General features: G+C 71.4%; 48 protein-coding genes. 22 read left to right on the top strand and 26 right to left on the bottom strand.

Going from position 1 to position 54333, the window contains the following annotated elements:
• Positions 1 to 50: 50 nt before the first annotated feature.
• Both AC27LF_RS40885 and AC27LF_RS40880 read right to left on the bottom strand, forming a co-directional pair.
• Complete coding sequence (locus AC27LF_RS40885; protein ID WP_479658209.1) at positions 51 to 578, bottom strand: DUF6879 family protein; 528 nt, start codon at positions 576 to 578, stop codon at positions 51 to 53.
• Positions 547 to 813, bottom strand: a complete 267-nt coding sequence (locus AC27LF_RS40880; protein ID WP_479658208.1) for a hypothetical protein — start codon at positions 811 to 813, stop codon at positions 547 to 549. Before AC27LF_RS40880 ends, AC27LF_RS40885 begins: the two co-directional genes overlap by 32 nt.
• Positions 814 to 1202: 389 nt before the next feature.
• On the opposite strand from AC27LF_RS40880, the gene AC27LF_RS40875 reads away from it, so the two are divergent.
• Positions 1203 to 1961: a class I SAM-dependent methyltransferase gene (locus AC27LF_RS40875; RefSeq protein ID WP_479658207.1), complete on the top strand. Its 759-nt coding sequence runs from the start codon at positions 1203 to 1205 to the stop codon at positions 1959 to 1961.
• Between the two features lie 55 nt (positions 1962 to 2016).
• Here AC27LF_RS40875 and AC27LF_RS40870 read toward each other — a convergent pair whose 3' ends face one another.
• Entirely contained in the window at positions 2017 to 2946 is a 930-nt protein-coding gene (locus AC27LF_RS40870; protein WP_479658206.1) for a MerR family transcriptional regulator, read from the bottom strand.
• 148 nt (positions 2947 to 3094) lie between these two features.
• On the bottom strand, positions 3095 to 4447 hold the full coding sequence (locus AC27LF_RS40865) for an MFS transporter (protein WP_479658205.1): 1353 nt from the start codon (positions 4445 to 4447) through the stop codon (positions 3095 to 3097).
• A 486-nt stretch (positions 4448 to 4933) separates the two neighbouring features.
• Here AC27LF_RS40865 and AC27LF_RS40860 point away from each other — a divergent pair, with 486 nt between their 5' ends.
• The 4 genes from AC27LF_RS40860 (at position 4934) to AC27LF_RS40845 (ending at position 10995) form a co-directional block, all read left to right on the top strand.
• Positions 4934 to 7015: a bifunctional glycosyltransferase 87/phosphatase PAP2 family protein gene (locus tag AC27LF_RS40860; protein ID WP_479658204.1), complete on the top strand. Its 2082-nt coding sequence runs from the start codon at positions 4934 to 4936 to the stop codon at positions 7013 to 7015.
• A gap of 212 nt (positions 7016 to 7227) precedes the next feature.
• Positions 7228 to 7794 (top strand): TetR/AcrR family transcriptional regulator, encoded by a 567-nt coding sequence (locus AC27LF_RS40855; RefSeq protein ID WP_479658203.1) that lies wholly within the window; start codon positions 7228 to 7230, stop codon positions 7792 to 7794.
• Positions 7795 to 8069: 275 nt separating this feature from the next.
• The gene (locus tag AC27LF_RS40850) at positions 8070 to 9416 is read left to right on the top strand and encodes a carotenoid oxygenase family protein (protein WP_479658202.1); all 1347 of its coding nucleotides are present in this window, start codon (positions 8070 to 8072) and stop codon (positions 9414 to 9416) included.
• A gap of 88 nt (positions 9417 to 9504) precedes the next feature.
• Positions 9505 to 10995, top strand: a complete 1491-nt coding sequence (locus AC27LF_RS40845; RefSeq protein ID WP_479658201.1) for an MFS transporter — start codon at positions 9505 to 9507, stop codon at positions 10993 to 10995.
• Positions 10996 to 11198: 203 nt separating this feature from the next.
• Here the strand turns inward: AC27LF_RS40845 and AC27LF_RS40840 are convergent, their stop codons facing one another.
• Positions 11199 to 11591, bottom strand: a complete 393-nt coding sequence (locus AC27LF_RS40840) for an ATP-binding protein (RefSeq protein WP_479658200.1) — start codon at positions 11589 to 11591, stop codon at positions 11199 to 11201.
• 93 nt (positions 11592 to 11684) lie between these two features.
• Here AC27LF_RS40840 and AC27LF_RS40835 point away from each other — a divergent pair, with 93 nt between their 5' ends.
• The 4 genes from AC27LF_RS40835 (at position 11685) to AC27LF_RS40820 (ending at position 13995) form a co-directional block, all read left to right on the top strand.
• Entirely contained in the window at positions 11685 to 12512 is an 828-nt protein-coding gene (locus tag AC27LF_RS40835; RefSeq protein WP_479658199.1) for a helix-turn-helix domain-containing protein, read from the top strand.
• On the top strand, positions 12493 to 12747 hold the full coding sequence (locus AC27LF_RS40830; RefSeq protein WP_479658198.1) for a DUF397 domain-containing protein: 255 nt from the start codon (positions 12493 to 12495) through the stop codon (positions 12745 to 12747). Before AC27LF_RS40835 ends, AC27LF_RS40830 begins: the two co-directional genes overlap by 20 nt.
• Positions 12748 to 12888: 141 nt before the next feature.
• A complete protein-coding gene (locus tag AC27LF_RS40825; RefSeq protein ID WP_479658197.1) occupies positions 12889 to 13146 on the top strand; it encodes a DUF397 domain-containing protein in 258 nt (85 codons plus the stop codon).
• A gap of 420 nt (positions 13147 to 13566) precedes the next feature.
• Positions 13567 to 13995, top strand: coding sequence for a hypothetical protein (locus tag AC27LF_RS40820; protein WP_479658353.1), 429 nt, complete (start codon positions 13567 to 13569; stop codon positions 13993 to 13995).
• Here AC27LF_RS40820 and AC27LF_RS40815 read toward each other — a convergent pair whose 3' ends face one another.
• The 5 genes from AC27LF_RS40815 to AC27LF_RS40795 all read right to left on the bottom strand — a co-directional run bounded on the left by AC27LF_RS40815 (position 13996) and on the right by AC27LF_RS40795 (position 19385).
• Positions 13996 to 16395, bottom strand: a complete 2400-nt coding sequence (locus AC27LF_RS40815) for an ATP-binding protein (protein ID WP_479658196.1) — start codon at positions 16393 to 16395, stop codon at positions 13996 to 13998. It abuts the gene before it with no gap.
• Positions 16392 to 16976 (bottom strand): DUF6879 family protein, encoded by a 585-nt coding sequence (locus AC27LF_RS40810; RefSeq protein WP_479664361.1) that lies wholly within the window; start codon positions 16974 to 16976, stop codon positions 16392 to 16394. Before AC27LF_RS40810 ends, AC27LF_RS40815 begins: the two co-directional genes overlap by 4 nt.
• 28 nt (positions 16977 to 17004) lie before the next feature.
• Positions 17005 to 17274, bottom strand: a complete 270-nt coding sequence (locus AC27LF_RS40805) for a hypothetical protein (protein WP_307627757.1) — start codon at positions 17272 to 17274, stop codon at positions 17005 to 17007.
• 420 nt (positions 17275 to 17694) lie between these two features.
• Positions 17695 to 18171, bottom strand: a complete 477-nt coding sequence (locus AC27LF_RS40800; protein ID WP_479658194.1) for a hypothetical protein — start codon at positions 18169 to 18171, stop codon at positions 17695 to 17697.
• A gap of 44 nt (positions 18172 to 18215) precedes the next feature.
• Positions 18216 to 19385 carry a steroid 3-ketoacyl-CoA thiolase gene (locus tag AC27LF_RS40795; RefSeq protein WP_479658193.1) on the bottom strand — a complete coding sequence of 390 codons (1170 nt, stop codon included), beginning with the start codon at positions 19383 to 19385 and terminating at the stop codon, positions 18216 to 18218.
• 238 nt (positions 19386 to 19623) lie between these two features.
• On the opposite strand from AC27LF_RS40795, the gene AC27LF_RS40790 reads away from it, so the two are divergent.
• On the top strand, positions 19624 to 20859 hold the full coding sequence (locus tag AC27LF_RS40790; protein WP_479658192.1) for a cytochrome P450: 1236 nt from the start codon (positions 19624 to 19626) through the stop codon (positions 20857 to 20859).
• Between the two features lie 632 nt (positions 20860 to 21491).
• On the opposite strand, the gene AC27LF_RS40785 is transcribed toward AC27LF_RS40790, so the two are convergent.
• Positions 21492 to 22496, bottom strand: coding sequence for a tetratricopeptide repeat protein (locus AC27LF_RS40785; RefSeq protein WP_479658191.1), 1005 nt, complete (start codon positions 22494 to 22496; stop codon positions 21492 to 21494).
• Positions 22497 to 23345: 849 nt separating this feature from the next.
• On the opposite strand from AC27LF_RS40785, the gene AC27LF_RS40780 reads away from it, so the two are divergent.
• Both AC27LF_RS40780 and AC27LF_RS40775 read left to right on the top strand, forming a co-directional pair.
• Positions 23346 to 23546 carry a NucA/NucB deoxyribonuclease domain-containing protein gene (locus AC27LF_RS40780; protein WP_479658190.1) on the top strand — a complete coding sequence of 67 codons (201 nt, stop codon included), beginning with the start codon at positions 23346 to 23348 and terminating at the stop codon, positions 23544 to 23546.
• Positions 23547 to 23563: 17 nt separating this feature from the next.
• Positions 23564 to 24091: a hypothetical protein gene (locus tag AC27LF_RS40775; protein ID WP_479658189.1), complete on the top strand. Its 528-nt coding sequence runs from the start codon at positions 23564 to 23566 to the stop codon at positions 24089 to 24091.
• Between the two features lie 73 nt (positions 24092 to 24164).
• On the opposite strand, the gene AC27LF_RS40770 is transcribed toward AC27LF_RS40775, so the two are convergent.
• From AC27LF_RS40770 to AC27LF_RS40740, 7 genes are all read right to left on the bottom strand, one after another.
• On the bottom strand, positions 24165 to 24578 hold the full coding sequence (locus AC27LF_RS40770) for an aggregation-promoting factor C-terminal-like domain-containing protein (protein ID WP_479658188.1): 414 nt from the start codon (positions 24576 to 24578) through the stop codon (positions 24165 to 24167).
• A 350-nt stretch (positions 24579 to 24928) separates the two neighbouring features.
• Positions 24929 to 25756 carry an ECF transporter S component gene (locus AC27LF_RS40765; protein ID WP_479658187.1) on the bottom strand — a complete coding sequence of 276 codons (828 nt, stop codon included), beginning with the start codon at positions 25754 to 25756 and terminating at the stop codon, positions 24929 to 24931.
• The gene (locus AC27LF_RS40760; protein WP_479658186.1) at positions 25753 to 27714 is read right to left on the bottom strand and encodes an ABC transporter ATP-binding protein; all 1962 of its coding nucleotides are present in this window, start codon (positions 27712 to 27714) and stop codon (positions 25753 to 25755) included. The genes AC27LF_RS40765 and AC27LF_RS40760 overlap by 4 nt, the downstream gene beginning before the upstream one ends.
• 16 nt (positions 27715 to 27730) lie before the next feature.
• Positions 27731 to 28780 carry a CbiQ family ECF transporter T component gene (locus AC27LF_RS40755; RefSeq protein ID WP_479658185.1) on the bottom strand — a complete coding sequence of 350 codons (1050 nt, stop codon included), beginning with the start codon at positions 28778 to 28780 and terminating at the stop codon, positions 27731 to 27733.
• A 337-nt stretch (positions 28781 to 29117) separates the two neighbouring features.
• On the bottom strand, positions 29118 to 29768 hold the full coding sequence (locus AC27LF_RS40750) for an SCO2322 family protein (RefSeq protein ID WP_479658184.1): 651 nt from the start codon (positions 29766 to 29768) through the stop codon (positions 29118 to 29120).
• Positions 29765 to 31048 carry an SCO2321 family membrane protein gene (locus tag AC27LF_RS40745; RefSeq protein WP_479658183.1) on the bottom strand — a complete coding sequence of 428 codons (1284 nt, stop codon included), beginning with the start codon at positions 31046 to 31048 and terminating at the stop codon, positions 29765 to 29767. Before AC27LF_RS40745 ends, AC27LF_RS40750 begins: the two co-directional genes overlap by 4 nt.
• 633 nt (positions 31049 to 31681) lie before the next feature.
• Positions 31682 to 32704 (bottom strand): Strvi_7410 family MBL fold metallo-hydrolase, encoded by a 1023-nt coding sequence (locus AC27LF_RS40740; protein WP_479658182.1) that lies wholly within the window; start codon positions 32702 to 32704, stop codon positions 31682 to 31684.
• Positions 32705 to 32879: 175 nt separating this feature from the next.
• Here AC27LF_RS40740 and AC27LF_RS40735 point away from each other — a divergent pair, with 175 nt between their 5' ends.
• From AC27LF_RS40735 to AC27LF_RS40725, 3 genes are all read left to right on the top strand, one after another.
• Positions 32880 to 34097, top strand: a complete 1218-nt coding sequence (locus tag AC27LF_RS40735; protein WP_479658181.1) for an acyltransferase family protein — start codon at positions 32880 to 32882, stop codon at positions 34095 to 34097.
• Positions 34098 to 34264: 167 nt separating this feature from the next.
• Positions 34265 to 35722 (top strand): aldehyde dehydrogenase, encoded by a 1458-nt coding sequence (locus AC27LF_RS40730; protein ID WP_479658180.1) that lies wholly within the window; start codon positions 34265 to 34267, stop codon positions 35720 to 35722.
• 3 nt (positions 35723 to 35725) lie between these two features.
• Entirely contained in the window at positions 35726 to 35959 is a 234-nt protein-coding gene (locus AC27LF_RS40725) for a ferredoxin (protein WP_479658179.1), read from the top strand.
• A 234-nt stretch (positions 35960 to 36193) separates the two neighbouring features.
• Here AC27LF_RS40725 and AC27LF_RS40720 read toward each other — a convergent pair whose 3' ends face one another.
• Positions 36194 to 36904 (bottom strand): TetR family transcriptional regulator, encoded by a 711-nt coding sequence (locus tag AC27LF_RS40720; protein WP_479658178.1) that lies wholly within the window; start codon positions 36902 to 36904, stop codon positions 36194 to 36196.
• Between the two features lie 205 nt (positions 36905 to 37109).
• Between AC27LF_RS40720 and AC27LF_RS40715 the strand changes: the two genes are divergently transcribed.
• From AC27LF_RS40715 to AC27LF_RS40700, 4 genes are all read left to right on the top strand, one after another.
• Positions 37110 to 39575, top strand: coding sequence for a glycosyltransferase family 4 protein (locus AC27LF_RS40715; protein WP_479658177.1), 2466 nt, complete (start codon positions 37110 to 37112; stop codon positions 39573 to 39575).
• Positions 39569 to 40336 (top strand): class I SAM-dependent methyltransferase, encoded by a 768-nt coding sequence (locus tag AC27LF_RS40710; protein WP_479658176.1) that lies wholly within the window; start codon positions 39569 to 39571, stop codon positions 40334 to 40336. Before AC27LF_RS40715 ends, AC27LF_RS40710 begins: the two co-directional genes overlap by 7 nt.
• Positions 40333 to 41403, top strand: a complete 1071-nt coding sequence (locus AC27LF_RS40705) for a prenyltransferase/squalene oxidase repeat-containing protein (protein ID WP_479658175.1) — start codon at positions 40333 to 40335, stop codon at positions 41401 to 41403. The genes AC27LF_RS40710 and AC27LF_RS40705 overlap by 4 nt, the downstream gene beginning before the upstream one ends.
• 234 nt (positions 41404 to 41637) lie before the next feature.
• Positions 41638 to 42216, top strand: coding sequence for a hypothetical protein (locus AC27LF_RS40700; protein ID WP_479658174.1), 579 nt, complete (start codon positions 41638 to 41640; stop codon positions 42214 to 42216).
• 126 nt (positions 42217 to 42342) lie between these two features.
• Here the strand turns inward: AC27LF_RS40700 and AC27LF_RS40695 are convergent, their stop codons facing one another.
• From AC27LF_RS40695 to AC27LF_RS40675, 5 genes are all read right to left on the bottom strand, one after another.
• Positions 42343 to 43353 (bottom strand): LLM class F420-dependent oxidoreductase, encoded by a 1011-nt coding sequence (locus AC27LF_RS40695; RefSeq protein WP_479658173.1) that lies wholly within the window; start codon positions 43351 to 43353, stop codon positions 42343 to 42345.
• A gap of 106 nt (positions 43354 to 43459) precedes the next feature.
• Positions 43460 to 44269: a DUF5336 domain-containing protein gene (locus AC27LF_RS40690; RefSeq protein ID WP_479658172.1), complete on the bottom strand. Its 810-nt coding sequence runs from the start codon at positions 44267 to 44269 to the stop codon at positions 43460 to 43462.
• Between the two features lie 158 nt (positions 44270 to 44427).
• Positions 44428 to 45408: an N-acetylmuramoyl-L-alanine amidase gene (locus tag AC27LF_RS40685; RefSeq protein WP_479658171.1), complete on the bottom strand. Its 981-nt coding sequence runs from the start codon at positions 45406 to 45408 to the stop codon at positions 44428 to 44430.
• A 171-nt stretch (positions 45409 to 45579) separates the two neighbouring features.
• Positions 45580 to 46230, bottom strand: coding sequence for a class I SAM-dependent methyltransferase (locus AC27LF_RS40680; protein WP_479658170.1), 651 nt, complete (start codon positions 46228 to 46230; stop codon positions 45580 to 45582).
• A gap of 217 nt (positions 46231 to 46447) precedes the next feature.
• Positions 46448 to 48178, bottom strand: a complete 1731-nt coding sequence (locus AC27LF_RS40675; protein WP_479658169.1) for an MFS transporter — start codon at positions 48176 to 48178, stop codon at positions 46448 to 46450.
• Positions 48179 to 48393: 215 nt separating this feature from the next.
• Between AC27LF_RS40675 and AC27LF_RS40670 the strand changes: the two genes are divergently transcribed.
• The 3 genes from AC27LF_RS40670 to AC27LF_RS40660 all read left to right on the top strand — a co-directional run bounded on the left by AC27LF_RS40670 (position 48394) and on the right by AC27LF_RS40660 (position 51865).
• Entirely contained in the window at positions 48394 to 49581 is a 1188-nt protein-coding gene (locus AC27LF_RS40670; RefSeq protein WP_479658168.1) for a thiolase C-terminal domain-containing protein, read from the top strand.
• A 130-nt stretch (positions 49582 to 49711) separates the two neighbouring features.
• Positions 49712 to 51142 (top strand): MFS transporter, encoded by a 1431-nt coding sequence (locus AC27LF_RS40665; protein WP_479658167.1) that lies wholly within the window; start codon positions 49712 to 49714, stop codon positions 51140 to 51142.
• 255 nt (positions 51143 to 51397) lie between these two features.
• The gene (locus AC27LF_RS40660; RefSeq protein ID WP_479658166.1) at positions 51398 to 51865 is read left to right on the top strand and encodes a nuclear transport factor 2 family protein; all 468 of its coding nucleotides are present in this window, start codon (positions 51398 to 51400) and stop codon (positions 51863 to 51865) included.
• Between the two features lie 151 nt (positions 51866 to 52016).
• On the opposite strand, the gene AC27LF_RS40655 is transcribed toward AC27LF_RS40660, so the two are convergent.
• Both AC27LF_RS40655 and AC27LF_RS40650 read right to left on the bottom strand, forming a co-directional pair.
• Positions 52017 to 52628 (bottom strand): response regulator, encoded by a 612-nt coding sequence (locus AC27LF_RS40655; RefSeq protein ID WP_479658165.1) that lies wholly within the window; start codon positions 52626 to 52628, stop codon positions 52017 to 52019.
• Positions 52629 to 52878: 250 nt separating this feature from the next.
• Entirely contained in the window at positions 52879 to 54135 is a 1257-nt protein-coding gene (locus AC27LF_RS40650) for a sensor histidine kinase (protein WP_479658164.1), read from the bottom strand.
• Positions 54136 to 54333: the final 198 nt, after the last annotated feature.

Raw genomic sequence — 54333 nt, 5'->3', positions numbered from 1 at the left:
CCGCCTGGGCGCTGGACGAGGGGGAGGCGGGCATGGGGCCGTGCGCGGGATCAGACGGTGAACTTCTCGTGGTCGATGCCGCGTTCCCACACAGCCTCGAACGCGGCGACGACCATCTTCACCACGTCGGGGTTCTCGTTGAACTCATGTCCTGCCCAGTCGCCGTCCCCGGTGAACCAGTGGAACATCACCCGTCGGCCGTCGATCAGCCACAGGTCGTTTCCGGGAAGGGCGATGTCGGAGGCGAGACGACGGGGGAGCCAGCGGACCTGCTCACCAACGGCGACGTTGACCGCGGTCAGGGCGTGCTCCCACCGGATGTAATCGGTCACCGGCTCGGAGACGATCCGAGCCCGGCGCATCTGGACGCCCCTGGCGACGGCTTCGCGCACCAGCGGGGTCCAGCCCTGCCAGAACGGCGAATCGGGGTCGAGGTCGGTCAGGCCGGTCCGAAGGAACTCCTCGAAGCCGTCCCTCTCATCGCCGACGGTGTAGACGTCGCGCATCTCCAGGTGGACGGCAGTGCGCTGGGCGGACCGCAGTAGCTCAGCGAAGTCCGGCACGCCGTTCTGCGACATCACACGCCTCCCTCAGAATCGGCACCATGCGGGCGGGGATGCGGATCACCGTCTCATGCGTGGGAATTCCCGTGTCGTGTCCGGCGACCCACTCCGTGCCGCCCACCAGGGCCTTCAGCGGCTTGTCGGCCTCCTCGCCCTGGAGGACGAGGTCGGCCGTCTCTTCCTCCACCCACACAGTCGGCGAGCCGCCTCCGGTGGTCTCCGGGTCGATACCCACGAACTCTAGGGCCATGGTGCCCTCCCGTTCCAAGTCGGTTGCGGGTTCTTGCGTTGCGAAGCTTCCCGAGCGGTTGTGCCGGGTCAAGGGAGCGAGGAGTTCTTCGCGTCAGATTGGCTTGTTCACGTGGATTTGTAGTCAGCCGGTCACTTGGCCCACGTTTGCGGTCACGCCGCGTGGCCCTGGCGGGGCTTTGGCCGGGCGCCTAAGGGGGTGCCTCGGTTTGCCGGCTGGCGGGTGCGGGATCGTCGTGGCTTGTCGCGCCCGCGCGGCGGAGCCGCATATCGATACAGCCCCGCGCCCCTTTGGGGGCGTTGCCCCTGGCGGGGTTTGGTTGTACCGGGGCTTGGGCGCCTCGGGGGGTGCCTCGGTTTGCCGGCTGGCGGGTGCGGGATCGTCGTGGCTTGTCGCGCAGTTCCCCGCGCCCCTTCGGGCGCGATAACCGGCGGCTCTGGAACCGGATCAGCAGCGCCTACCAGCACGAGCACGACCCGCAGATCGGCGCCGCACCCCGGCTGTGGGGCATGTACTCCATCCCCGACGCGCACCTGCGCGCCCTGGGCGACGTCACCGGCAAGCGCGTCCTCGAACTCGGCTGCGGCGCCGGCCAGTGGTCCAGGGCGCTCGCCGCCGAGGGGGCCACCGTGGTCGGGTTCGACCTGTCCGAAGCCCAGCTCGCCGCGGCGGCCCGCGCGATGGGAGCGGCCCGCTACCCGCTGGTGCACGGCGCCGCCGAGCAGCTTCCCTTCGCCGCCGACAGCTTCGACCTGGTGTTCTGCGACTTCGGTGGGCTCAGCTGGGCGCCCCCGCACCTGGCCGTACCCCAGGCCGCACGGGTCCTGTGCCGAGGTGGGCGCCTGGTGTTCGACGTCGCCGGCCCATGGTTCGAAGCCTGCTACGACGAAGCCGCCGGCCGTGTGACCACGACGCTGCAGAAGGACTACTTCGGGCTGAACACCATCGCCGAAGACGACGGCGCGACCAGCTATCAGCTCACCTACGGCGACTGGGTCAGGGTCCTGCGCGGCGCGGGCCTCATCATCGACGACCTCATCGAGCCGCGGCCCGGACCCGGAACACGCAACGGCTACAACGAGACCGACCCACCCGACTGGGCACACCGCTGGCCGGCGGAACTGCTCTGGGTGACCCACAAACCGTAAGGTCCGCCGCGCCGAGACGTGCAGGCATACCCTCGCCGGGCCGGGCTAGGCCGGGCTAGGCCGTGTTTGAGGTAGCGGGTGAGTCTTGGGCGGATAGTTCTTCCGTCAGTTCCATACAGCGCAGGCGGGCTGGGGAGAAGTCGTAGGGCATCTTGCCGGTGGCTTCGAACACGCTCATGGAGTCGGCCTCCCGCCTGCCAGAGCCGAGGTCAGCCTCGCCCTCGCCCTCGCCGTCATCGGCGGTGGCAGGGTGCAAAGTGTCCCAGGCGTCGAAGAGGGCATCGTCGTCCTCACCCAGGCCGGACTCCTCGATGACGGCCTGTAGGGCGCTTTCGAAGGCGTGCCGCTCGGCGGCCACTTGAGCCACCCGTGGATCATCGACGGCGACACTGTCATCGAGTGCCTCCTCGGCCTCATCGATGCGGTCGGAAGCCTCCCGCAGAGCGGGATGCGTGGCCAGGACGACGAAGCGGGTGGCCTGGACGGCCGCGCCGAGCGGGCCGAAGATCCGCTCAGTGACCAGCAGACTGTCCAGGTCCGCCTGACGCAGGGAGCCCGCGGGCAGGCTCTTGAGGCGTTCGGTGACGAAGTCGGAGAGCAGGCCCATCCGGCTGCCTTCGGTGCGCATCCGCTGCACGGCGGTCCGTTGCCGCCGCAATTCCGCCTCCTGCTCGGCGAGGGTTTCCTCCAACCGCTCCAGGATGCCCGCGATACCTTCTCCGCTGTCCCCGCCGGCGGAAGCCGTGCCGGTGGTGAAGGCGTCACGGATGTCGTCCAGGGCGATCCCGGCGTCGGCCATCTTGCGAATCCACAGCAAGCGGATCATGTCCTCGTACCCGTAGCGGCGGCGGTCATCGCCGCCCCGCTCAGGCTCGGGGAGCAGGCCGATCTCGTGGTAATGGCGAATCGCCCGTGGCGTGCTGCCCACGAAGGCCGCCGCGTCACCGATCTTGACCTGACGGGGTGGCATGAAAGACGAATGCATGAGCGGGGACCTTTCCTCAAGGCATCGGGACGTAAGTCCACCGGACCACATGCCGCTGCGGAAGGTGCAACCCCATACACACCGCGCGCACAGCACCGCGCCGGCGGGCACCGGCAGCGTGCACAGGAAGCCGAACCTAGAACACGGCCTAGCCGCGCTGGGCCGGGGATGGGATGGGCTGGAGGGGTTCTCGGGAGGGTGGGGAACCGGGGAGGGGGCGGCCCGCTGATTCGGGCATGCGCCATGCCGCCACGGCGCCGATCACCGCCGCCGCCATCATGTAGTACGCGGGCATCATCATGTCCCCGGTCGTCCCGATCAGCGCGGTGACGGCCAGCGGCGTCGTGCCGCCGAACAGGGAGACCGAGATGTTGAAGCCGATCGACAGGGAGCCGTAGCGGACCGGCGTCGGGAACAGGGCGGGCAGCGCCGACGGCATCGCGGCCGTGAAGCAGACCAGCAGCAGACCCAGCGCGCCCATGCCGAGCGCCACCGCGAGCAGGCTGCCCTGCCGGATCAGCAGCAGGGACGGGATCGACAGGAGCAGGAAGCCCGCGCAGCCCGCCGCGATCAGCGGGCGGCGGCCGACGCGGTCGGTCAGGGCGCCCGCGAACGGCTGCACGATCATCATCAGCGCCATCACCCCGAGCACCACCAGCAGCCCGTGCGTCTCGTCGTACTTCAGCTCGCTCGTCAGATAGCTCGGCATGTACGACAGCAGCATGTAGTCGGTGACGTTGAAGACCAGGACCAGGGCCACGCACAGGAGCAGGGCACGCCACTGGCCGGCGATCATGTCGCGCAGCGGCACCTTCGGCCGGGCCGACCCGGTCTTCGCGGCCTCCGCCGCGAACGCCGGGGTCTCCTCAAGCCGCATCCGCAGATACAGCCCGACGATCCCCATCGGACCGGCGATCAGGAACGGGATCCGCCAGCCCCAGGACACCAGGTCGTCCGCGGACAGCAGCGCCGTCATCAGCGTCACAAGACCCGCACCGCCGATGTACCCGGCGAGCGTGCCGAACTCCAGCCAGCTGCCGAAGAAGCCCCGCCTGCGGTCGGGCGCGTACTCGGCGATGAACGTGGACGCGCCCGCGTACTCACCGCCGGTGGAGAAGCCCTGCACCAGCCGCGCCGCCAGCAGCAGGAGCGGCGCGCCCACCCCGATCGTGGCGTACGAAGGGATCAGGCCGATCGCGAAGGTGCCCGCCGCCATCATGATCATGGTGAGGGCCAGTACCTTCTGCCGCCCCACGCGGTCGCCGAGCGGCCCGAAGACCATGCCACCGAACGGCCGGACAAGGAACGCCGCCGCGAAGGCCCCGAAGGTCGACAGCAACTGCGCGGTCGGATTGCCGGACGGGAAGAACACCTTGCCCAGCGTCACCGCGATGTAGCTGTAGACACCGAAGTCGAACCACTCCATGGCGTTGCCCAGCGCGGCGGCCTTCACGGCACGCCTGACGAGCGCCGGGTCGGTCTCGGTGACCCGGCCCCCCACGCGGGCAGCGGCCGACCCGGCCGACCCGGCCGACCCGGCGGACCCGTGCGACCCGGACGACCCGGACGATCCGGACGGCTCGGACGGTGTGACGACTGTGGCGGCCGGCAAAACTGCGCTCGCCTACCTCTCGACGGGGACAGAAACGGAGGCCCACCGCAGCAGGCCGAATTTCGACCATAGGCGGACGTACGTCCCTTACGTGCCGTACGCACCCCACCGCACAGAGCAGCCAAACACCCCCCAAGCAGGCACGCAGACCCGCCCCGCCGCGCCCCCGCGCCCCGCCCGCTGTGATCCATCTCGCTCCCCGCGGGCGCAACCCCACCCCCTGCGCACTATCGTCTTCCGGACAAAAGGCGAGCGGACGTCAGGTGAAGCAGGGGTTTCCCGCGTCACTCTCCAGGGGGCAGCGCATCTTCATAGGGTGCGCAAAGGGAACCCGCGCGGGCGCGCGGGTCGAACGGGGCGGGAGGCCGACGAGGCGTGGCGAACGTGGAGCACAGCGGGCGACCGGGGGAGGGCTTCGCGGGAGCGCCGGCCAGGGCCCGCCTGAAGGCGGCCAGGCTGGCCCTGTGGGCGGTGGCCGCGATCCTCGCGGTACGCCAGTTGACCGCGGTCCTCGGCTCACCCCGCGGGGAGCGGCTGACGGACCTGGAGACCTGGGTAGGCCCCGACGGCGTCCTGCACGTCAACGGCTCCCTGTACGACTCGACCCGGTTCACCGGCACCCCCTTCGGCGGTCTTGTCCTCAAGCCGCTGACCCGCGCCGCCGAGCAGGCCCTCGGCTGGGGCTGGACCTTCGGCACCCTGCTGCTGGTCGTCGCCCTCGGCCTGGTCGCGGCCCGCGCCCTGCCCCAGCCGGTCAGCCGCCGCACCGCGCTGCTGGCCACGCCGGTCGCGATCAGCCTGCTGATGCTGTCCCTGCCCGTCCGCAACACGCTGTGGCTGGGCCAGACCAGCGTCATACCCGTGCTGCTCGTCCTGCTCGGCTGCTTCGTCGTCCGCGGGCAGCGGGCCGGCGGCCTGTGCATCGGTGTCGCCGCCGCGCTCCAGCCGACCGTGCTGCTGTTCGCGCCGCTGCTGTGGTTCACCGGCCGCCGCCGCGCCGCCGCCTCTGCCGCGGGTACGTTCGCCGCGGCCACCGCGCTGGCCTGGGCCGCGATGCCGCACGACTCCCACACCTACTGGGTGCACCACATGGCGGGCGTCGGCCTCGGCGGCAAGGCCGACGCCCTCGCCAACCAGTCCCTGCACGGCGCGCTGCTCCGCCTGGATCTGACAGGACCGCTGGAGATAGCCCTCTTCCTGGTGCTCGGCGCGGTCGTCGCGACCCTCGCCCTGCGCCGCGCCGTCCGCTACGCCCGCGACGGCCAGCTGCTGCTCGCCGTCGCGATCACCGGCTGCGCGGCCGTCGCCGTGTCGCCGACCACCTGGCAGCACCAGCTGCTGTGGGTGCTGCTCGCGGTTGTCGGCCGGGTCGGCAGGCGCGCCTCGGACCGCTACGTCTGGCCGGTCGCCGTCGTCCTGGTGACCACGCTCCCGGCGAAGATGATGTTGCCGAACATGCCGGTGCTGTACCCGCTGCGGGACAACATCGTGCTGCTCGCGGCCGTCGCCGCCGCCACCGCGGTGCCGTTCCTTTCGCGCACCTCGCCGTACTACGCGAGCCCGGTCCCGCCACAGTACGCGAAGCCGGTCCCGGCCCGTTTCCGGCACGTCCCGCTGCTGCCGTTCCTGCGCCGGGTCCTCACCCGCCCCAACCTCCTCCTCGAACTGCTCCTCATACGCGTCACCTACGCCGCCTACCAGCAGGTCCGGCTCGCGGCGACCGGCGGCAGCAACTCCGAGGGGCGGGCCACCGCCGAACACCACGGCCAACTGATCCTCGACCTCGAAGAGTTCCTGCGCATCGACATCGAGCACGCGGTCAACCACGCCGTCGTGAAGATCGACTGGCTGCGGAACTTCTTCGACTTCTACTACGAGTCGTTCCACTTCGTCGTCCCGCTCAGTGTGCTCGTCGTCCTGTACTGGCGCCGCCCCGTCGACTACCGCTGGGCCCGCGCATCCCTCGGCTTCGCCACCCTGCTCGCCCTTGTCGGCTTCTGGCTGTTCCCGCTGGCCCCGCCCCGTCTGATGCCGGACCTCGGCATCATCGACACCGTGCACGGCGTCCAGGACTTCTCCAAACCGGACTACGGCACCCTGACCGCCCTCACCAACCAGTACGCGGCGATGCCCTCGCTGCACTTCGGCTGGTCCCTGTGGTGCGGTGTGGTCATCGCGGTCATCGCCCCCAGATGGTGGATGAAGGCGCTGGGCCTCCTGCACCCGCTGTTCACCGTGTCGGCCATCGTCGCGACGGGCAACCACTGGGTCCTGGACGCGGTCGGCGGCGCGGCGGTGGTGGCCGCCGGCTTCGCCCTGACATACCTCCTGATGGGCCCGCGTGGCGCCGCCCCGGCAGCCGACCCAGGGCCCGCCGCCTCCGACGCGGACGGCTCGCAGGCGCCGCACGGCCGGCGGGGCCCCGGCCCGGACCGTACTCCGTCGGCACTGACCTAGTGCCGCATCAGAGAACCTTTGCCCCTTGGTGATGTGACGCGCCGTTCGGGTGCTGGTCCGGGTGGCGCGGTGTCGCCAGGCTGTGCGGGTGGCGGAACGAGTTCGCGTCCGCGAGATCGATGACGATGAGGGCCGGCGCCTGCTGCGGATCAGCCCCGCCGTGACCCACCAGCGCGTTTGACGTCCCAAAGTGTGAGTGGTCAAATACTCACATGACTACGGAGCGCCGACGTCAGCTGTCCACCGCCGAGGAACGTCGCGACACCGTGCTGCGCACAGCGATCGGCACCTTCGCGGCGCGGGGATACTTCGGCACCACGACCAGCGAGGTCGCGAAGGCCGCGGGTATCTCCCAGGCATACGTCTACCGGCTGTTCCCGAACAAGGAAGCCCTTTTCGTCGCCGTCGTCGAGCACTGCTTCGTACGGGTTCGCGAGAGCCTGGAGGCCGGCGCGGCCGACGCCAAAGGGAGCTCGACCGAAGCGGTACTCACGGCAATGGGAGACGCGTACGCCCGTTTGATCAGCGACAACGACCTGCTGCTGGTGCAGACGCACGCCCAGGCCGCCGCGGTCTCCGAGCCCGCCGTCCGCGACGCCGTGCGTGCCGGGTACGCGCGCCTGGTGGAGTACGTACGCGGAGCCTCCGGCGGCGGCGACCGGCAGGTACAGGAGTTCTTCGCCACCGGAATGCTCTGCCACCTCCTGGTGTCGATGGATGCCGACTCCGTGGACACCCCGTGGATGCGAACCCTGGCGGCGGGCATCCGTCACCACTGAGTGCCGCTCACCGGCCCGGGAGAGCGCCACGCAGTCCATTCAAGCCTCGACGGCCGGCTCACGCCGTCCACACCAGTCCAGAGAGTGAGTGATCGACCACACATAAACCCGCTCTCATCGCAGATGCCTCCTGAACAGGACAGGCCGCGACGAGTCGCTACGCCTTCGCAGTGAGTGTTCAACCACACATCAATGGTCGGCAGGCGATACAGAGCGATTACTGAGACCGCCGGCGCCGCGCCATCCGCAGTCACGACCGAGAGAACGGACATCTCATGACCAGCAGGCCCTACCTCACCGGCCACTACACCCCTGTCCCGGACGAGATCACTGCCACCGGCCTCAGGGTCGAGGGCAGCATCCCGCCCGAACTCAACGGCAGGATGGTCCGCAACAGCCACAATCCCAAGCCCGGCATCACCCCGACCCACTGGTTCAAGGGCAGCGGCATGGTCCACGGCGTCCGCCTGCGAAACGGCAGGGCCGAGTGGTACCGCAACCGCTGGGTGCACACCCCGGCGCTGGACGGCGCCCCCTACATGACCGAGCACGGCCCGGACCTCACCGCGAGCACCGCCGGTACACACGTCATCGAGCACGGCGGGCGCCTGCTGGCCCTGTGCGAGTCGAACCTTCCCTTTGAGCTGACCGCCGACCTCCGGACCGTGGGGGCCTACGACTTCGGCGGCAAGCTCACCACCGCTATGACTGCTCATCCCAAGGAGGACCCGGTCAGCGGCGAGCTGCACTTCTTCGCCTCGTCCCCCTTCCCCCCGTATCTGGTCCACCACGTCGCCTCGCCGGACGGTCACGTGCTGGAGAGCCAGGAGGTACCGGGCGCGACCGCCGCACTCAAGCACGACTTCGCCATCACCGAGCACCATGTCGTCTTCCTGGAGGGCTCGGTGACCTTCGAACCGTCCGAACACTCCGGTATCCCCTACGCCTGGAGCGACGCTCAGCCGACCCGCATAGGAGTCATGCCGCGCGGCACGGGCGCCGCCGCCGGGATCCGCTGGTTCGAGATCGACCAGGGATACGCCATGCACTTCGCCAACGCCTACGAGGACGTCATGGGTCGGATCGTCGTCGAGGGGCCCACCGTCGGCCGCGGCGGCTGGCATCGCTCCTGGAACTGGTGGGTCGGCGCCCCCGACCGCGGCGCGGAGCCCGTCTCCGGCTCGCTGAACCGCCGCTGGACCGTCGATCTCACGGCCGGCCGCGTCACCGAGGAACATACGGACGACCTGAACGTGGAGTTCCCCACCATCAACGACGCGTTCCTCGGCCGCGAGCACCGCTACCAGTACGCCCTGTCGTTCCCCGACGACCGCGGAATCGGCGACCACACCCTCGTGAAGTACGACCGCGCCGACGGCAGCCGGCAGTCGCTGCCCTTCGGCACCGGCCGGCTCCCCAGCGAGGCTGTCTTCGTACCGGCCGCCGGTGGCGAGGACGCCGGCTATCTGCTCACGATCGTCAGCGACCTCAACGCCGACGCCTCCAAGATGCTCATCCTCGACGCCTCGGACCTCACCGTTCCGCCCATCGCCACCATTCATCTGCCGCGCCGCGTGCCCGCGATGATCCACGGTTCGTGGATCCCCGACGCCGCGGCCTGACAGCGCAGCACTCTCCGTGGGCGGCCCGTGGCTGCCGTACCTCCCGCCCACGGAGTGCCCCGGCACCCACCACACACAGGAGTCACCCGTGAGCTCGCACCCCATGGCGGACACACGCAGCGGAGCTGCTCTCGCCGCGCTGGCCGGCGCGCAGTTCGTCGTCACGCTCAGCACGTCCATCGTCAACGTAGCTCTGCCCGCCGTCCGCGACGGGATCGGCCTGTCCGACAGCGGCATGTCCTGGGTCGTCAACGCCTACGGGCTCGCCTTCGGGGCCCTGCTCCTGCCGGGCGGGCGGGCAGCCGATCTCCTCGGCCGTCGCCGGGTCCTCCTCGCGGGCCTCAGCCTCTTCACGGTGGCATCGGCCGTCGCGGGACTGGCCCCCAGCGCATGGCTGCTGATCAGCGCGCGCACGGCGCAGGGGATCGGCGCCGCCGCCGTGGCGCCCGCGGCACTCGCCCTGGTCATGCAGCTCTTTCCGGCGGGCTCCGGCCGTGGCAGGGCGCTCGGGGTGTGGGGCGCGGTCTCCGGCGCCGGCGGGGCGGCAGGGGTGCTGGCGGGCGGCGTACTCACCGAGAACCTCGGCTGGCCCTGGGTCTTCTATGTCTCCGGGTGTGGCGCCGCCCTTGTCTACGCCGCCACCTACGCACTGCTCCCGGCGACCGCCTCTCCCGGCACGGGCGAACGCCGGACGGATCTCGCCGGAACACTCGCCGTAACGCTCGGACTGATCGCGCTCGTCTACGGGCTCACCGCCGCCCGGAGCTCGGGATGGACCGACCCCGCGGTGGTGGCTTCCCTGCTCGCCGGTGCCGTTCTGCTGCTCCTCTTCGTCCTGGTCGAACGACGCCACCCCGCCCCGCTGATCCCGCCGCGGCTGTTCACGGCGGGCGCGGTGGCACCGGCCAATCTCGTCATGACGCTGCTCGGCGCCGTGTGGGTGGGGCTGTTCTTCTTCTTGCCGCTCTACCAGCAGCAGGTGCTCGGTGCCGGTCCGTTGGAGACGGGGCTGTCCCAGCTGCCTCTCGCGGCCGCGAACATGCTCGGCTCCTCCCTTGCCCCACGCCTCGCTCGCCGGCTGGGAGCCCATGTCACGCTGGCCGCCGCGCTGGTGACCGAGGCGGCCGGCTTGCTGTGGCTGTCCCGCGTTTCGGCGGACGGCACGTTCCTCGCCGACCTGCTCGGCCCCACCCTGATCGTCGGTCTCGGTCTCGGCATGGCGTTCGTCCAGCTCACCGGTGCGGCCGTCACCGGCGTGTACCCCACCGACGCGGGGGTGGCCGGAGGCATGGCCAACACCACCCGTCAGATCGGCGGAGCCATCGGCCTCGCGGTACTCGGCACTCTCGCGGCCTCGGTCACGGCCGGCACCGGGCATGACCACTCCTCCGCCGAGGCACTCACGGAGGGCTACCGGGCCGCGTTCCTCGCGTCGGCCGCCGTCATGGCCGCCGCGGCGGCCCTCACCCCCTTCCTGGCGCACCGCGCCGCCCGGGCGACCGGCACGGACCCGATACCGGACGGTCCCCGCCCCACGGCGCCGGATGCCCCGCCGCCGACGTCTTCCCAGGCCGCCTAGTGCCGCGGCAGGCAACGTCTGCCCGTCAAGGAGCGGCGTCCGGTGCGTGCTCTCGGCGTGCCGGACGGAAGTCCCTGCCTGTTGCGGCACTAGGACCCGCCTGCCCTGCCCCCCCCGTCACCGCTTCGGTCGTCCCGCTCGCCGCTAGACGACCTGTGGGGTGACGGGGGCAGCAGGGTCTACTTCCGACGGACGGCGCCGGGTCAGCCGGCTCCGCACTCGAACCACACGGTCTTGCCGCCGTCGGGGCGCGGCTGGACCCCCCACTTGTCGGCCACCGCGTCGACCAGGAGGAGCCCGCGTCCGCCCTCCCCGTCCAGCGGCGGGTGCAGGGTGACCAGCGGCAGGTCGGGTGACCCGTCGGTCACCTCGACCCGTACGACCGACCTGCGCCGCTGCACCAGCAGCACGCAGCGGCGGTCGGGTACATGGCGTACGACGTTGCTGACCAGTTCGCTCACGCCGAGTTCCACGGCGTCCGTCAGATCGGCCAGCCCCCAGTCACGGAGCAGCGAGCGCACGATGTTGCGCATATGGCGCACGGAGTGCTCGCCCACGGCGAGACTCATGCGGTAGTGGGGAATGTGCGAGTTCACGCCACGAGGCTGACCTGCCGCGACTACGCTCGGCTATGGAACGGATACAACAGGTCCCGCCGTGGACCGAGTTGCGCGAGAGGGGAACCGTCCGTGACCCACATCAACGTACTCGACCCGGGGGCGTCGCCGCTCGACTTCTACGGCTTCGAGTTGCGCCGACATCGAGAGGCGGCGGGACTGACCCAGCGGCAACTCGGCGACATCCTCAACTACACGGGCTCTCTTGTCGGCCAGATCGAAACGGCCCGCAAGTTGCCGACGCAGGACTTCAGCGAACGGGCGGACACGGCGCTGGAGACGGGCGGATTGCTTTCGCGGCTCGTGGAGCTGGTGATGCGCAGCCAACTCCCGGCGTGGTTCCAGCAGGTGGCCGAGCTGGAGATGAGGGCGACCGAGGTCTGTTCGTTTCAGACGCACATGGTCCTCGGTCTGCTCCAGACCCCGGCGTACGCAAGTGCTGTGCTCGGAGTGGTGGATGCAACCAACCTGGACGACCGAATTGCTGTACGACTGGCCCGGCAGCGCATCTTCGATAGGAAGGAGCCATGCGTCTACTGGGCGATCATCGGCGAAGCCGCACTACGCCAGGAGATCGGTGGTGCCAAAACTATGCGTGATCAACTGGACCATTTGCTGTCCTTCGAGGGCCATCCTCGGATCAACATTCAGGTCCTGCCGTTTTCAGCTGGGGAGCACGCGGGGTTGCAGGGCTCGTTCGACATCTACCGCTTCGTGGACGACCCGACCATCGTCTACACCGAGGGCTACGGTAGTGGGCACCCCACCGCCAACCCGGACACCGTCAAGGACTGCTCGCTCCGTTACGATCATCTTCAGGCCGCCGCGCTGTCCCTGAAGGACTCGGCGGAGTTGATCCGGCGTGTGAGGGAGGACCGCTATGGAGAGCAAGTGGCGTAAGTCCAGCTACAGCGGCGATCAGGGCGGTGATTGCGTTGAGTGCGCCACGCTCGGCGCCCTGACCTGGCGCAAGTCGACATACAGCGGTGACCAGGGCGGCCAGTGCCTGGAGATTGCCGAACTCTCGGCCACCGTTGCCGTAAGAGACTCCAAGAACCCCGCAGGCCCGCACCTCGCGTTCGAGCCCGCGGTGTTCACGTCGTTCGTGGAGTGGGCGGGCGCGAAGCGCGTCTGAGGCCCGCTCCGGGGACGTCGGCGGAGAGAGCCAAGCAGTCGGGTCGCCCTGGGATGAGACGCCCTCCGGGCGGCCCGACCGTGAGAACGCTGTCCCTGAAGGACTCGGCGGAGTTGATCCGGCGTGTGAGGGAGGACCGCTATGGAGAGCAAGTGGCGCAAGTCCAGCTACAGCAGTGACCAGGGCGGCAACTGCGTGGAGTGTGCACCACTCGGCGCCCTGGCCTGGCGTAAGTCGACGTACAGCGGCGATCAGGGCGGCAGCTGCGTAGAGGTCGCCGAACTGCCGAAGGCCACCGTGGCCGTAAGAGACTCCAAGAACCCCACAGGCCCGCACCTCGCCTTCGGGCCCGCACCGTTCACGTCGTTCCTGGAATGGACCAGCACAAAGCGCATCTGAACGCTGCGGTTCGACAGCGCCCGAAGGGGCGCGGGGCTGTATCGATATGCGGCTCCGCCGCGCGGGCGCGACCAGCCACCACGCTGCCGCAGACGACCGACCGCATATCGCGGCACGTCCAGCGGAGCGCTTAGGCTTGATCTCCTTCGGCACGGCAGAGTTCGCCGCTCTGCACGAAACGTGCGCCGCAGCGGGCCATGACCCGGTCGTCTACGCGTTCTCGCGTTCTATGCGCCCCCGCAAGCCCGCGGACGAGAGCGCGGCACGCATTGCAGGCGAGATCACCGCAGCGCTGCCGGCGGGCGTCGACCTGCTGCCGGCAACATCCACTCCTCGCTGCTGCCCAAATATCGCGGCCCGGCCCCAGTGCTCTGGGCGATCCGCAAGGGCGACCCGGACCTGGGCGTGACAGTTCACCGTATGGACGAGGAATTCGACACCGGCCCGGTGCTGACCCAGCAAGGCGGCGTTCCGTTGCCGGACGAGGTGACTCCCCGGAGCCTGTGGACTGATCTGTCCCCGGTGCTGCGCGAACAGCTGAGCATTGCCCTGGACCGGGTGCGAGACCCATCGGCAGGCGAGCCGCAGTCCGCCGACGGTGTCAGTTATGCGGGGTTGCTGGAACCGGAGTTCTTCGCAGTCGACACCGCAATGACCGCGCGCCAGGTCCACAACCAGGTGCGGACGTTCCATTTCATGGGCCCGAACCTCGGCCCTACGGCAACGGTCAACGGCCGTCGGTTGAAGGTCCTGCGGACCAGCCTCACCCCAGTCGACGGAATCCGTCTGGACTGCGCCGACGCGCCCGTATGGATCACGGCTTCGGAGCCCGTAGCGGCTGACGATTAGCTATCTGCCGTCATCACTCAGGCACCGTGCCACCTTCTCTGTGAGCGCGATTGCTCTGGGATCGTCGAACGAACCGAGCAGACGCAGCGCTTCCCCTCGGGCGGCGCGTGCCGCTTCGTGATCGCCCAGGGACGTCAGCGCATCGGCCAGATGTGCCTGGGCGCGGGCGAGTTGCCAGGGGGAGTCGAGCCGGCGGTAGGTAAGCGTGGCGCGTCGGTGCAGCTCCGCTGCCTCCTCGAAGCGCCCGAGCGACTGGCATGCCTCGCCCGCTCCGTCCAGCGCGGCAGCCTCCCGGGACGCATCACCGAGTTTCTGCTGAACGGCGGCGGACTTCTGGAACAGGCGGAGGGCTTCTTCAGGATTCCCGAGTGCTCGCTCGACTCGTGCTGCTTCGGTACCCCAATGCCCCTGCCACACCTGGTTGTTCTCGTCATCAGCGATCGACAAGGCGGCGCGGATCGAGCGGGCAGCCGCTTCGGGCTCGTCTGATGTGCGCTGTGCCCAGCTCAGCAGGCACAGGGCATTGCCCTCGCACGCGCGGTCACCGAGTTGGCGGAAATCGGCCAGCACCTGCTCGATGAGGGTTCGGGCCTCGTCGCCCTGGCCGAGTTCGCACAGCGTCTCCGCGAGGTTGCTCCGCACCAATGCCCTCCATCGGCGATCGCCGAGTTCACGGAAGATCTCCGCGCCGTCCGTGAAGTGCGCCCTGGCCTCGTCGAGTCGTCTCCGACGCAGTCCGAGCAGTCCGAGAGCATTGACGGACACCCCCATGCCACGGCGGTCGCCGATACACCGGCGAAGGGCCAGTGAGGCGCGGTGATGCTCCTCCGCCTCATCGAGCCGCAATGCCTGGAAGGCAGCCTTGCCCAGAGTTTCGAGCGCCTCCGCCTCACCGTGCTGCTCTCCGGCGCGTGCTGCGGCCTCGACGCCGATGCGGGCAGTGGCCTCCCAGTCGTCGAAGGCGTTCTGGTGCATGTAGACGGCCCGCATCACCACGGCCAATCGCCAGGCGATCTCCGGGAATCCGGCATCGGCGGCGGCGCGAGTGGCGGTGACGAGGTTGGCGCTTTCCGCGCGGTACCAGTCGAACGCCGACTGGTAGTTCTCGAAGTGGAGGGCCGTGGCGGGTGCGGGGATCCGGTCGTCCAGGTCGTAGCGGTCGAACGGCGCCATGGCGCACTGTGCCGCGTACGCGGTGTGGAGGTACCAGCCGAGACAGCGTCTGAGGGTCTCGGTCCGCTCCGTCTCGCTCTCCTCCCGCCGGACCTGCTCCGCCGCATAGGCCCGCAGCAGGTCATGGAACTCGTAGCGACCGGCGGGGCGTCGCTCCAGCAGATGGGCTCGCACCAAGGTGTCCAACAGGCCCCGTACGTGGGCCGGGTCGCTCCCGGCCAGGCTCACGGCGGCGGGCAGGCCGAACTCGTTGCCAGGGTGCAGGCCGAGCCGTCGGAACAACTGAGCCGCGGGGTCGGACAGCGCTCGGTAAGACCACTCGAAAACGCTGCGCATTGCGTCGGACCCCTCCTCGGCCTCGGCTGTCAGAACGCTCCACCGGGCCGATTCGTCGCGCAGGTCGTCGATCAGCTCGCCGAGCGGCATGGATGGCCAGCCCGCCGCGCGTTCGGCGGCGATACACAGCGCCAAAGGCAGTCCCGCGCACAGCCGGGCCAGCGTCGCCAAGTCTCCCCGATGGTCGCTGGTCCGGTAATCGGCGGTGGCGGCACGCAGCAGTTCCACGGCGTCCGTCGTGGGGAACGTTGTGACGTCCACGCGTAGTGCGCCCTCTTGGCGGACCAGGCCGGACAGGTCATCCCGGCTGGTCACCACGACGAGGCAACCGGAGGTGGCAGGCAGCAGCGGGCGGACCTGCGAGCTGTCCGCGGCATTGTCGAGTACGAGCAGCATGCGGCGCTCGGCGAGCAGCGACCGGAACATCGTCTCCCGGCGCTCCGGTTCGGCCGGCACATGTGTGGCGGGGACGCCGAGGTCCTCCAGGAAGCGGCCCAGTACTTCCTGCGGTGTAACAGGGGAGCCCGCGGTGTAGCCCCGCAGGTTGGCGTAGAGCTCACCCCCTGGGAAATGCGACCGGATGCTGTGCGCCCAATGCAGTGCCAGTGAGGTCTTGCCGACTCCGGCAGTCCCGGTGATAGGCGCTACGCGCACCACATTCGGCTCGTCATGGCGGTCCGCCACAAGACTGCTGAGGCGGGCTCGTTCCTCGGACCTGTTGACGAAGTGGCGTACGGAGCTGCGCAACTGATGCGGCACGATGACAGGCGCGGGCAGCGGCTCCGGGTGATGAAAATGCACCCCGCCGCTGACCTCGCCGGCCTGCACGACCGTGTGTGCCGAAGCCGGGCCGTCGAACCGGTTGACGTGACCCGGGACGTCTTCTCTCATCTCGGTGCTTGGCGCTGCGGGGGCGGAAGGGGCGCCACATGCCCGTCAAACCAGTGCGCCAAGGACTCACCGGCGTTGTAGATGCTCATGATGAGCTCCCGGCAACGCAGGACGAGTTGGCGGTCGACAAACTTCAGCGCGGCGACCAGGATGCCCCGTTCGTCGTAGAGCGCCTGATACATCACCTGGTTTCCGAGAGTGGAGATCTCGGGCAGCGGGCCGTCCTGCTCGTACTGGGCCACTCGGTCCGCGTCGGTGACATGGATGGGGCCCCCGCACTGGTCCCGGATCCGCAGCGCGTGGAGCTCCCACTGCATGTAGTCGCTCAGCGGTTCCTCGATCACGCGGGCCCGCCGGGCCACGAAGCCGTTCTGCTCGACTTTGCGGTGGTACTCCGCCATGTCCGCGCGGCCCGCTTCCAGCAAGCGCAGGGACTCATCCCAGTCGCCACGCCAGAATGCCTCCCAGCTGTCGTAGCCGGGTTCCCTGAATGTCTGCTGCCGCTCAAGTTTCCAGAATCCGAGATCGCCGCAGTGCCAGAAGTACTTCTCGAAGTCGGCGTAGTAGTCCTTGAGCGCCATACGCTCTCCCACCGCACCGTGCAGCGGACTACGCATCCGGGATGTCCGCCTTGGCCGCGAGGATCGTCGCCCGGGGGATGATGACCAGCCGTTCTCCGGGATCGACCCGCACGTCGTCCGGAAGCCGCCCCTCGTAGGAAGCGGTCAGATCCGCACCGATGACCGCGACATCTCCGTTGTCCAGCTCCCACATGTCAGGGCAGCCGGTGTTCCCGGAAGTCTGCCCCAGCTCAAGAGACGACTTGCCCAGCCGCCGTGCGAAGGACGCTTCGGGATCGGCTTCCCACTTCTTCGCCATGTCTCCTCCAGGCGCAGGCATCTGATGAAGGCCCAGCTCTGAGAGTGACGACATTATCACCTAGAGTGTTTGTTCGGCTTCGGGATTCCCGCTCGTTTGTGGCGGCAGGCGTGCAGTGCCCCACCCGCCGACGCGGTGGAGCAGTCACCGAGGATGAGGCCGGCGTTGATCAGGGCCTGCTGCCACCCGCCGAGCGGAGCGACGGCACGGAGGCCGGCACGCCGGGCGTTGTCCAGCCAACGTCGACATCCGCACCACCCGGCCACGGAACTGCCCGTCCCGGTGTTCACCGAAGTCACCCCCCGTCGCCAGTTGGGCCGCCCTTCCGCCTGGCCGAGGACGAGCAGCGTGCTGCAGCCCTGCTGCCCGCCGCCGCGGATGCGGGGCTGACCGTGAGGACTACATGCAGCGGGTCCCGCGTTACTGCCCCGCGCCGGGGTCAAGGAGTCGGCGGATGCGCTCGTACTCGGCGGCCATCTCCGGTGTGGCGAGGAAGTCGTCGAGGTCGGCGGAGACCTCGTGGTCGACCTCCTCGATGGAACGGATGGCGAGTTCGTAGAGTTCGCCGCGCCGGTTCTGCTCCAAGTAGCTGTGCCAATGCGCCAACGCGCGGATGGCGGTGAGGACTCCGGGGTCCAGATCGTCTTCGACCAGGATGCCGTCATAGATCGCCGCGAGCGCGTCGTGCAGTTCGGCGGCGCTGATCGTCAGGACGTTCGCGCAGGCGGTGGTCAGCGCCGCACGGGCCTCTTCGGTGAGTTCGTCCTCGTCCGCACCGTCGAGCAGTTCCGGCCGCACCAGACGGGTGACCGTCTCCTCGCCGAAGGCACGAACGTCATCCTCGGTGGCCGCGACGATCATCCGGAGAACGTCCGCCTCAAGTTCGCTGTAGTGCACGCCCGTAGCTTAAGGGTGCTTGTCGCATGAGGCCGGTGGCATGTTCAGAGCCGTTGGATGATCGTGCCGGTGGCCAGGCCACCGCCCGCGCACATGGTGATGAGCGCGAACTCCTTGTCGGTGCGCTCCAGTTCATGCAGCGCCGTGGTGATGAGGCGGGCCCCGGTCGACCCGACGGGGTGCCCGAGGGCGATCGCACCGCCGTTGACATTGACCTTCGCCAGGTCCTGCTCGAAGACCTGCGCCCAGCTCAACACCACCGAGGCGAACGCCTCGTTGATCTCGACCAGGTCGATGTCCTTCAGGCTCATCCCGGCCTTGCCCAGCACCGCCTTCGTCGCGTCGATCGGCCCGTCGAGGTGGAAGTGCGGGTCGGCGCCCACCAGGGCCTGCGCGACGATCCGCGCCCGCGGCCTGAGCTTCAGCGCCCGCGCCATCCGCTTGGACGCCCACATGAGGGCCGCCGAACCGTCCGAGATCTGCGAGGAGTTGCCCGCGGTGTGCACGGCCGTCGGCATGATCGGCTTCAGCCGGGCCAGCGCCTCCATGGACGTGTCGCGCAGCCCCTCGTCCTTGTCGACCAGCCGCCACATGCCCTGCCCGGCGTGCTGCTCCTCCTCGGTGGTGGGGACCTGCACGGCGAACGTCTCGCGCTTGAAGCGTTCCTCGGCCCAGGCGTTGGCGGCCCGCTCCTGGGAGAGCAGGCCCAGCGCGTCGACGTTCTCCCGGGTGAGGCCGCGGTGGCGGGCGATGCGCTCCGCCGCCTCGAACTGGTTGGGCAGGTCCACGTTCCACTCGTCGGGGAACGGCTTGCCCGGACCGTGCTTGGAGCCCGAGCCGAGCGGCACCCGCGACATGGCCTCGACGCCGCAGCTGATCCCGACGTCGATGACGCCGGCCGCGACCATGTTGGCCACCATGTGCGCGGCCTGCTGCGAGGAGCCGCACTGGCAGTCCACGGTCGTCGCCGCCGTCTCGTACGGCAGGCCCACGGTCAGCCAGGCCGTACGCGCGGGGTTCATGGACTGCTCGCCGGCATGGGTCACCGTACCGCCGACGATCTGCTCGACGCAGTCGGCGGGGATGCCGGTGCGGCCCAGCAGTTCACGGTAGGTCTCGCCCAGGAGATAGGCGGGATGGAGGTTGGCGAGCGCGCCGCCGCGCCTGCCGATCGGGGTGCGTACCGCCTCGACGATCACGGGTTCCGCGGCCATGGGGGAACGTCCTCTCCTCGGTCACCCGCGCGGCGCGGGGCGTCCCGGCCCGGCCCGCCACGCAGAACTAGAACGCGTACCAGTTCTGTGTGCAGTTTGCTGACCGTCCGTCGGTCACCGCAAGAGGTCGCGCGCAATTGGGGTCGCTCTGCCCCTTGCGACTTGTAGAACCCGTTACTACCGTCGCGGCGACCGGGATTTCCTGATGGTCCGTCAGAATGGTGGGAGTGAGTCGCACATGCCCTGTCCCGCGCTGTCCGACGGGTTCGACTTCACCGACCCCGATCTGCTGCACCACCGCGTGCCGCTGCCGGAGTTCGCCGAGCTGCGCCGGGCCGAGCCGGTGCGCTGGATACCGCAGCCGCACGGCGTGGCCGGCTTCGCCGACGACGGCTACTGGGCCGTGACCCGGCACGAGGACGTCCGCTACGTCTCCACCCACCCGGAGATCTACTCCTCGTCCCTGAACACCGCGATCATCCGCTTCAACGAGCACATCGAACGGGACGCCATCGACGCGCAGCGACTGATCCTGCTCAACATGGACCCGCCCGAGCACACCAGGGTCCGGCAGATCGTGCAGCGCGGCTTCACACCGCGGGCCATCCGCGCGCTGGAGGACCGGCTGCGGGCCCGGGCGCAGGCGATCGTCCAGGGCGCGCTGGCCCGCTCCGGGCCGTTCGACTTCGTCACCGAGGTCGCCTGCGAGCTGCCTCTCCAGGCGATCGCGGAGCTGATCGGCGTGGCGCAGGAGGACCGGTCGAAGATCTTCGAGTGGTCCAACAAGATGGTCGCGTACGACGATCCCGAGTACGCGATCACCGAGGAGGTCAGCTCGGAGGCGGCCACCGAGATCCTCGCGTACGCCATGAACATGGCCGCCGAGCGCAAGCAGTGCCCGGCCAAGGACATCGTCAGCACGCTGGTCGCCGCCGAGGACGAGGGCAACCTCAACTCGGACGAGTTCGGCTTCTTCGTGCTGATGCTGGCCGTCGCGGGCAACGAGACCACCCGCAACGCCATCACCCACGGCATGCACGCCTTCCTCACCCACCCCGACCAGTGGGACCACTACAAGCGGGAGCGGCCTCAGACCGCGGCGGAGGAGATCGTCCGCTGGGCGACGCCCGTCAACGCCTTCCAGCGGACCGCCACGCAGGACACCGAGCTGGGCGGACGTCAGATCAAGAAGGGCGACCGGGTCGGCCTCTTCTACGCCTCCGCCAACCACGACCCCGACGTGTTCACGGACCCGGACACCTTCGACATCACCCGCGACCCCAACCCCCACCTCGGCTTCGGCGGCGGCGGCCCGCACTACTGCCTGGGCAAGTCCCTGGCGATCCTGGAAATCAACCTGATCTTCCATGCCATAGCCGACACCATGCCCAACCTGAAACTCTCCGACACCCCCCGCAGACTCCGCTCATCCTGGATAAACGGCATAAAACAACTCCAGATCACCCCCACATGACCACTCCACCGCTGCGCGAGTGACCACGACGGCGCCGCAGCCGGGCACAGCGGGCGGCTGGGGTTGGCGCGGCGCAGCCGCAACTGAACGGCGCCGGTGTTAGCGCCCTGAAGGGGCGCGGGGAACGGCGCGATCAACCACGACGGCGCGGCAGCCGGGCACGGCGGGCGGCTGGGGTTGGTGTGGCGCAGCCGTATCTGAACGGCGCTGGTGTTGGCGCCCTGAAGGGGCGCGGGGAACGGCGCGATCAACCACGATGGCGCCGCAGCCGGGGACGGCGGGCGGCTGGGGTTGGCGTGGCCGTGGGTTTTGCGTGGCGCAGGCGTACCTGAGCGGCGCCGAGGTTGGCGCCCTGAAGGGGCGCGGGGAACGGCGCGATCAACCACGACGGCGCCGCAGCCGGGGTCGGTGGTTCGCTGGGGTTGGGTGGCCGTGGGACCGGCGCGGCGCAGCCGTAGCCGAACGGTGTCGAAGCCAGCGCCGCGGGCCCGCGGGGAACTGCGCGATCAACCACGATGGTGCCGCAGCCGGGGGCGTCGGGCCGCTGGGGGCGGCGTGACCGTGGGGCCGGCGCGGCGCAGCCGTAGCCGAACGATGTCGAAGCCAGCGCCGCGGGCCCCCACGGTCAAAGATCAACGCGCACGCCGCAGCTTGCGAGTCTGCGCCGCGGCCCGCTTGATCTCACGTGGTCCGGTCTTCTCGGCGATGGCGAGGTGCCGATCGGCCTGCACGGGATCCGCGAGGCAGGAGCCGAGATGCAGATGGGCCAGCGCGGAGACCGCAGGGTCGGCCGAGCTGGTGCCGAGGGTGAGCAGTTCGACCACGCCGTCGGTCTGGTTCCCCTCCAGGCGCCCGACCGCGAGGTCGACCGCGGCCTTGGGCGCGTACCCGGGATGCCCGGTGGCGCGAACACGTTCGAGCAGGTCGCGTGATTCCTCGGCCGCTTCGGGGCCACCACCGTCCCGGAGCAGCCCGGCGAGGTTGAACGCCGCGTGCAGCGCAACGTTGGGACGCGGGCTGCTCATCGCGGCGCGATACCGCTCGATCGCGGCGTCACGCCGGCCATTGCGGTCGAGTACGAGGGCGAGTTCGAGCTGGGCCTGCGCGGTGACCACGGGGTCACCGCAACTGGTCGCGGCGACGAAGTTCTGCGCCGCCTCCTCCTCTTCGCCGAACCCCGCACGCAGGAAGCCGAGGTGGATGGCGGCGAGGCCAGAGGTGGCGCCGTTGCGGAGCATCATGGCCAGTTGGTAGTTGGCGTCGGCGTCGGCCCACTTGCGGCGGGCGTGCAGCGCCATGCCCCGCGTGAGGAAGACCTCGGCGGCGATGTCCGGGTCCGAGGACTCGCCCAGCCTCTGGATGGTTTTCAGCGCGTCCTTCGGCTTCTTCCTGACGATCTGCACCAGGGCGGTGACGAGTACGCCGGCCGCACGCAGCTTCCCGTCGTCGGAGCCGGTGGCGCGCGCCGCGAGTGCGGCGGCCTGCTCCACCGCGTCGGCGTCGACGAAGGCACGCGCGAGTTCGAGTATGCCCGCGAAGTCGAGCTGGTCGAGGCCGCTGTCGTTGAGGATGTCGCCCGGATCGGGCAGCCTCAGCGGCCCCGGAAGTCCGCCGCCCCCACCTTGTGCGCCGCTCACCACGCCACCTCCCGCGTCTCGCCCGGCGCCCTGACCGAGGCTCACCCCCAAGGTGCCACCCCGCCACCCGCCACCGGCCCGTCCTCTACCTACCGACCGCAACCGTACCCGCCACCAACGGGCCGAAGACCAGGTGGTGCGGCAGGACGGGCCAGCCTGAGCGAAGCCCGCCCCGGCTTCATCGGCTTGGAGCTGGGCGCCCTGCTCGTGCTGACAACGCGCTGCCCGCGTAGGTACCAGGGCGCCGACAACGGACGTGGCCGTGATCACGTGTAGAAACTCGGCCAACTTGCCTTATATGTACCGGGTGGATCAAGTCCCGCTTCGAAAGCTGCCAGAAGCGCCCCTTCGACCTGGTCCTACGGGACGTCAGGGGCACCACTACGCTCGGCCGCCTCTGGTTCGACCAATGGGTCCTCGGCTTCGCCTACGACGGCAGCCGACGCGTCGACTACGTCGCCAGTGTCGAGAACATACGCGTCCAGCCCATACCCACCGAAGACGCCACCAAGTGGCGGGTCGGGCAGCACTTCCACCACAGCGTCAACGCATCCACCAGTGACCCGGACCCCAAGGTGACCGCGCCGCAGAGCCTGGAGCGCGACGAACTGCTCGGCGTATGGGACACCAAGCCGAACTGGACCCTCACCTATACCTCACCGGACCAGGGCGCCCTGTTCGAGCAGGGCAACCAGCAGCGCGTCTTCTCGACCGTCACGATGGACCTCAGCGCCGGCTCCCCCAACGCCGCCCCCTTCACCGGAGGCGGCGTCTACAACCGGTTGGTCGACAAGGAGAAGCAGAAGAAGAACCGCGCGCGTTCGATCAAGGAATGCGAGAAGGTGTGGGGTGACTACAAGGGAACCGACTTGCAGTGCGACGTACCCCTTCGCCTCCACGAAGGAAGGTTCCACCAAGGGCGACAACCGCTTCTCCGTCCGGCTGATCGACGGCGACGACAATGAGACCGGCGGCCGTAGGCTCGACCAGATGTACACCCTCAACCGGATCCTCGACGGTGACGCCTTTTACATGAAGGTCACCAACTAGCAGAAGGGCAGCGGCTCATGGCACTCCTGGCCGAATACAGCTGCAAGGCCACACCGGCCCGCCGCGTCGTGGAGGTGTACGACGCCGACGCCTACCTGAGCGACGACGATGCCATGGCCGCTGCCCGCAGGCAGGTGGTGGCCGGCAACGGCTACCACCTGTATCTCCTCAGCCTGCAACCCGACATCGACGTCGAAGTCGCCATCCGTGTCTGGGACACCCCGCCGGCCCCGCCCGCCCACGCGGAAGGCCGGGTCCCCGTGAGTATCGAGTCCGAAACCGGCATCCTCGTCGTCAACCAGCTTGAGTACGGGCCTGCGGGAGAAATGACCCTGCCCCGGCCCGGTGTCTACGAAGGTCATGCCTGGTGGGAGAACCGGCAAGCGGTCGCCGACTACTACGCGACCACCCTCGACCACCCCACGGACGACACCTTCGAGGACCACCTCACCCAGGCGTGGAACAACAGCCCGGTCACCGAACGCTACGTACTCGACCTGGCCTACGTCCGCGACCCCGAACCCGTCGACGAAGACGACCTTTGAAGCCCGCGCCGATCGAGCGAGCCGCGCCCCCGCGCCGTGAGGCGTGAGGGCGCGGGCGGGTGCGGGGTGCGGGTCAGTACCAGCCGTGGGCCTGCCAGAAGGTCCACGCGGCGGTGGGGCTGCCGTAGCGGGACTTCATGTAGTCCAGGCCCCACTTGATCTGGGTGGCCGGGTTGGTCTTCCAGTCGGAGCCGGCGGACCCCATCTTGTGGGCGGGCAGCGCCTGGACCAGACCGTAGGCGCCGGAGGACTTGTTGGTGGCGTTGACGTTCCAGCCGCTCTCACGCTCGACGATCTTGCTGAACGCGTTGTACTGCGCGGCGTCCGGAATCATCTGCTTCGCGATCGTCCGGGCCGAGGAGTCCGAGGCGGGCGCGGCCTGGGCGGGCGACGAGGTCAGCACCATACCGGTGGTGGCCGCGGCGACGGCGGCGACGGCGAGGGCCCTCTTGGGGGCGGCGAAGCGACGGACGAACGAGACGGACACAGAGAACCTCTTGCGTTGGGGACGGGGGGCCGCCCGGTACGCGTCACCGCCGCGTTCCGCGGGGTGGGCGTACGTCGGCGCCGCGACCCGGGTGGGTGCGTCGGCGCCTGGCGACGGGATCCAGAGAAGCAGGCCGGAAACTTGTCCGCAATAACCCCTTTTACTAGTTGTGGCCGCATAAGCGGGAAAGGTCGTTTGTGTGACCTGGCTCGCACGGTGCAGGTCAGCGGGGGTGCACTGCGGGACATATCGGACAAGTGGGTCTGCTATCCGGCTTCGTAGGTGACCTGCGTCATGTGGGGCGGCTCACCGCACCGCCCACCCACCGCGTACGAACGCTCACCCAGAGGTCAACGGCCGGGGGCGTCGAATGTGACCGCGGTCTCGAAAGCGGCCCGCCGGGTGGCCCGGCGCAGCGCCCGCAGCAGCGCCGGTCCGAGGACGAGGGTCAGCAGCACCGTGCAGACGGCCCGGCCCAGGTCCCAACCGAGCGACGTGGCCAGGCAGTAGGCGACGAACCGGGCCAGGTTGGCGGGGACCGCGGCCTGCGGGTCGAAGGCGATGTTCGAGGCCAGAGCGCCCATGAAGGGCCAGCCCGCGAGGTTCATGACGGTGCCGTACGCGAACGCGGCGAGGAAGCCGTACCCGGCCAGCAGCGCGAGTTCGGCCCGCCCGCGCAGCCGGTCCGGGCCCGGGAGCAGGCCCGCGCCCATCGTGAACCAGCCCATCGCCAGCATCTGGAACGGCAGCCACGGCCCCACCCCGCCGGTCAGCAACGCGGACGCGAACATGGTGAGCGAGCCGAGTACGAAGCCGAAGCCGGGGCCCAGGACGCGTCCGCTGAGCACCATCAGGAAGAACATCGGCTCGATCCCCGCCGTACCCGCGCCGATCGGCCGCAGCGCCGCGCCGGTCGCGGCCAGCACGCCCAGCATCGCCACCGCCTTCGGACCAAGACCCGACTCGGAGATCGCCGCCGTGACGACCGCGAGCAGCAGCACCAGCAGTCCGGCGAACAGCCACGGCGCGTCCTGCGCATGAGCGCTGATCCCCGAGCCCGGCGAAGCGAGAAAGGGCCACCCGAAGGCGACCACCCCGACGGCCCCGACGAGCCCGAGCGCGGCAACGGAACGGGGTCCGATCCGTACGGCCCTGGCGTGGGGGGTCTGCGCCGTCATGCCAGCGCCTCCCTCACCTGGGTCACCGTGAGCCATTTCTGCGGGGCGAGGATCTTGGTGACCTGGGGGGCGAAGGAGGGTGAGGAGACCACGATGTCGGCGGTCGGGCCGTCGGCGATCACCTCACCGTCGGCGAGCAGCACCACCCGGTGCGCCAGCTCGGCGGCCAGCTCCACGTCGTGCGTGGCCAGGACGACCGCGTGCCCCTCGGCGGCGAGCCCGCGCAACAGTGCGACCAGGCGGGCCTTGGCCGCGTAGTCCAGGCCGCGGGTCGGCTCGTCCAGCAGGAGCAGCGGCGGACGGGCGGCCAGCACCACGGCCAGCGCGAGCGCCAGCCGCTGGCCCTCGGACAGGTCACGCGGGTGCGTGTCGTCGGTGATCCCGGGCAGCAGCTCCGACACCAGCGCACGGCAGGTACCGGGCTCGGCACCCGCGTCCCGGTCGGCGGCGGCGCACTCGGCGCCCACGGTGTCGGCGTACAGCAGATCCCGGGGCTCCTGCGGAACCAGCCCCACCCGCCGCACCAGTTCGCGCGGCGGGGTGCGGTGCGGTACGGCTCCGCCGACCCGGACACTCCCCGAGCCAGGCTCGACCAACCCGACCAGGGCGTTGAGCAGCGTGGACTTCCCGGCCCCGTTACGCCCCATCAGAGCAACGATCTCCCCACGACCGACGGTGAGATCAACCCCACCCAGAGCCTCAACCCGCCCCCGCCACACCACCAGCCCCCGCACCGAGGCGATTTCGGCCGACGGCTCGCCATCGCCCTGAAGGGGCGCGGGGAACTGCGCGAGCAACGACGACGGCGCCGCGGCCGGGGGTTGGCCGGTCATGGACGGCGGGTCTGTCTTCGCCCCAGCCCCGTCGCCTGTTCCGGCCGACGGCTCGCCATCGCCCTGAAGGGGCGCGGGGAACTGCGCGAGCAACGACGACGGCGCCGCAGCCGAATGACGCCGCATGGGCCGAAGCCAGCGCCGCGAGCCCGCGGGGAACTGCGCGAGCAACCCCGACGGCGCCGCAGCCGGACGACGCCGTATGAGTCGAGGCCAGCGCCGCGAGCCCGCGGGGAACTGCTCGGTCGGCCCCGACGGCGCCACGGCCGGACGACGGCCAGTCGCGGGCGGCGGGGCCGTAGGGGCGGCGTCCGCGAGGCGCAACCGCAGCCGCTCCGCGGAGCGGCGCGCCTCGCGGACGGTGAGGGGCAACGGCGACCACCCCGCCAGCCGCCCCAGGTCCACCACGGGCGGAAACACCGGAGACACCGCCATCACCTCAGCGGGAGCGCCCAGCACAGGCACACCCCCCACCGAAGGCAGCAACAGCACCTGATCGGCGTACTGAATCACCCGCTCCAGCCGGTGCTCGGCCATCAGCACCGTCGTCCCCAGGTCATGCACCAGACGCTGAAGCACCGCCAGCACCTCTTCCGCGGCGGCCGGATCCAACGCCGACGTCGGTTCGTCGAGGACCAGCACCCGTGGGTGCGGAGTGAGCACGGACCCGATCGCGACCCGCTGCCGCTGCCCACCGGACAACGTGCCGATGGCCCGGTCCCGCAGCTCCGCAAGCCCGAGCAGATCCAGGGTCTCCTCGACGCGCCGCCGCATCACCGCCGGCGCCAGCCCCAACGACTCCATGCCGTAGGCGAGTTCGTCCTCCACGGTGTCCGTGACGAAGTGCGCGAGCGGATCCTGCCCCACCGTGCCGACGACGTCGGCGAGTTCGCGCGGCTTGTGGGTACGGGTGTCGCGGCCCGCGACGGTGACCCGGCCGCGCAGGGTGCCCCCGGTGAAGTGCGGGACGAGCCCGCCGACCGCGCCCAGCACCGTGGACTTGCCGACCCCGGACGGCCCCACGAGCAGCACGAGTTCACCCTCGGGCACCTCGAAGTCCAGCCCCCGGACAGTGGGTTCGACAGCACCGTCGTACGTCACGCTGACGTCCTCGAAGCGGATCACGACGGCTCCTCGGGGATCACGACGGCTCCTTGGGGATCACGACGGCGGGAATGAGGGCGAGGAGTACGGCCGCCGCGGGCCACAGCGGCAGCGTGGGCGCGGTGAGCGGCACGACCCCGGGATGCAGCGCCGCCGGGTTGCGGGCCGCGGCCAGGGCGAGCAGCGCGGCGACCGCGGCACCGGACGCGGCGACCAGCCAGGCCCGCGCGTTCCACGGGTCGGGCCGGTACCGGGTGCGCAGCGAGCGCCGGCCGCCGAGGCGCAGCCCGGCGAGGGCCGCGACCACCCCGGCGAGCAGCACCGGCAGCCCGTAGGTGCCGCCCTCGGCGGTGAGCAGTCCGTACGTGCCGGCGCACACACCGAGCAGACCGCCCAGGGTGAGCGCGGCGGTCGTACGGCGGACGGCGACGGGGACGTCGGCGGTACGGCCGTACCCGCGGGCGTCCATCGCGGCGGCCAGCGCGACGGAGCGTTCCAGCGCGCCCTCCAGCACGGGCAGGCCCACCTGGAGCAGGCCGCGCACGCCCTGGTCCGGGCGCCCCCGCAGCCGGCGCGCGGCCCGCAGCCGCTGTACGTCCGCGATCAGGTTCGGCGCGAAGGTGAGCGCGACGACCACGGCCACACCGATCTCGTACAGGGCGCCCGGCAGCGACTTGAGGAGACGGGCCGGGTTGGCGAGGGCGTTGGCCGCGCCGACGCAGATCAGCAGCGTGGCCAGCCTCAGACCGTCGTACAGCGCGAACACCAGTGACTCGGCGGTGACCCGGCCGCCGAGCCGGATGCCCTGCGCCCAGTCGGGCAGCGGGACTTCGGGGAGGGTGACGAGGACATGCGTGCCGGGGATCGGCGAGCCGAGGACCACCGCGAAGACGAGGCGTACGACGAGGACGGCGAGCGCCAGCTTGGCGAACGCCGTGTAGGACCGGGCCCAGGGGGCGGAGCTGCGACGGGCGGCCACCACATAGCCCGCCGCCGCGGCGAGCAGCCCGAGCAGCAGCGGATTGCTCGTCCGACTGGCCCCCACCCCGAGCCCGAGCGCCCACACCCACCAGGCCCCGGGATGCACCACGTTTCGCTGTCGCCGCCGCGATGCGGGCGCCCCGCCCGGAGCCGCCCGGCCGTCGGCGCGCTGGGCCGCGCCGCCCCCGCGGCCCGTGCGGGTGCCGCTCGTGCCACCGGTGCGGTACGGCGGCTCTCGGCGGAGGCCGCCAGACGCGTCCGCGCTGCCGGTCCCACCCCGCTGATCGGTCCCACCCCGCTGATCGGTCCCACCCCGGTGATCGGACCCACCCCGGTGATCGGCGCCGCTCGTCCCGCCAGGCCGGTCCGTGCCGCCAGGCCGGTCCGTGCCGCTCGGCCGAGCCGTGCCGGTTGTGCCGTGCGGCGGCCGGGGGTCGCGGCGGTTACGCATTCCGGCGTCGGCGGGCCTGCCAGACGGCTGCCGTGCCGAGCAGGACGACCGCCGCCGCACCCGCCCACACGCCGATCGACGGGCCGCCGTCCTCGGTGGCCGCGGGCCGCTTCGCGGCGGACGTCGGCCGGCCGCCGGCGGACGCCACCTGCTCGCCGCAGCCCTTGCGCGGGTACCCGGCGATCGCACACAGCAGGGCGTTGGCGTCGTAGCGCAGCGGCCTGGCGACCGCCGCCAGCGCCTCCGCAGTCGTCGCGTCGGGCGCGACGGCCGCACAGGCGGTCCGCGCCTTCGGCGGTGTCTCGCCCTCGGCCGCGTCCGCCGCCGTACCGAAGTCGAGGACCAGCGCCACCCGCTTGCGGCCCTCCCGCTCCGGCGTCTGCGCGCAGATCGTGTCGAATTCCGCCGTACCGCGCGGGCGCGTGGCGTCGCCGGAGTCCTCGCTCACCGCGAACCGGAAACCCTGCACGGCACCGTCGGCGGGGCGGGCCGTCGACGGGCCCTCGGTGGCGTACGTCCACGTGTCGCCCGCGCGCTCCCAGAAGGACCAGTAGCGGTAGCCGACGGCCTGCGCCTGACCCGCCGCGCCCCACACCAGGAGCGCGGCCAGCAGCAGGAGCGCGCCGCGCCGCACGCCGGTCACAGCTGCCGCTGCTTTCTGCGGCCGCTGAGCAGGAAGCCGATGCCGGCGCCCGCGGCCAGACCGGCGCCGACCATCCACCACACACCGGCGCCGGAGCCGCCGTCGTCCTTCTCGCCGGACGCGTCGGCCGCCTTCGTCGCCTCGGCGGTCTGCGGCGCCGGGCCGGTCGCGTTGAGCGCCCGTACCAGGTCCGTACCGCCGAAGTCCCGCGGGTCCGCGCCGGCGGCGTGCGCCGCGAAGATCAACTGGGCGTACCCGGCCGGACCGCTCTGCTTCGCCCAGGCCGCCGCGTTCTTCTCCAGCCACGCCAACGGCTTCGCCGCCCGCCGAGCCCCGCCCTGCGCGGCGAGCGCGACGACCGCGTCGGCCGTGTTGCCGTAGTCGGGCTGCTCGGGGGCGCCGGCCAGCGCGGAGGTGAGGTGGCCGTCCTTGGCGACGGCGCGGGCCAGATACGACGCGCCGTTGGCCGCGGCCTGTTCGGCAGTGAGCCGGTCCGCGTCCACGCACCTCGTGCCGGAGCCCTTGGGTTCCTTGCCGGTCTCCTTGCCGGCATCCTTGCCGGACGCCTGGTCCGGCTCGCCCGCCTTCGCGTCGAGACCCGCGCCGAGTACGCCGACCACGGCCGCCGCGGTGGCGTCCGCGTTGGCGGTCAACGCGCCCTTCTTGTCCGGCTGATAGGCGAAGGCGCCCGCGCCTTCTCCTGCGCAGGGCAGAGCCAGCGTCAGCAGCGCGTCGTACGGCGACTTGCCCCCCTTGCCGCCCTTGGTGACCTCAGCGGGCCGCTCACCGGCCGCCGCGAGCGCGCCGATGACCACGGCCGTGGAGTTCGCGTCGCTCGCGCCGCCCGGGGAGTAGGCCCAGCCGCCGTCCTCGTTCTGCACCGACTTCAGCCAGGTCACCGCCTTGCCGGTGGCGTCCTCGTGCCCGCCGACCGCCACCAGTGCCTGGACGGCGGCGGCCGTGCTGTTGGTGTCGGTCATCACCTTGGCGTCGCAGGCCCGCGCGGGCTCGGCGCGGAACGCGGCGAACGCGCCGTCCGCGCACTGCTGCCCGGTCAGCCAGTCGACCGCCTTGGCGGCGGGCGTCACGGACACCGTGCGCTGCGCGAGCAGGGCAAGCGACTGTCGCCAGACGCCGTCGTACTTCGGGTCCGAGTCGCCGTACAGCCCGGACGGGAGCACCGTCGACGGGGACGGCGACGGGCTCGCGGCCAGGGCGGGCGCCGCGGCGGCGAGCACGCCCACGGCTGCCAGGGCCGCTGCGCTGCGGCGGACGTTCATGGTCGGCGGGTGCCTCTCTTCGCGGGTCGGTTCGCGAGGAAGCCGGGCAGCACGGGACACCCCGGGCGGCTCGGGCCCCGTAAACCTCGACGGTGCCGTGCGCGGCGGGTGCCGACGCACGTGAGCCGGTCAACGTTCCGCCCGGGGCAGTCCGGCTCACCGGCCGCGGACGGCCGGTTCACGGTTGCGGGTCAGCGCCGGATTCCCACCGGCTTCCCCCCAAACGAACAAGAAGACGCCCACCCACTCTACCGACCCCCCTCAGAGCCCCAGAAAGGACGGCTCCGACACCGCCCCATAGGGGCGCGAGGAACGGCGCGCCAAGCCACACCAAACCCGCACCCGCCCGCCGGCAATCCGAGGCACCCCAGTGGCTCCGCCCCACCGGCGCCAGCCCGCGCCCCATAGGGGCGCGAGGAACGGCGCGCCAAGCCACACCAAACCCGCACTCGCCCGCCGGCAATCCGAGGCACCCCAGTGGCTCCGCCCCACCGGCGCCACCCTCGCCCCATAGGGGCGCGGGGAACTGCGCGACAAGCCACACCAAACCCGCACTCGCCCCCAGACAATCCGAGGCACCCCAGTAGGCGCACCCGGCCCAAACACCCCGCACCCAGCCCAAACAGGCCGACCTCACCCGCTCCGTACGTAAGCCACCGGCCAGGTACCCGGTACCGGTTCAACCCGCCCCCCCTTGACCAGGCGCCGCAGATGCGCCTCGGCCTCCGACACGGCGATGTTGCGGGACGGGGCCGGAATCTCGGCCCAGGGCCGGTTCCACGACATCCGCTCGGCCAACTGCCACGGCGTGAGCGGTACGGCGAGCAGCGCCAGCAGCCCACCCAGCCGTTCCTCATGATGCGCAAGCAACTCCCGCACCCGACCGGCCGCGTCGGCGAACGCGTACTGATGGGCCGGCAGCACCTCGGCGGGGGCGAGCCGGCCGACCCGTTCCAGTGAGTCGAGGTAGTCCCCGAGCGGATCGGTCACGGTCGCCTCGTTCGGGTCCTCGTACAGCCCGATGTGCGGGGTGATCTCCGGCAGCAGATGGTCGCCGGAGAACAGCCGGCCGTGGCCGGGCAGTCCAGCGGGGTGCTGCTCCTCCAGGTGCAGACAGACGTGCCCCGGCGTGTGCCCCGGCGTCCAGACGGCCCGCAGCCGGCGGCCGGGCAGGTCGAGGAGGTCGCCGGGGACGATCTCACGGTCGGGCAGGGCGGGGGACAGCCGCGGCACGGAACGGGGGGAGCGCAGCGGCGCGAGATGGTCCTCGGGCGCGCCGGCCGCCGCGAGCTTGGCGCTCATGTAGCCGAACCAGCGCTCGGGGCGGGCTTCTCGGGTGCGCCGTACCACCGCCGTGTCGGCCGCGTGCATCGCCACCCAGGCGCCGGACGCCTCCCGCACCCGCCCGGACAGCCCGTGGTGGTCGGGGTGGTGATGGGTGATGACGACGCCGTGCACCTCCCGCACGGATGTCCCGCAGGCGATCAGCCCCGCGGCCAGTGTGTCCCACGACCCGGGGTCGTCCCACCCGGTGTCGACCAGCACCGGCCCGCGGTCGGTGTCGATGACGTACACGAGCGTGTGCCCCAACGGATTGTCCGGAATAGGCACAGCCACCCCCCGCACACCCCCACCGTGATCAAACGTCTCCACCATCACACCTCCCCGCCCCACTATAACTAGAACCCGTTCCAGTAATAGGCCAAGTGCCGGGGTGGACGCGGCACACGGTGGCGGGGAAATGAGCATCAATGCGGGAAACGACGTGAGTAGGGGCATGGAACCCCAGATCCCCGCCCCTCCACGGGCAAGACGATTACCCTCCGTGCCCTTGCGATTACCCGTGTCCGGCGGGTCCGGCCATGTGCCGCGGTGGGGGTGGCTGGACGCGCTGCGCGGTATCGCGGCGCTCGTTGTGGTGTTCGACCACTCGTCGTACGCCTTCATGGCGGAGTTCCGGCGGGAGTTGATGCCGGAGTTCAACACCAGCCGGTACGGCATCATGGTGTTCTTCCTCGTGAGCGGCTACATCATCCCCGCGTCGCTGGAGCGCCGGGGCTGCGTCCGTACGTTCTGGATCGGCCGGCTGTTCCGCATCTACCCGCTGTGGGCGGCCGTCGTGACCGCGGTCCTCGCCGCACATCTGCTGGGCCTTGCGCGCATCCCCGACTTCGGCGGACAGGGCGTCGCCTCGGTGGCGCTCGCGCATGTCACCCTGCTCCAGGAACTGCTGGGGACGCCCAGTCTTCTCCTCGTCCTGTGGACGCTCTCGTACGAGATGGCGTTCTATCTCCTGGTCGTCGCTCTCTTCACGGTCCGCCTGCACCGGCGTTCGGCGGAAGCGGCCGTCACTCTGGCCGTACTCGCCGCCGTGAGCGTGCTGGTGGGGGTCGCGTTGCCGGTCTCCGCCCTGTCCGGCGCGCTGGGCACCGGCCTGCTCGTCGCGCTCGCCTCCCTCGCGATGGCGGCCGCCCTCTGCTGTGCCGGCGCCAGGTCACCCGCGCTTCGGGTGTTCGGGGGCGTGCTGGGCGGGGTGCTGGCCCTCGTCCTGGTCCTGTTCAACGGCGGGGTCCCCCTGTGGGAGGGGCTGGTGATCCTCGCGGTGATGTTCCTCGGCACCGCCGTCTACCGGGCCCAGCACGGTCAGACCACCCGGCGGTACGCGGTCTGCGCCGCCGTCGTCGTGGTGGCCTGCGCTGTGGGGAGCGCGTACCGGTACGGCGACGGGGACCATTTCACCCGCCGTGGCTGGATCGTGGCGTTCCTGTCGGCCGTACTGACCTTCGGCGCCGGGCTGGCCCTGCGGCGCCGGCGGATACCGCACTGGCTGATCGGGCTCGGGACGATCAGCTATTCGGTCTACCTGGTGCATCCTGTGCTGCTCGCGGTGAGCGACGGCACGATCGGCCGGTGGCGGCGGGACAACCCCCTGCTGGAGGCCGCGTTCTACGCCGTGCTGCTGCCTCTGTGCGTGCTGACCCACCGCTGTATCGAAGCCCCGGGCCAGACCTGGGGCCGGAGGCTGGCACGACGCGTCCAGCCACCATGACAAGCGCTCGCACCCGGCCGCGCACCAGCGTCCAGCCGATGCGGGCGGCGGCGTCGAGTGCCGGTGCGGCGGCGTGGCCGGTGCGTCGGCGGCGTGGACTAGTCGAAGTAGAACTGGTATCAGTTCTGAAACAGCGTCAGGAAACGTGCCGCAGGAGGCAGTCGGGGATGACCGAGCTCGTGGAACACGGACAGCTGTTCATCGGCGGGGAGTTGACCGACCCCCGGGGCGAGGGTGTCATCGAGGTGGTCTCGCCGCACACCGAGGAGGTCATCGGCCGGGTGCCGCACGCGTCGACGGCCGACGTGGACCGGGCGGTGGCCGCCGCGCGGACCGCGTTCGACGAGGGGCCCTGGCCGCGCACGACCCTCGACGAGCGGATCGCGGTCGTCACCCGCATCAAGGACGGCATCGCCGCCCGGCACGAGGAGATCGCCCGCGTGATCTCCGCCGAGAACGGGTCGCCGTACTCGTGGAGCGTCCTCGCGCAGGCGCTCGGCGCGATGATGGTGTGGGACGCGGCGATCACCGTCGCCCGCGGCCACACGTACGAGGAGACGCGCGACGGGGCGCTCGGGAAGATCATGGTGCGGCGCGAACCCGTCGGCGTGGTCGCCGCCGTGGTCCCGTGGAACGTCCCGCAGTTCGTCGCCGCCGCCAAGCTCGCACCCGCCCTGCTGGCCGGCTGCACGGTGGTGCTCAAGCCGTCCCCCGAGTCCCCGCTGGACGCCTACATCCTCGGCGAGATCACCCGCGAGGCCGGGCTGCCCGACGGCGTGCTGTCGATCCTGCCCGCCGACCGCGAGGTCAGCGAGTACCTGGTCGGACACCCCGGCATCGACAAGGTCGCCTTCACCGGCTCGGTGGCGGCGGGCCGGCGGGTCATGGAGGTGGCCGCCCGCAACCTCACCCGCGTCACCCTGGAACTCGGCGGCAAGTCGGCGGCGGTCGTACTGCCGGACGCGGACGTCGAGACCGCGGTCGCCGGCATCGTCCCGGCGGCCTGGATGAACAACGGGCAGGCGTGCGTGGCGCAGACCCGCATCCTGCTGCCCCGCTCCCGCTACGACGAGTTCGCGGACGCCTTCGCGCGGGCCGCGAGCGCGCTCACGGTCGGCGACCCGCTGGACCCGGCCACCCAGGTCGGCCCGCTGGTCGCCCGGCGCCAGCAGCAGCGCAACCTCGACTACATCCGCATCGGCCAGGAGGAGGGCGCCAAGATCCTCACCGGCGGCGGCCGGCCGGCGGGCCTTGAGCGCGGCTGGTACGTCGAGCCGACCCTCTTCGGCGACGTCGACAACTCCATGCGGATCGCCCGCGAGGAGATCTTCGGACCGGTCATCTGCCTGCTGCCGTACGGCGACGAGTCCGAGGCGTTGAAGATCGCCAACGACTCCGAGTACGGGCTGTCCGGCAGCGTGTGGACCGCCGACACCGCGCACGGCATCGAGGTCGCCCGGCAGGTGCGTACCGGAACGTACTCGGTCAACACCTTCAGCCTGGACATGCTCGGCCCGTTCGGCGGCTACAAGAACTCCGGCCTGGGGCGGGAGTTCGGGCCCGAGGGCTACGACGCCTACCTGGAGCACAAGATGATCCACCTGCCGGCGGGCTGGGAGGCGTAGGCGATGGGCGACCGCTGGCACATCGAGGTCGACCGCTCCGTCTGCATCGGCTCCGCCCAGTGCGTCCACCACGCCCCCGACGGCTTCCGTCTCGACACCGCGCGCCAGTCCCGGCCCGTCGAGGCGGACACCGACGCCAACGAGCAGGTGCTGGCGGCGGCGGAGAGCTGCCCCGTGGAGGCCATCGTGATCACGCTGACGGCGGGCGGGGAGCCGGTGTTCCCGCCCGAAGAGTAAATTTTTCCCTTCCGGGGGGTTCCATATCGTATGGGCGGTTTTATGCTGGAAGTGGCCTGCGAGGCGAGTGAGGGAGTTCGACCGGAGTAGCCGACTCGGGCGTGACGCGCAAGCATCCGCCGGGGCCGACGTCGACGGTCGGGCTGAGAGGCCGGAAGGCAGCGGTTGGGCCGGACGGCGACCTCCACTACCTGATCCGGACAATACCGGCGAAGGGAACCCGTCTCGTAGGTCCTACTTGTGCCCGGCCTTGTGCCCGGTCGTGTGCCCGGCCCTCTGGCCCTGCTTCTGCGCCCCGCGCGCCGTGTGCTGCCCCTCGGGCGCCGTCAGGTCGATCAGCCGGCACACCGTCTCGATGTCGATCTTTACCTGGGCGATGGAGGCACGGCCCGACAGCCAGGTGATCAGCGCCGAGTGCCAGGTGTGCTCGATGACGCGGACCGCCGACAACTGCTCCGGGGTGGGATTCTCCAGCCCCATCGCGTCCAGCACGATCGCCGTCGTCTGCCGGGACACCTGGTCCACCTCGGGACTCACACTGCGGTCCGCGAAGGTCAGGGCGCGCACCATCGCGTCCGCCAGATGCGGCTCGCGCTGAAGGGCGCGGAAGGCCCGCATCAGCGTCTCCGCGACCCGCTCGGCCGCCGTGTCGCCCGTCGGGGGCTTGCGGCCCAGCGTGCCGTGCAGATGCTCCAGTTGGGCCTGCATCGTGGCGACCAGCAGATGCACCTTGGAGGGGAAGTAGCGGTAGAGCGTGCCGAGCGCCACCTGGGACGACTCGGCTACCTCCCGCATCTGCACCGCGTCGAAGCCGCCCCGGCTGGCCAGCTGCGCGCTCGCGTGCAGGATCCGGCGGCGGCGGGCCTCCTGCCGCTCCGTGAGGGGCGACGAGGCCGGCTGCCTCGATGGGGTGGCGCTCGCGTCCGCCTTGGTTTGCGCAGGCATGGGTCCCGCTCCGTGACTCTCGGTGAAGGCTGCTGATCGCACAGCATCGTAGGGCGGCCGTGGCGTGAATCACCCGGACCGGTGCTCACAGCACCCCTACCTGCCGGTAGATTCAGAGCTCCTTGAACGATCAAGTCTGAAACTTGTTCTAGATTAGCGTCCCGGCGTAATCTCGCGGGACACCGCAGGGAGAAGGGGGCCCAGAGTGACCGCTGAGGCCAGGGATGCGGGTGCTGAAGAGGACCCCGCGGCTGGTGGGGGCACCTCCCTGTTCGAGCGAAGCCGAGAACTCGGGGGAGAGCGACCGCTCCATATCGCGCTTCTCACCTACAAAGGGAACCCGTTCTGCGGCGGACAGGGCGTCTATGTACGGCACCTCTCCCGCGAGCTGGCCCGCCTCGGACACCGGGTCGAGGTCATCGGCTCCCAGCCCTACCCCGTCCTCGACGAGGGACTGCCCGGACTCACCCTGACCGAACTGCCCAGCCTCGACCTCTACCGCCAGCCCGACCCCTTCCGCACCCCCCGGCGGGACGAGTACCGGGACTGGATCGACGCCCTCGAAGTCGGCACGATGTGGACCGGCGGCTTCCCCGAACCGCTCACCTTCTCGCTCCGCGCCCGCCGCCATCTGCGCGCCCGGCGCGGCGCGTTCGACGTCGTGCACGACAACCAGACCCTCGGCTACGGGCTGTTGGGCGACATCGGCGCGCCCCTGGTCACCACCGTGCACCACCCCATCACCGTGGACCGGCAGTTGGAGCTGGACGCCGCCGAGGGCCGACGCCGCCGCCTCTCGGTACGCCGCTGGTACGGCTTCACGCGCATGCAGAAACGCGTCGCCCGCCGCCTGCCGTCCATCCTCACCGTCTCCGGCACCTCACGCCAGGAGATCGTCGACCACCTCGGGGTCCGCGACGACCGGGTGCACGTCGTCCACATCGGCGCCGACACCGACCTGTTCCGCCCCGACCCGTCCGTGCCCGTCGTGCCCGGCCGGATCGTGACCACGTCCAGCGCCGACGTGCCGCTCAAGGGCCTCGTCTTCCTCGTGGAGGCGCTGGCGAAGGTACGCACCGAGCACCCGGCCGCGCATCTCGTCGTCGTCGGCAAGCGGCCCGAGTCCGGGCCGGTCGCCCAGGCCGTCGAACGGTACGGCCTGACCGGCGCCGTCGAGTTCGTCAAGGGCATCACCGACGCCGAACTGGTCGACCTGGTCCGCTCCGCGCAGGTGGCCTGCGTGCCGTCGCTGTACGAGGGCTTCTCGCTGCCCGCCGCGGAGGCCATGGCCACCGGCACTCCGCTGGTCGCCACCACCGGCGGCGCGATCCCCGAGGTCGCCGGGCGCGACGGGGAGACCTGCCTGGCGGTGCCGCCCGGCGACGCGGGGGCGCTGGCCGCTGGGCTGAACCGGCTCCTCGGCGACCCCGGCCTACGCGCCCGCCTCGGCGCGGCGGGCCGCACCCGCATCCTCCACCACTTCACCTGGACCCGCGCGGCCGAGGGCACGATAGCCCACTACCGCGAGGCCATCACCCGCACCACGGCTCCGCCGGCGACCGGCTCTCCCCCTCGCGGGACGATCCCCCGAAGCAGCACGGCCACCCCTCACGGGACGGCTCCGCCAGACGCCGCTTCGTCCACTGGCGCGGCGGCCTCATCGGGCACCGCTTCGTCCGCTGGCGCGGCGGTTGAGTCCGCTGGTTCGTCTGACGTCGGCGGGGCGGCCGGGTCGGGGACCGGTTCTCCTCCCGGCGCGGCGGTTTCGCGCAATGGCGTCCCTGCCCCTGCCGCGGCGCCCGGGTCGGGGACCGGTTCGTCCGCTGGCGCGGTGGTTTCGGCCGGTGATTCTCCTGAAGCCGGCGACGCGCCCGGGTCGGGGACCGGTTCTCCCGCTCGCGCGGCGGGCGGTTCGGTCGTTGGCGGAGCGGGTTCGGCTTCCGCCGTCCCTTCCGCTCGCGATGCGGCGGAGCCGGGCGGCGCTGCTGCTCCTCGCGGGGCGGCTGCGTCGGGTGGCGGCTCTGCCACTGGCGGGGCGGCGGCCTCATCGGGCACTGCTTCGTCCACTCGCGCGGCGGTTTCGGCCGGTGGTTCTTCCGGCGTTGCTGGGGCGGCTTCGCCGGCGGCCGGTTCTCGCGCTCGCGGGGCGGTTTCGCGGACTGGCGCTGCTGCCACTGGCGCGGCGGGCTCGTCTGAGGCCGGTTCGGTCGTCGGCGGAGCGGGTTCGGCTTCCGCCGTCCCCTCCGCTCGCGATGCGGCGGAGCCGGGCGGCGCTGCCACTGGCGGGGCGGCGGGCTTGCCGCGTACCGGTTCGTCCGCTGGCGCGGCGGTTTCGGCCGGTGGTTCTTCCGGCGTTGATCGGGCGGCCGAGTCCGGGACCGGTTCTCCCCCCGGTGCGGTGGTTTCGGCCGGTGATTCTCCTGACGTCGGCGACGCGCCCGAGTCGGGGGCCGGTTCTCGCGCTCGCGCGGTGGGCGGTTCGGTTGTTGGTGGAGTGGGTTCGGCTTTTGCCGGGCCCTCCGCTTGCGATGCGGTTTCTCCGGGGGGTGGCCGGCCTGCGGCCGGGGCCGACACTCGCGGGGCTGTGCCGGTGGCGCCCGCTGCCGCCGCTCCTCCCGTTGACGGCGTCGCCGATGTCGAGATCGATCGTGAAAGCAGGGCTACGTGCTGACCGTTGACTTCAGTCGGTTTCCGCTCGCTCCGGGGGACCGTGTGCTGGATCTCGGCTGTGGAGCCGGGCGGCATGCCTTCGAGTGCTATCGGCGCGGCGCCCGGGTCGTGGCGCTGGACCGCAACGGCGAGGAGATCCGCGAGGTCGCCAAGTGGTTCGCGGCCATGCGGGAGGCGGGCGAGGCCCCGGCGGGCGCCACCGCCACGGCCATGGAGGGCGACGCCCTCGCCCTGCCCTTCCCCGACGAGTCCTTCGACGTCGTCATCATCTCCGAGGTGATGGAGCACATCCCCGACGACAAGGGCGTACTCGCCGAGATGGTGCGGGTACTGAAACCGGGCGGCCGCATCGCGATCACCGTCCCGCGCTACGGCCCCGAGAAGGTCTGCTGGGCGCTGTCCGACGCCTACCACGAGGTCGAGGGCGGCCACATCCGCATCTACCGCGCCGACGAACTGCTCGCCAAGATCCGCGGAGCGGGCCTGCGGCCGTACGGCACCCACCACGCCCACGCCCTGCACGCCCCGTACTGGTGGCTGAAGTGCGCCTTCGGCGTCGACAACGACAAGGCGCTGCCGGTGCAGGCGTACCACAAGCTGCTGGTCTGGGACATCATGAAGAAACCGCTCGCCACCCGGCTCGCCGAGCGCGCGCTGAACCCGCTGATCGGCAAGAGCTTCGTGGCCTACGCGACCAAGCCCCACCTGCCCCCGCTGCCCCGCAGCACACCGGCCGAGGGCACCGAGGCGGCCGCCCGGTGACCACGCCCCGGACAGAACACCTCGTCCTGCCCGGGGTCCTCACCGCCGAGCAGGCCGCCGCGACCGTGCGCGGCATCCTCGGCGTACAGCGGGACGACGGCGCGATCCCCTGGTTCCGCGGGCACCACCTCGACCCGTGGGACCACACCGAGGCCGCCATGGCCCTGGACGCGGCCGGCGAACACGACGCGGCGGAGCGGGCCTACACCTGGCTGGCCCGCCACCAGAACGACGACGGCTCCTGGTACGCCGCCTACGCGGACGGCGCCCACGACGACGTCACCGACCGGGCCCGCGAATCCAACTTCGTCGCCTACATAGCCGTCGGGGTCTGGCACCACTACCTCGCCACCGGCGACGACGCCTTCCTCGACCGCATGTGGCCGACCGTCCGCGCGGCGCTGGAATGGGTGCTGCCGCTGCAACGGCCCGGCGGCCAGATCGGCTGGCGGCGCGAGCCCGACGGCACCGCGACCGCCGACGCGCTGCTCACCGGCAGCTCCTCCATCCACCACGCCCTGCGCTGCGCGCTCGCCATCGCCGAACAGCGCGAAGAGCCCCAACCCGACTGGGAGTTGGCCCTGGGCGCGGTGCGCCACGCGATCCGCAGGCACCCCGAGCGCTTCCTCGACAAGAGCCGCTACTCGATGGACTGGTACTACCCGATCCTGGGCGGCGCGCTGCCCGCCGAGGAAGCCAAGTCCCGTATGGAGGAGGGCTGGGACCGCTTCGTGGTGCCGGGCCTCGGCGTCCGCTGCGTGGTGCCCAACCCCTGGGTCACCGGCGGGGAGTCCGCCGAACTCGCCCTGGCCCTGTGGGCGATGGGCGAGTCCGACCGCGCGCTGGACATACTCCGGTCCATCCAGCACCTGCGGGACCCGGCCACCGGCCTGTACTGGACCGGCTACGTCTTCGACGACGACACCGTCTGGCCCCGCGAACTGACCACCTGGACGGCCGGGTCCCTGCTGCTCGCGGTGGCCGCGCTCGGCGGCCACGAGGCCACCTGCGCCGTGTTCGGCGGCGCCCACCTACCCCACGGCCTGCCCCCCGACTGCTGCGCCTGAGCAGGCCCGGCGCCCGAAGGGGCGCGAGGAACTGCGCGACCAGCCACGACGGCGCCGCAGACAACCGACGGCACATCGCGGCACAACCCAGCGGAGCGCCACGCAGAAGGTGAAAACTGAACGGTCCTCCCCCGAGTGGCGTAGTCGGCGGCGGGGGGTGAGGCTGCCGGGAGAGACCTTTTTCCGGTCGGGACAGAACCGTCTGCTCGGGGAGAACATCCCGGAGGAAAACCCGTGACTGTACCGATGCGGCGCCTCGTCGTCGCACTCACCGTGTGCTGCGCCCTGCTGGCCGGCGCCACCGCCTGCGGGAGCGGCCAGAGGGCCACCCGGGACACGCACGCGGCGGTGATCGTCGCCGCGACGCCCAGTCCCACCACGTCCGCGGAACGGCAGAAGTTCGCCAAGACCCGGTTCGTGGCGAACGCCGGACTCGCGGCCGGGGCGACGTACCAGTGGATCGTCAAGCCCGCCAGGGAGGGCAAGTTCAAGAAGGGCGCGCCGCACCGCAAGAGGTCCCTGGTCAAGGCCGGTCTCGCGGGCGCCTTCGCGTACAACCGGCTGAAGGCGGCCGTGCGCAACGCCAAGGGCGATCCGGCGCTCGCCAAGGCACTCGCCCCGCTCAGCGCGGGGATCGCGGGGCTCAGGGACCTGCCGGCCAAGCTGCGCAGGGGCGACGGCGCAAGCGACCAGGCGGCCCACTCCTACAGCACCGTCATCGATCAGGTGAAGGACGTCGGCAAGAGCCACGGCGCCGTGGTGCACGACAAGGTCCCGACCAACTCCCAACTGGTCAACGGCGCCAAGAGTTGAACAAGCGCCGACTCCCGTACGGGCACGGGGAGTTGGCGGCCAGGCCGTCGCCCGTCGGCCGCGGCGGTGTTGTGGCCGGTCGCGCGGTTCCCCGCGCCCCCGCGGGAGCGGTGTTCCCCGCCGCGGCTAGGAGTTGAGGTCCGCCAGGGTGCGCAGGGTGTGCGGGTCCGAGGTCAGGGCCAGGAGGTCCGTCACCGGGCCCTTGCGCCACGACTCCAGGCGTTCGGCGATGCGTTCACGGGGGCCGACCAGGGAGATCTCGTCGGCGAACGCGTCGGGTACGGCCCGTACGGCCTCCTCGCGACGGCCGGACAGGAACAGTTCCTGGATCCGCCGGGCCTCGTCCGCGTACCCCATGCGGGCCATCAGGTCGGCGTGGAAGTTGTGGGCCGCGTGCCCCATGCCGCCGATGTAGAAGCCGAGCATGGCCTTGACGGGGAGCAGCCCCTCGGCGACATCGGCGCACACCCTGACCTGCGCCATGGGGGCGACCAGGAAGCCCTCGGGCAGGTCGTGGACGGCGGGCCCGTACACCTCGGGCCTGCTGGGCGCCCAGTACAGCGGCAGCCAGCCGTCCGCGATCCGGGTCGTCTGGGCGACGTTCTTCGGGCCCTCCGCGCCGAGCAGCACCGGCAGGTCCGGGCGCAGCGGGTGGGTGATCGGCTTGAGCGGCCTGCCCAGGCCGGTGGCGTCCGGGCCCCGGTAGGGCAGCGGGTGGAAGCGGCCGTCCGCGGCCACCGGCGCCGCCCGGCGCAGCACCTGCCGTACGACATCGACGTACTCCCGGGTCGCGGTCAGCGGCGAGCGCGGGAACGGGCGGCCGTACCAGCCCTCCACCACCTGCGGCCCGGACAGCCCGAGGCCCAGCAGCATCCGCCCGCCGGAGAGATGGTCCAGGGTCAGGGCGTGCATCGCGGTGGTGGTGGGGGAGCGGGCCGCCATCTGGGCGACCGCCGTACCCAGCCGGATCCGTGAGGTGTGCGCGGCGATCCAGGCGAGCGGGGTGAACGCGTCGGAACCCCAGGACTCCGCGGTCCACACCGAGTCGTAGCCGAGCCGTTCCGCCTCCCGGGCCAGCGGCACATGGTCCGCGCGGGGGCCGCGCCCCCAGTAGCCGAGTGCCAGACCGAGCCGCATCCCCGCCTCCTGACGGTCCGTCAGACAACGGAGGTGACTGTACGGCAACGGCCCCCCGCCCGGAAGGGCGAGGGGCCGGATGCGACGGCCGTGGACCGGCGGCGGCTCAGCCGCGCTGGATGCCGGAGGTGTCCTGGAGCACGCCCCGGCGGCCGTCCTGGGTCTGCGCGACCAGCTGCGCCCCGCGCTGCTCGACCGCCAGGTACCAGGTGCCCGGCGCCAGTTCGGCGATCGGGGCCGGCGAACCGTCCTCGGCGAACAGCGGCCGCGGTACCGGCACGGCGAACCAGAACGGCGAGAACTCCGCGGTCTGGGCCTGCTGTTGCGGGGCCGGCGGCTGCTGGCCGTACGGCTGGCCCTGCTGCGGCTGCCCGCCGTACGGCTGCTGCGCGGCGCCCGGGTAGCCGTAACCGCCCTGGGGCTGCGCGCCGTAGGGCTGCGGCGCGGCCGGCTTGGGCGCCGGGACCAGGCCGGCCTGCAGGGCGGGCACCAGCGGGGTGGCGATGGCCGCCGCCGCCATGACCAGGGTGGCGATGAGGGCGAGGACGAGTCCGATGCCGGCGCTCGGGCCCTTGAAGTTGCTGCCCAGGTTGTCCGTGGCACCCGACGGGTCGAAGACGTTGCCGAGGGCGCTCCACGCGGCGAAGACCGTGAAGGCCACACCGAACGGAGCGAGGTCGAGGCCGGCCACCTTGGGGGCCTGCGGCAGCAGCCGGGTGACGACGAGGAGCGCGGCGCCGATGATCCCCGCGAGCACGACACTGAACAGGACCGGACCGCTCGCCCACAGGCTCGGCAGGTCGATGTTGTTCGGTACCCCGTCGTAGGAGTAGTTGTCGAGGAACGACGCGATGAACAGCAACACCGCTGCTCCGATCACCACGCCGTCGCCCCTAGTGAGGGAGCGGATATTCACTTCAGGTCCTTCGTAGGTCGTCTCGTCGTCAGTGGAGGCGTCGCTGTCACCGTGGCGCCCTCGGGGGCTGGTGCGAAGCGCGGGGGAGGCCCCTCATCGTAGGGCCGACCTTATCGTCCGTACGATCACGGTGTCCGCCCGGTGGGGTACGCGAGGCCCTACCCGCGCAGGAAACTCACGATTCCCCCAGAGATCCCCTCCGCGGCCTTCTGCCGCCAGGCGCCGCTGGTCAGCAGTGCCGCGTCCTTGCTATCGCGCATGTTGCCGCACTCGATGAAGACCTTCGGAACCGTTGACAGATTGAGACCGCCCAGGTCCTCGCGTGTGACGAGACCGGTGCCGCCGCCGACGTAGTTGGCCGGCGCGCTGCCCGTGGCGTGCACGAAGTTGCCCGCGATCCGCTCGCCGAGGTCACGGGAGGGGCCGACGATCGGACGGGTGTCCGCGCCGCCGGCGTGCACCGAGCCCGGCAGGATCACATGGAACCCCCGGTTGCCGGCCGCCGAGCCGTCCGCGTGGATCGAGACGGCCGCGTCCGCGTGCGCGGTGTTGCCGATCCGCGCCCGCTCGTCCACACACGGCCCCCACGGGGGCTCGTCCCGGTCGTGGGTCAGCTTCACCGTGGCGCCCTGCTGCTCCAGCAGCGTGCGCAGCCGGTGGGACACGTCCAGGGTGAACTCCGCCTCCGGATAGCCGTCATTGGTGGCCGTGCCGGTCGTGTCGCACTCCTTCCGGCTCGTACCGATATCGACCGTACGGTTGATTTCGGCCGTATGGCGGAAGTTGCCCAGATTGTGCCCGGGGTCGATGACGATCACCTTGCCCGCGAGCGGCCCGGAGCCGGCGGGGCCCGTCCCCGCGGGCGTCGGCTTGGCGTCGTCGCGCGGGGAGGACCGGGAGGGCGAGGGACCGCCCGTCGACGGCGCCGGGCGCCCGGCGGACGCCGAGGACGTGGGGGCCGTGGCAGCGGGGGGTGTGGACGGGCCGCCCGCGGCGGCGGAGCCGCCCGAGCCGCCCACCGTCTGGTACACGAGCCAGCCGAGCAGCGCGCCCGGCACCAGGGCGGCCAGCGCCACCGTGAGCGGGCGCCGGGAGCGACGCGGCTGCGGGGGTTCGAAGTCGGGGCCTACGTACGACACGGCTGCCACCCTAGTGGGCGTCGACGTCGCGCCGCCCGGCCCCGCATCCGGCGCGGGGCGCCCTGGCCAAGCCCCAGCGGACCCTCACGGCCCGGATGGCCACCTCATCCCGGCCGCGTCCGGAGAGCGCCTGGGCTCAGATCCCCGGCCGCGTCCGGAGAGCGCCCGTGCTCAGATCCCTGTCCCCGTTCGCCGCAGCACGCGCAGCGAACCGTGCGCCGTCACCTCGGTGAACGCGCCGGACTCCAGGGCCCTGAGCCAGATCCGGTACGGGGCCTGGCCGGTGAACTCGTCCACCGGGTCCGGGAACACGTCGTGCACGGCGAGCAGGCCGCCCTCGGCCACCCATGGGGCCCAGCCCTCGTAGTCGGCCGTGGCGTGCTCGTCGGTGTGGCCGCCGTCTACGAAGACGAGCCCGAGCGGGGAGTTCCACAGGGCGGCGATCCGCGGCGAGCGGCCGACCAGGGCGACCACGTGCTCCTCAAGGCCCGCCCGGTGCAGTGTCCTGCGGAAGGCGGGCAGCGTGTCCATCAGGCCGATCTCGGGGTCGACCGTCTCCGGGTCGTGGTACTCCCAGCCCGGCTGCTGCTCCTCGCTGCCGCGGTGGTGGTCCACGGTGAGCGCGCTGACCCCGGATCGCCGGGCGGCGTCCGCCAGCAGGACCGTCGAGCGCCCGCAGTAGGTGCCGACCTCCAGGAGCGGGAGGCTCAGGCGGCCGGCCTCTACGGCCGCCGCGTACAGCGCCAGCCCCTCGTCCTTGGGCATGAAGCCCTTGGCCGCCTCGAACGCGGCCAGAATCTCGGGCTCGGGCGCCGCGGGCATGGGTTTCCTCTCGGTTCGGCTGGGGGTCGGGGTGCTTGCCTTGTCGGGTATCCGCGGCGCCGTCGTGGTTGAGCGCGCGTCCCGTCCGGGGGTTTGGCTGGGGGTCGGGGTGCTTGCCTTGTCGGGTATCCGCGGCGCCGTCGTGGTTGAGCGCGCAGTTCCCCGCGCCCCTTCAGGGCGCCTGCTCCACCGGGGTGGGACGGACGCCCTTGGGGTGTCAGGCGTTCACGGTGTCGGTCGGTAGGGACAGGTCCAGGGTGATCGGTCGGTCGTCGCCCGTGTGGGTGGCGGAGGAGGCGTAGGGGCCGTGGCCCGCGGCGCGTGCCGCCACCACGTAGGAGCCCCCGGCGGGCACGGCCAGGGCGTAGCTGCCGTCCTCCGCGGAGAGGGTGGCGCCCGCCTGCCGGCCCCTGCGGTCGATCAGGGTGACCTTGGCGCGGGCGACCGGGGCGCCGTCGGCGTCCAGGACCCGGCCGCTGAAGCCGCGCAGCGCCCGCTCGGCGCGCTCCAGGTTGGCCTCCTCCTCGCTGCTCGCCCGCAGCCGCGGCCCGCGGTCGGGCTTCGGCAGGAACAGGGCCAGCGTGAGGCCCACCGCCACCGCGGCCGTCGCGATCAGGAACGAGACGCGGAAGCCGTGCATGGTCGGGACCGCGACGCCGCCCACGGTGTGCGCCGTGTTGGCGAGCACCATGCCGATCACGGCGCTCGACACGGACGTACCGATGGAGCGCATCAGGGTGTTGAGGCCGTTGGCCGCGCCCGTCTCCGACGCCGGGACCGCGCCGACGATCAGCGCGGGCAGCGAGGAGTAGGCGAGGCCGATGCCCGCGCCGAGGATCACCGCGATGACCAGGCTCTGCCAGGGGGCGCTCATCAGGCCCAGGCCGGCGCCGTAGCCGATCGCGATGATCAGCATGCCGAGGATCAGGGTGACCTTGGGGCCGTACTTGGCGGACAGCCGGGCGTAGACGGGCGCCGTGAACATCATCGTCAGGCCGAGCGGCGCGACGAGCAGGCCCGCGACGACCATCGACTGGCCGAGGCCGTATCCGGTGGACTTCGGCAGCTGGAGCAGCTGCGGCAGGACGAGCGAGACGACGTAGAAGGAGACGCCGACCATGATCGAGGCGAGGTTGGTCAGCAGGACCTCGCGGCGGGCGGTGGTGCGCAGGTCGACGAGGGGCGCCTTGACGCGCAGCTCCAGCAGGCCCCACAGCAGGAGCACGACGACGGCCGCGCCGAACAGGCCGAGCGTGGTGCCGGAGGACCAGCCCCAGTCGCTGCCCTTGGTGACCGGCAGGAGCAGCAGGACCAGACCCGCGGACAGACCGAGCGCGCCGGGCAGGTCGAAGGAGCCGGGGGCGCGCATCGGGGACTCGGGGACGACGAACAGGGTGAGGGCGATGGCGAGCGCGCCGAGCGCGGCGGCGCCGTAGAACAGGGCGTGCCAGTTCGCGTGCTGGGCGACCAGGGCCGCGGCGGGCAGCGCGAGGCCGCCGCCGACGCCGATCGAGGAGCTCATCAGGGCCATCGCCGAGCCGAGCCGTTCGCGCGGCAGCATGTCGCGCATCAGGCCGATGCCGAGCGGGATCGCGCCCATCGCGAAGCCCTGGAGCGTACGGCCCACGATCATCGTGAGCAGCTGGCTGGTGACCGCGCTGATCAGTGCTCCGACCACCATCACCGCGAGGCTGGATATGAGCATGCGCCGTTTGCCGTACAGGTCGCCGAGGCGGCCCATGATCGGGGTGGCCACGGCGCCGGACAGCAGCGTCGAGGTGAGGACCCAGGTGGCGTTGCTGGGCGAGGTGGCCAGCAGCTGCGGCAGGTCCTTGATGACGGGGACGAGCAGGGTCTGCATCACCGCGACCACGATGCCCGCGAAGGCGAGCACCGGGACCACGGTCCCGCGCGCGCTCCGGTCGGGCTGGTCGTTCGTGTGCGTCATGGACTGAGGCCTCCGGGCCGGAAGTGGTCAAGTGGTCGGTGAACCGCGCGGGGTGGGTCTTCGGACAACCTCGTATGCACGGGCAACTATTCCGTCCCTTCGGCTCCCTAACAAATCCTTGACCCTCTCATGGTGATGTGATGCGGCGTCAGGAGGTCGACGAGGGTCGCCGTGAGGCTGGCTTCTTTGTAGAACAGGTTCTACTCTGACGGGCCATGAAGGCATATGTGGCCGGGGTCGGTATGACCAGGTTCGAGAAGCCCGAGACCCGTGCGTGGCAGTACTGGGACATGGCGCGGGAAGCAGGCGGCGCCGCCCTCGCCGACGCCGGTGTCACCTACGCAGAAGTGGAACAGGTTCCCGTCGGCTACTGCTTCCAGCCCTCCACCGCCGGCCAGCGCGCCGCCTACGAACTCGGCCTGACCGGCGTACCCGTCTACAACCTGAACAACAACTGCGCCACCGGCGCCACCGCGCTGATGCTGGCCCGCCAATTGGTCGAGGGCGGCGGCTGCGACTGCGTGCTGGCACTCGGCTTCGAGAAGATGCGACGGGGCGCGCTCGGCACCGGCGCCGACGGCGCGGACTTCGGCACCTCCCCGGTCGCCCGGCACTACGGCGTGCTGGCCGCCCGGCACGGCGTCGAGGCGACCCCGCCGACCGCGCAGATCTTCGGCGCCGCGGCCCGCGAGCACATGGACCGGTACGGCACGACCGAGGCGCAGCTCGCCGCCGTCGCCGCCAAGAACCACCGGCATTCGGCGCACAATCCGTACGCCCAGTTCCGGGACGTGTACGACGTCGCCGACGTGCTCGCCTCCCGCACCGTGCACCGGCCGCTCACCAAGCTCCAGTGCTCGCCGACCTCGGACGGCGCGGCGGCGCTGGTGGTGGTGTCCGAGCGGTTCGCCGAGCGGCACGGGTCGGCCGGGCTGGTCGAGATCGCCGGGCAGGCCATGACCACCGACACCGAGGAGTCCTTCGCCTCCGGCTCCAGCATCGACGTCGTCGGACAGCCGATGTCACGGGCGGCGGCCCGGCAGGCGTACGAGCGGGCCGGGCTCGGCATCGAGGACGTCGACGTGGTGGAACTGCACGACTGTTTCTCCATCAACGAACTGCTGACCTACGAAGCGCTCGGCATGTGCGGACCGGGCGAGTCCGGCAAGCTCGTCGAGTCCGGGGCGACCACATACGGCGGGCGGTGGGTGGTCAACCCGTCCGGCGGGCTGATCTCCAAGGGGCACCCGCTGGGCGCCACCGGCCTCGCCCAGGTCGCCGAGCTGGTGTGGCAGCTGCGCGGCCGGGCGGGGGAGCGGCAGGTGGCCGGGGCGCGGGTCGGCCTGGCCCACAACATCGGCCTGGGCGGCGCCGCGGTGGTGACCGTCGTACGCGCGGTCTAGTACCGACGGCTGTACACCCCCCGTACGGGCGGTTCAGGACCGTCGGCCGTACGGGGGACGATGTAGGTCGGCCGGCCCACGCGTACGTGGGCCGAAATCCCGATGCAAGGACCGTAACCGGCTTGAGAACATGACAGCCATGCTCGAAGCCGCCGACACCGCCCCGATACGCAGCCGGACCGCGCCCCCCACCTGGCTGGTGGTCGCCCTCGCCTGCGCCGGACAGTTCCTCGTCGTGCTGGACGTGTCCGTGGTCAACGTGGCCCTGCCGTCCATGCGCACCGACCTCGGGCTGAGCGGATCGGGACTCCAATGGGTCGTGAACGCGTACGCGATCGCCTTCGCCGGTTTCATGCTGCTCGGCGGGCGGGCCGGCGACCTGTACGGGCGCAAGCGGATGTTCCTCGTCGGGCTCGGGCTGTTCACGCTGGCCTCGCTGGGCGGCGGGCTCGCCCAGGAAGGCTGGCAACTGCTGCTCGCGCGCGCCGTGCAGGGGCTGGGCGCGGCCGTGCTCGCGCCCTCGACGCTGACCCTGCTGACCGCGGCCGTCCCGGAAGGCCCCGCCCGGGCACGGGCCGTCGCCACCTGGACCGCGGTGGGCGCCGGCGGTGGCGCCGCGGGCGGCCTGGTCGGCGGGGTGCTGGTCGACGTGCTGTCCTGGCGCTGGGTGCTGCTCATCAACGTGCCTGTCGGCGCCGTCGTGCTGGCGGGCTCCGTGGCCTGGCTCGCGGAGAGCCGGGCGGGGCAGCGGCGGCGGCTCGACCTGCCGGGCGCGCTGCTGGTCACGGCGGGCCTCGCGACGCTCGCGTACGGGATCGTGCAGACCGAGGCCGAGGGCTGGACGGCCGCGGCCACGCTGCTGCCGCTGGCCGCCGGACTCGCGCTGCTCGGGCTGTTCCTGCTGGTCGAGGCGCGGGCGACCGCCCCGCTCATGCCGCTGCGGCTGCTGCGGCAGCGGGCCGTGGCCTCGGCGAACGCGGCGATGCTCGTGTCCGGTTCGGCGATGTTCTCCATGTGGTACTTCATGACCCTGTACGCGCAGAACGTGCTCGGTTACTCGCCGCTGGAGGCCGGGCTCGCGCTGGTGCCCAGCTCGCTGGCCGTGGTGGCCGGCTCGAAGCTCGCGCCGCGCTTCATGCCCGTGCTCGGGCCGCGGAACGTGGCGGCGGCGGGAACGCTGGTGGCCGCGGCCGGGTTCGGCTGGCAGTCGGCGATGACCCCGCACGGGGCCTACGCGACGGAGATCATGCTGCCCGGCGTCCTGATGATGCTCGGCGCCGGCCTCGCCGCGACCCCGCTCGCCTCGCTGGCCACCTCGGGGGCGGCGCCGGGCGAGGCCGGACTGGTCTCCGGCCTGATCAACACCTCACGCACGATGGGCGGTTCGCTGGGGCTCGCCGTCATGTCGACGATCGCGGCGGCCCGCACCGCCGGCTCCCCGACCCCGGCGGCCCTCACCGACGGCTACGCCCTGGCCTTCCGCGTGAGCACCCTGATGCTCCTCGCGGCCGCAATCCTGATGCTCCTGTGGCTCCCCCACAGGACTACGCCGCGAGCCTGACACCGCTGTGCCTCCCGGCGGAGTACGGCCCTGGTCTGACGCTGCTGGGGCTCTCCCCGCAGGGGTACGCCGCGAGTCTGACACCGCTGTGGCTCTCCCGGCGTAGTACGACCCGTTTCGCTGGGGGCTGTTGCGATCCGTGAGGGGGCAGTATGGAATGAACAGCGGAACGCGCCGGTCGGCGCGGGGGTGTCCGGCGGTCGGGGCGACCCCGGCGGGCACCGGATGCCGAAACCGTGACGTCTGGGAGAAACCATGGCCGCGAAGCCGCCCGTGCCCCCCTTCACCCGGGAGAGCGCGACCGAGAAGGTCCGCCTTGCCGAGGACGCGTGGAACACCCGGGACCCCGAGCGGGTGGCCCTCGCCTACACGGCCGACAGCCGCTGGCGCAATCGCGGTGAGTTCGTCAACGGCCGCGAAGAGATCGTCGCCTTCCTCACCCGCAAGTGGACCAGGGAGCAGGACTACCGGCTCATCAAGGAACTGTGGGCCTTCGACGGCAACCGCATCGCCGTGCGCTTCGCCTACGAATGCCACGACGACACGGGCAACTGGTACCGCTCCTACGGCAACGAGAACTGGGAGTTCGACGACGAGGGCCTGATGCGGGTCCGCCTGGCCTCCATCAACGACCTCCCCATCAAGGAGGAGGACCGCAAGTACCACTGGCCCCTCGGCCGCCGCCCCGACGACCACCCGAGCCTGACCGACCTGGGCCTGTAGACCCATTTCTGTCGTTCTCCCGTACGGTACGCCCGCGCCTCGAAGAGGCGCGGGGCTGTGTTGATATGCGGCTCCGCCGCGCGGGCGCGACCGGCCACGACGGCGCGGCAGCCGTGCGATGGCGTGGTACGCCGGACCGCGGAGCGCAACGTCACAGCCAACCCTGGCGGCGAGCCTCGCGTACCGCCTCCATCCGGTTGCGGGTGCCCGTCTTGCCGATGGCCGCGGACAGATAGTTACGGACCGTCGACTCCGACAGATGGAGCTTCGCCGCGATGTCGGCGACCGTCGCCCCGTCCACCGCCGCCTTCAGGACCTCGCACTCCCGGCCGGTCAGCGGATTCGGCCCGGCGCTCAGCGCGGCGGCGGCCAGCACCGGGTCCACCACGGTCTCCCCGGTGAGCACCCGCCGGATCGCCACCGCCAGTTCCTCCACCGGCCCGTCCTTGACGAGGAACCCGGCCGCCCCGGCCTCCATCGCCCGGCGCAGATAGCCTGGCCGGCCGAACGTGGTCAGGATCAGCACCCGGCAGTCGGGCGCCTGCGCACGCAACTCGGCCGCCGCGTCCAGCCCGCTCATGCCCGGCAGTTCGATGTCCAGCAGCGCCACGTCCGGCCGGTGCAGCAGTACGGCGTCCACGATCGCGTCGCCCGCCGAGACCTGGGCCACCACCTCGATGTCGTTCTCCATGCCGAGCAGCAGGGCCAGAGCGCCACGCATCATGCCCTGGTCCTCGGCGAGCAGGACGCGGATGTTCGTCACGGCGCAAGCGTAGCCAATGCCGCCGTATCAAAGGCTCGGCCTTGTACGGTGCGGCGGGATTCAACGGCCCCGGGAAGCGCACCGAAAAACCGCCTCGGTATTTCCGGCAATTGTTCGGCATTTCGCTGCCGAATAGGTGAGGCATTTCGATCGAACGGCATTCGGCATGCCGACCGGATCGTATCGCCCGGCGGCGGGGCGGGTGCCCGGGACAGCGGCACCTCGGGGAGCGACGACATGAGCCGGCCGGTCAGCTCGCCCTGGGCGCCATGACCAGCTCGCTTGCCGCCCATTCTCGTTGTCCTACCGGGAGTTCGGCGGTGACCGTGAAGCCGCCGCGCGGCGACGGGCCGGCCCGCAGCGCGCCGCCCGCCGCCGCCAGGCGCTCGGTCAGCCCCGTCAGCCCGGTACCGCCGACGCCCTCCGAGGGCACGTCGATATCAGTGCCGGTGCCGTTGTCCGTGACCGTGAGCCGTACCCGCTCCGCGGCGGAGTCGACGGCGATCTCGCAGCGGTTCGCGCCGCTGTGCCGTACGACGTTGGTGACCGCCTCGCGGACCACCCAGCCCAGCAGGGCCTCCGTCTGCGGGTCGAGCGGCGTGCCGGACTGCCGCACCACCGGGTCCACCCCCGCCGCGGACAGCGCCGAGCGGGCCCGGGACAGCTCGGCTGCCAGGCTGCCCTCCCGATAGCCGGTCACCGCCTCACGGATCTCCGTCAGCGCCTGCCGGCCCACGGACTCGATGTCGCCGACCTGCGAGAGCGCCGCGTCCAGGTCACGCGGGGCCAGCCTGCGGGCCGCCTCCGACTTCACCACGATCACCGACAGGGTGTGCCCGAGCAGATCGTGCAGATCGCGGGAGAAGCGCAGCCGCTCCTTCTCCACGGCACGGCGGGCCAACTCCTCCCGGGCGGCGCGCAGTTCCCGCACCGCCTCGGACAGGGAGAGGATCGCGGCCGTCACCATCGTGGACAGGAACGTGCCGTAGGCGATGGTCACGGCGTCCGACCCGCCGCGCAGCCAGGACACCACGCCCGCGTACCCGGACAGCAGCAGCCCCACCCGGCCGAGCCACGGACCGCGCAGGGCCGCGCCCGTCGCCAGGCCGAGCAACGGGAAGAACATCAGCCAGCTGCCCCCGTACCCGATGGCCAGGACGCTGGTCACCACGGCCATCAGACCCAGGGCGACCCGGGTGGCCGGCTCCTGCCGCTTCGCCCGGTCGAAGGAGCGGAAGGACACGTACACGTAGAGGGAGTTGAAGGTGAGCAGGCCAAGGCCGCCGATCCACGGGTTGGGGGTCCGGCCCTGCAACAGGTTGGACAGGGAGCCCATCCCCATCAGCAGCCAGGGCAGCAGCGCGAAGCCGGTGGGCGGCGGCCCCGGATGCCCCTTCCCGGGCTCCGCCCGCTGTCCGGCCTGAAAACGCCCCATGTCCGCCCGCCACTGGGCACGCGCCGCCCGCCGGCAGCCCACCTGGCGCGCCACACCCCGCCACCACGTCATGCTCTCGCCCCGATCCACGGCCGTCCCTGTGTCACCCCACGACGCTACGCACCGGCCCCCACCCCAGCCAGAGCCGCATGTACAAACCCAACCATGACAAATGTCCCACCCCCACGCGCCAAGGTCCCCGACGGCACCAGCGCCCCCAAAGGAGCACGAGGAACTGCGCGACCAGCCACGACAACGCGGCAGCCGGCC

It is taken from the genome of Streptomyces diversicolor, from assembly GCF_057537855.1.
Note: the sequence above shows the minus strand (reverse complement) of the source record. Positions and strands in the feature narration are given on the sequence as shown.

Coding starts and splice junctions, on each gene's coding strand:
- AC27LF_RS40885 (WP_479658209.1), bottom strand. CDS start 578: ATGTCGCAGAACGGCGTGCCGGACTTCGCTGAGCTACTGCGGTCCGCC.
- AC27LF_RS40880 (WP_479658208.1), bottom strand. CDS start 813: ATGGCCCTAGAGTTCGTGGGTATCGACCCGGAGACCACCGGAGGCGGC.
- AC27LF_RS40870 (WP_479658206.1), bottom strand. CDS start 2,946: ATGCATTCGTCTTTCATGCCACCCCGTCAGGTCAAGATCGGTGACGCG.
- AC27LF_RS40855 (WP_479658203.1), top strand. CDS start 7,228: ATGACTACGGAGCGCCGACGTCAGCTGTCCACCGCCGAGGAACGTCGC.
- AC27LF_RS40850 (WP_479658202.1), top strand. CDS start 8,070: ATGACCAGCAGGCCCTACCTCACCGGCCACTACACCCCTGTCCCGGAC.
- AC27LF_RS40830 (WP_479658198.1), top strand. CDS start 12,493: ATGGAGAGCAAGTGGCGTAAGTCCAGCTACAGCGGCGATCAGGGCGGT.
- AC27LF_RS40825 (WP_479658197.1), top strand. CDS start 12,889: ATGGAGAGCAAGTGGCGCAAGTCCAGCTACAGCAGTGACCAGGGCGGC.
- AC27LF_RS40820 (WP_479658353.1), top strand. CDS start 13,567: ATGGACGAGGAATTCGACACCGGCCCGGTGCTGACCCAGCAAGGCGGC.
- AC27LF_RS40815 (WP_479658196.1), bottom strand. CDS start 16,395: ATGAGAGAAGACGTCCCGGGTCACGTCAACCGGTTCGACGGCCCGGCT.
- AC27LF_RS40810 (WP_479664361.1), bottom strand. CDS start 16,976: ATGGCGCTCAAGGACTACTACGCCGACTTCGAGAAGTACTTCTGGCAC.
- AC27LF_RS40805 (WP_307627757.1), bottom strand. CDS start 17,274: ATGGCGAAGAAGTGGGAAGCCGATCCCGAAGCGTCCTTCGCACGGCGG.
- AC27LF_RS40795 (WP_479658193.1), bottom strand. CDS start 19,385: ATGGCCGCGGAACCCGTGATCGTCGAGGCGGTACGCACCCCGATCGGC.
- AC27LF_RS40790 (WP_479658192.1), top strand. CDS start 19,624: ATGCCCTGTCCCGCGCTGTCCGACGGGTTCGACTTCACCGACCCCGAT.
- AC27LF_RS40775 (WP_479658189.1), top strand. CDS start 23,564: ATGGCACTCCTGGCCGAATACAGCTGCAAGGCCACACCGGCCCGCCGC.
- AC27LF_RS40765 (WP_479658187.1), bottom strand. CDS start 25,756: ATGACGGCGCAGACCCCCCACGCCAGGGCCGTACGGATCGGACCCCGT.
- AC27LF_RS40745 (WP_479658183.1), bottom strand. CDS start 31,048: ATGAACGTCCGCCGCAGCGCAGCGGCCCTGGCAGCCGTGGGCGTGCTC.
- AC27LF_RS40740 (WP_479658182.1), bottom strand. CDS start 32,704: ATGGTGGAGACGTTTGATCACGGTGGGGGTGTGCGGGGGGTGGCTGTG.
- AC27LF_RS40730 (WP_479658180.1), top strand. CDS start 34,265: ATGACCGAGCTCGTGGAACACGGACAGCTGTTCATCGGCGGGGAGTTG.
- AC27LF_RS40725 (WP_479658179.1), top strand. CDS start 35,726: ATGGGCGACCGCTGGCACATCGAGGTCGACCGCTCCGTCTGCATCGGC.
- AC27LF_RS40720 (WP_479658178.1), bottom strand. CDS start 36,904: ATGCCTGCGCAAACCAAGGCGGACGCGAGCGCCACCCCATCGAGGCAG.
- AC27LF_RS40695 (WP_479658173.1), bottom strand. CDS start 43,353: ATGCGGCTCGGTCTGGCACTCGGCTACTGGGGGCGCGGCCCCCGCGCG.
- AC27LF_RS40680 (WP_479658170.1), bottom strand. CDS start 46,230: ATGCCCGCGGCGCCCGAGCCCGAGATTCTGGCCGCGTTCGAGGCGGCC.
- AC27LF_RS40675 (WP_479658169.1), bottom strand. CDS start 48,178: ATGACGCACACGAACGACCAGCCCGACCGGAGCGCGCGCGGGACCGTG.
- AC27LF_RS40670 (WP_479658168.1), top strand. CDS start 48,394: ATGAAGGCATATGTGGCCGGGGTCGGTATGACCAGGTTCGAGAAGCCC.
- AC27LF_RS40665 (WP_479658167.1), top strand. CDS start 49,712: ATGACAGCCATGCTCGAAGCCGCCGACACCGCCCCGATACGCAGCCGG.
- AC27LF_RS40660 (WP_479658166.1), top strand. CDS start 51,398: ATGGCCGCGAAGCCGCCCGTGCCCCCCTTCACCCGGGAGAGCGCGACC.
- AC27LF_RS40650 (WP_479658164.1), bottom strand. CDS start 54,135: ATGACGTGGTGGCGGGGTGTGGCGCGCCAGGTGGGCTGCCGGCGGGCG.